Genomic DNA, 49068 nt, shown 5'->3' with positions numbered 1-49068 from the left:
CCTGTGTCCTGACCGTCAGCGAACGCACCGCCGGGGCCCTCCTGTCCGAATCCCTGGCACTGACCACGGCGCTGCCGCTGACCCTGGCCGCCCTGCAGGCCGGGACGATCTCCTGGCAGCACGCCCGGATCATCGTCGACGAAACCGCGTCCCTGGATGCGGCCGGGGCGGCCGCCCTGGAAGCGCACTTCCTGGACTCCGACGCACCCAACCCGGCCCGCGGGTGTCCGGCCGGGGACCTCGTGGCATCCCGGTTTCGGGCCAAGGCCCGCGCCTGGCGCGAACGCCACCACCGGGCCAGCATCGAAGAACGCCACACCCGAAGCGCAGCGGACCGGCGGGTCGAGTTCATCCCGGACCGGGATGGCATGGCCTGGCTCTCGGCCCACCTCCCGGCCGACACCGCCGCTGGGATCTGGGACCGGACCACGGCCGCGGCCCGCGCCCTGCAAGGCCCGGACGAGGCCCGGACCCTCGCCCAGCTCCGCGCCGACGTCGCTGCCACCTGGCTCCTCACCAGCGGCACCCAAAGCACCGGAACGGACGACGGCACCGGCACGGGTGCGGCTGCGGGTGTTCCGTCGCCGCGGGCGCAGGTCCTGGTCCCCGTCCCGGTCCTGTCCCTGCTGGGCGCCACGGGCGAACCGGCCGTCCTCGACGGGTACGGGCCGATCCCGCCGTCCATGGCCCGCCGCCTGGTCACTGACGGCGTCGACTCCTTTTACCGCGTCCTGACCGACCCCCGCGACGGCGCACCGCTGGAAATCGGGCGGACCAGCTACCGTCTCACGAAGGCCCAGCGCCACTGGCTTCGGCTCCGCGACGGCAGGTGCCCGTTCCCGGGCTGCGGCAACCACTCCCTGGACAACGAGGCAGACCACCTCCTGGCCTGGGCCGACGGCGGCACCACCGGGATCTCCAACCTGGGCCAGCCCTGCCCCAAGCACCACCGCCTCAAACACGGCTCCGCCTGGACACCCACCGGAGCCAGCAGGGACCACCCGCCGGGCTGGACCTCACCGTCAGGGCGGCACTACCCCAGCGAGCACCAGGACTGGGAACCATCCGAGTGGCCGGAGAACCTCCTGACCACAGATGCAGGACCGCACTTGGGCCCGCCTCCGGATCCCGGCCGGGACCCCGACCTGGAGCTGCCGCCGGACCCTTTCCCGGACTGGCACCAATTCTTGGGCTGGCACGAAATCCCCGCGGCAGAGATGGACGATCCGGGCTGGGAAGCGTCGTTCGATGACCCGTTGCCCGAAAGCTTCCAGCTCCAATGCGCCTGAACTGCTGGCTGCGCATCCCGGCCTGCTCTGATCCGACAGCATCTACACGACCGCGGACTCGGGACAAGGCTGGCCCAGGTCTCGGAAGCTCCAAAGTCGGCTCCCGCCCAACGCAATTCCTAATCAAGGTTCTTTGAGAAGGCTCGACGGGTTTCGAGAACCGCAAGGCGGGTGAACCATGTACCGCCGTCCGATTTGGGGGAGCCTCATGGGACACACTCGCCTGCGACCCCGGTCCGTCTCGAATGGCTCGGGCGCGCAGTTCGCGCCACACTCGGCACAGGTGCGGTGCAGGTCGTCGGTGGCGCTGGAATTCAAGGAAGGTCAGGGGGCCGCAGGCTCGGCGGCCAAGTTCGGTGGAGAGCCGATGCTTGCCAGGGATGTTTAGGGCAGACTGGTGGCGTGAGCGGAATCCGGTGGGTGCTGCACGTTGATCTCGACCAGTTCATCGCGGCGGTCGAAGTGCTCCGGCGGCCGGAGCTTGCGGGCAAGCCGATCATTGTTGGCGGTCGGGGCGACCCCACGGAACGAGCTGTGGTGTCGACCGCATCCTACGAAGCCAGGGCGTTCGGCGTGGGTTCCGGAATGCCCTTACGCATTGCGGCCCGGAAAGTGCCCGAGGCTGTGATCCTGCCCGTCGATCACGAGGCGTACCTCGCGGCGTCTGAAACGGTGATGGCTACCCTGCGCGCGCAGCCCGGCGCCACCGTACAGGTGCTGGGTTGGGATGAAGCCTTTGTAGGCACGGAGACAGAGAATCCGGAAGCCTACGCCCGGCAGGTGCAGGCCGCTGTCCTGGAGCGAACGCAGCTGCATTGCAGCGTGGGCATCGGCGACACCTTGGTCCGAGCCAAGGTCGCCACCGGTTTCGGCAAGCCGGCCGGCGTCTTCCGTCTCACTGCCGGTAACTGGCTAGACGTCATGGGCAGTCGGCCCACCAAGGACCTGTGGGGCGTCGGAACCAAAGTGTCGGGCCGGCTGGCCAAACTCGGCATCAACACAGTCGCCGAGCTCGCCGCGTCCGACCCCCAAGACCTGGTCCCGGAGTTCGGCCCCAAGATGGGTCCTTGGTACGCGGAGCTTGGACGAGGGGACGGCGCCAGCGTTGTGGACGACACCCCGTGGGTTGCCCGCGGGCACAGCCGGGAGACCACCTTCCAGCGGGACCTGACCGAGCCGGCGCAGGTGGACGACGCCGTCAGGGAGCTGACAGCGCATGTCCTCGAGGATGTTGTGGCCGAAGGACGGCCCGTGATTGGGCTGACCCTCAAGGTTCGGTACGCGCCGTTCGTCACCAAGACCCACGCAAGGAAGATTCCCGAGACATTCGACAGAAACGAAATCCTCGCGCGGGCCTTGGACCTCGCAGCCGGAATCGAAGCGGGCCGTCCGATCCGACTCCTAGGCCTGCGGGCCGAAATGGCAATGCCCGACGATGCCCGAAAGGGACATACGCCGACGCGCGGCGGTTGGTGACGGCGTTGCTTGTCTATGCCGGCGGGTCGGTCACCAGGATCCGCACCGAGCACAGCTCCGCGGCGGCCTTCTTCAGGACCGCGGCCCGTGGATCCGGGACGTCCAAAAACGCAAGCCGCGTCAGGTGGCCGTAACGCTTCAGTACGGGCTCGGCGAGCACCTGGTCTGCCAGCGTCCGGTCGCCGCCCGGCGCCAGGTATTCGATTCGGTGCCCTGCGAAGATCCTTCCGGCGTGCTCGGCGACGGCTTCCACGAGGGCATCGGCCTGGTTGGCGCGCCGCCGGGCAAAACGCTGTTGGGACCAGCCGCCCGCAGCCGTCCGGGACTGGACGTGGCGCGTGCCGGTCTTTGACGCCAGCACGGTGCCGGCGCTGACCACAGCCACCGAGTATCCGCCGCGCCGGACCAGCACGGTGCCGAGGCTCCGGGGCTGCCCGGCCAGGGAGGCCAGCCGGGAGAGGGCGTCGTGGCCGCTCCCGGGCCGGCCGTCCACGGGCCAAGGCGCCCGAAGCACGGCCACGGCGCCGTCGGCGGCGCGCAGCTGCAAGCCGGTGTCGAGCTCCTCCTCCATGAGGGCGCCATGGCTCGCGGCGAAGCGGTCCACCCAGCCCGGCAGCCGGTCGCCGGAGACGAAGGCCACACGGGTCTCGGGGCTGGGCATGGCGGGCTCTCCGTTGCGGGGTGATGTTGCGGGTGATGGTGACAGGGCGGGGAGGAACTAGAAGTAGCCTATCTATGTGGATGATCTCTTTGGCTCAGGGCGGGACAACGCCGACGGAAGCGACGACCTCGGCGTAGCCGACGGTGCTGCCGGCGACGGCGGCGCCGACGATTCCGGCCACGCCCGGGGCCAAGCCAGGTCTGGCGCCGGGTCAGCCTCGCCGCGGAGCCCGCTCGCTGTCCGGATGCGGCCGCGCACCCTAGATGACGTCGTAGGCCAGCAGCACCTGCTCGGCCAGGGCTCCCCGCTGCGCCAGCTGGCCGCCGGCTCCGATGCGACCGGCCCTGCGGGACCGAGCTCGGTGATTCTCTGGGGTCCTCCCGGCACCGGCAAGACCACCCTTGCCCACGTCATTGCCAAAGGTCCCGGCCGGAAATTCGTCGAGCTCTCCGCCATCACCGCCGGCGTCAAGGACGTCCGCCGCGTGATGGATGAGGCCCTGACCGCGCGCGACCTCTTCAAGACCACCACCGTCCTCTTCCTCGATGAGATCCACCGCTTCAACAAGGCCCAGCAGGACGCGCTGCTTCCCGGCGTCGAAAACCGCTGGGTGGTGCTGGTGGCGGCCACCACCGAAAACCCGTCGTTTTCCGTCGTGTCGCCGCTGTTGTCCCGCTCGCTGCTGCTGACCCTGAAACCTCTCACCGACGCCGACGTCGAGGGCCTGCTGCAGCGGGCCGTTTCGGATGTCCGCGGACTGAACGGCAAGGCCGAGCTCAGCGCCGACGCGCTGGCGCACCTTGTCCGGCTCTCCGGCGGCGATGCCCGCCGCGCCCTCACTGCCCTGGAGGCCGCCGCCGGCGTCGCCTTCGGAGACGCGGATGACACTGACGCTGCCGATACTCACATAGCCGGCGCAGGAACGGCGGAGCCCGTCACGATCCAATTGCGGCACACTGAGCGGGCCCTGGATGTCGCCTCCGTTCGCTACGACCGGGCCGGGGACCAGCATTACGACGTCGCCAGCGCGTTCATCAAATCGATCCGGGGCTCCGACGTCGACGCCGCACTGCACTATCTCGCCCGGATGCTGGAGGCCGGTGAGGACCCGCGGTTCGTGGCCCGCCGGATCGTGATCTCCGCGGCCGAGGACGTCGGTATGGCGGACCCGACGGCGCTGCAGACCGCCGTCGCGGCGGCCCAGGCCGTGCAGCTGATCGGCATGCCGGAAGGCCGCATCATCCTTGCCGAGGCCGTGGTGCATCTGGCCACCGCGCCGAAGTCCAACGCCGCGTACATGGGGATCAACCAGGCGATCGCCGATGTCCGCGCCGGGCTCGGGAACGGCATCCCGGCCCACCTGCGCGATGCCCACTACCCGGGCTCAAAACAGCTGGGTCACGGCAAGGGTTACAAATACGCCCACGATGCCCCGCATGCCGTGGCCACCCAGCAGTACCCGCCGGACGACCTCGTCGGGCGCAACTACTACGTGCCAACCGCCAACGGGGCCGAACGCGACATCGCCACCCGGCTGGAGCGGCTGCGGAAGATCATCCGCGGCACGTGATCAGCCCCTGACCAGCGGCTGGTCCGCTGCGGCCCTGCAGTGCCGGAACCTGCCGTTGACATAGGGGCCAAGAGGTCTAACGTGGAATTAGGTCAGCATTGATCTGCTGGCCGTCCGTGCGGCGCAGGGGACAGTGCGGTCACACGGCCGGCTCTCGATACCCGGACCCCGGGACTTCAGCCGGCTCCGCCCCATCCTAGGTTATCCAGCGCGAGCGTCCCCGCCCCGTCCCCAGGTAGCGTCCCATGAGTATCAATTTCGTTACAGCCATGGCAGTGAAGTCCTTCGATGTGCCCGACAAGAAGCGGTGCCCGGACAAGGCCGAATTCGACCTCTGCACAGTGAACGACTACTCGGTGGCCCGGCTGATCCTGGGCCCGGGCTGGCGGTGGTCGGAGAACACCAGGCCTTACGAGAAGACCGACGTCTGCCTGCACCACCATCTCGGTTTCTGCATCTCCGGAGAAATGGAAGTCGAAACGGCCGAAGGGCTGCGCTCCACGATCCACGCCAACGACACCTACGCGATCCCGCCGGGCCACGACGAATGGGTGGTGGGCCCGAAACCGTTCGTGGCCGTGGAATTCCTGGGTGCGGCGTCCTTCGGGCGCAGCGGTGTCCGGGGAGCGCACGCCAGAATCTGACTTCGGTCCGCCGGCCGGATCTGGTAGGCTGGATCGTTGTCTGGCAAGGCACGGACGCACAATCCATGGAAACTTCGGTTCGATGAGGGTTGCCCTGTGCCCAGTAGCAAAAGGCAGCGGTTGGCCGATGCTCTCCATCGTGGAGGCCAGTAACACTGACACACCGCAGATATTGGAAGGACACAAGTGGCTAACAACACTCGTGCTCGCCGTACCGCACGCCTTTCGCGTGCACTCGGCATCGCTCTGACCCCCAAGGCCGCCAAGTACATGGAGCGCCGCCCGTACGGCCCCGGTGAGCATGGCCGTGCCCGCAAGAAGCAGGACTCCGACTACGCCGTACGTCTGCGCGAAAAGCAGCGTCTGCGCGCCCAGTACGGCATCCGCGAAGCCCAGATGACCCGTGCCTTCGAAGAAGCACGCCGCACCAAGGGCCTGACCGGTGAAAACCTGATCGAACTGCTCGAAATGCGTCTCGACGCCCTCGTGCTGCGTGCCGGCTTCGCCCGCACCATCGCCCAGGCCCGCCAGCTGGTTGTGCACCGCCACATCCTCGTTGACGGCATCCGCGTTGACCGCCCGTCTTTCCGCGTCGGCGAGGGCCAGCTGGTTCACGTCCACAGCCGCAGCGAGACCATGCCTCCGTTCCAGGTTGCAGCAGCCGGCGCTCACCGCGACGTCCTGCCGATCGTTCCGGCCTACCTGGACGTCAAGCTTGACGCCCTGCAGGCCCGCCTGGTGCGCCGCCCGAAGCGTTCCGAGATCCCCGTGACCTGCGAAGAGCAGCTCGTCGTGGAATTCTACGCACGCTAATTCCAAAGGCAACACCTACAAAGAAGCCCGTGGCAAGCGCCGCGGGCTTCTTTGTATGTAAGGTACTTGGGGGAGTTCCCCGGGAGCAGGCTCTGCCTGCCGGTTTAAACTGCCGGCTAAATCCGTCGAACCCCGACGCAACAAGCAGTTATCCACTGCAGTTCAAGGAGATGAGTGTCTATGTCTGGTGGCGATATTGCCGGCCTGATCGCGGCTGGAGTGTTTGCAGTGCTGGTCGTGTTGCTCGCCGTGCCGATCCTGAAGCTCGGGGGAGTGTTCGACGAATTGCGGACTTCCATCCGCTCCGTCAGCGACGGCGCCACCCCGCTCATGGACGAAGTCACCGCCACGGTGACCACCACCAACGAGCAGCTGAAGAAGGTTGACGGCATCGCCAACAACGTCTCGGACGCCTCCGCCAACATCTCGGCGCTGTCCTCGCTCATGGCGGCCACTGTCGGCTCGCCGCTGATCAAGGTGGCAGCCTTCAGCTACGGCGTGCGCTCCGCCTTCAGCACCCCCAAAAAGCCCGCCACCGGCCGCCGCAGCCGCTAAAGCTTCCAGGAGAACCTGACATGAACAGAATCATCTGGATGGGCATCGGCGTCGCGATCGGCGTCATCGCCTTCCGCAAGGTCACCGAAGCCCAGTCCGCCCTCGGCCCCGAGGGCCTGAACCGGGCCGTGGGACGGCTGGCGGACGGCCTGTTCGACTTCGCCGACGCCGTCCGTGACGGCATGGGCGAGCGGGAGGCCGAACTCCGTTCCGCCCTGGGCATCGAGACGGCAACGGATATTGCTGCCGGCGGCGCCGTTGCCCGCCGGGATGCGGTCCACCGCTAGCCGGGAGAGAATTAGTAAGTACGGTGTCCGTTAAGGGCGCCTCGGCACCCCCGAAGGGGCACCGGATAGACGGGGCCCGGATCAGTGCCGGTCCTCAGCTTGTCCCGCGCAGCACAGACGCGGGGCCACATAACGCAGTGAATATTGAAGGGTAAGAAATCAGCTCATGAAGTCGCAGGAGATCACCAAGCGCTGGATCGACTTTTTTGTCAGCAAGGGGCACACCGCCGTGCCCTCCGCCTCCCTGGTCTCCAGCGACCCGTCCCTGCTGTTCACCGTGGCCGGCATGGTCCCGTTCATCCCGTACCTGACGGCCCGCGAGGAGGCCCCCTACCAGCGGGCCACCAGCGTGCAGAAATGTATCCGGACCGGTGACATCGAGGAAGTCGGCAAGACCGCCCGCCACGGCACCTTCTTCCAGATGTGCGGCAACTTCTCCTTTGGCGACTACTTCAAGGAAGACGCCATCAAGTTTGCCTGGGAGCTCCTCACCACCAGCGTGGACGACGGCGGGTACGGACTGCCGCCGGAACAGCTCTGGGTCACCGTCTACGAAGAGGACGACGAGGCCGAGCAGCTGTGGCTGAAGAACACCGGCATGCCGGCCGAGCGGATCCAGCGGATGGGCAAGGCCGACAACTACTGGTCCACCGGCCAGCCGGGCCCGGCCGGCCCTTGCTCGGAAATCTACTACGACCGCGGCCCGTCCTACGGCGTCGAGGGCGGCCCCATCGCCGATGAAAACCGCTACGTCGAGATCTGGAACCTCGTGTTCATGCAGTACCAGATCGACAACGTCCGCTCCAAGGTGGATTTCGACATCACCGGCGAGCTGCCCAAGAAGAACATCGACACGGGCCTCGGCATGGAGCGCCTCGCGATGATTCTCCAGGACGTCGAGAACATGTACGAGACCGACCAGGTCCGCCCCGTGATCGACCGCGCCGCGGCCCTCTCCGGCCGGGAGTACACCTCCGCGGAGTCCGCCGAGGACCCGCACCACACCGACGACGTCCGGATGCGCGTTGTTGCCGACCACATCCGCTCGGCCCTCATGCTGATCGCCGACGGCGTCACCCCCTCCAACGAGGGCCGCGGCTACGTGCTGCGCCGCCTGATCCGCCGCGCCGTGCGCTCCATGCGCCTGCTCGGCGTCGAAAAGGCCTGCCTGCCTGAGCTGCTGCCGGCCTCGAGGGACGCCATGAAGGGCGTCTACCCGATCGTGGAGACCGACTTCGAGCGCATCAGCCGGATTGCCTACGCCGAAGAGAAGGCGTTCCTGCGCACCATCGCCTCCGGAACCGCCCGGCTCGAGGACGCCGTCAAGGAGTCCAAGGCCGCAAACCAGCCGCTCTCCGGCGCCGATGCCTTTGCCCTGCACGACACCTACGGCTTCCCGATCGACCTCACCCTGGAAATGGCCGAGGAAGCCGGGCTGAAAGTCGACGAGCCCGAGTTCCGCAAGCTCATGCTCGAACAGCGCCAGCGCGCCCAGGCCGATGCCAAGGGCAAGAAGGGTTCGCACGCGGACCTCAGCGCGTTCCAGGAGCTGCTGTCCGCCGGCGAGACCGTCTTCACCGGCTACACCGAGCTCCAGGGCGAGTCCAAGGTCCGCGGCATCCTGTCCGGCGGCCGGAAGGTCGCTCAGGCCTCCACGGGCGACGAAATCGAACTCGTCCTGGCCGAGACGCCGTTCTACGCCGAGGCCGGCGGCCAGGCCGCCGACACCGGGCTGATCACCGGCGACGGCTTCGTCGTCGAGGTCCTGGACGTCCAGCGCCCCGTCAAGGGCCTCAGCGTGCACAAGGCGATTGTCCGCGAGGGCGAAATCGGATCGGACTCGCTGGTTCAGGCCGCCGTGGACCGGGAACGCCGCCACGCCGCCGAGCAGGCCCACACCGGCACGCACATTGTGCACGCAGCCCTGCACCAGATCCTCGGCCCGGAGGCCCTGCAGCGCGGCTCCTTCAACAAGGCCGGCTACCTGCGCTTCGACTTCGCCTGGGGCGAGGGCCTGAGCGCCGCCACCCGGTCCGAGATCGAGGAAGTCTCCAACATCGCCATCCGCAACAACTTCCGGGTGGAAACCAAGATCATGGGGCTCGCCGAGGCCAAGGCGCTCGGCGCCATGGCGCTGTTCGGCGAGAACTACGGCAACGAGGTCCGGGTCGTTGAAATCGACGGCGCCTGGTCCCGCGAACTCTGCGGCGGCACCCACGTCGAGAACACCTCCCGGATCGGCAGCCTGTCCCTGCTCGGCGAACAGTCCGTCGGCTCGGGAAACCGCCGTGTCGAAGCCTTCGTGGGCATGGACGCCTTCCGGCACCTGGCCGCAGAGCGGGCCCTTGTCACCGAGCTCACGGAAATGCTGAAGGTTCCCTCCGGGCTGCTCGCGGACCGGATTTCCAGCACGCTGACCAAGCTCAAGACGGCAGAAAAGGAACTCGAGCGGCTGCGCAAGGAGCAGCTCACGGCCGCCGCTGGCCAGCTGGTTGGCACCGCCAAGGACGCCGCCGGCGTCAAGGTCATCGCACACGACGCCGGCCAGGTCAGCGGCGCGGACGACCTGCGGGGACTGGCCCTCGACCTGCGGACGCGCCTCGGTTCCGAGCCCGCCGCCGTCGCGGTGGCCGGTGTCAGCAACGACCGTCCCGTCATTCTGATCGCCACCAACGAAGCCGCCCGGGCTGCTGGAGTGAAGGCGGGCGCTCTGGTGCGCCTCGCCGCGGGCATCCTCGGCGGCGGCGGTGGCGGTAAGGACGACGTCGCCCAGGGCGGCGGCACGGACGCAGCCAAGGTCGGCGCTGCCCTCAGCGCCGTCGTGGACGCCATTACCCGGCGATAGCGGAGCCTACGTGTCTGAACCTGCTGTGGCCGGCGTCTATCCCCGGGGCGTGAAGCTCGGGGTGGACGTCGGCACCGTTCGCGTGGGCGTGGCCGTCTGCGATCGCGACGGAATCCTGGCGACCCCGCTGCGCACGCTGCAGCGGAATGTGAAAAAGAACACCGACGTGCGCTTCCTGGCCGCGTTGGCCGCGGAACTGGGCGCCGTGGAGATTTTCGTGGGATTGCCGCGCACCATGAAGGGCGAAGAGCACGCCTCGGCCAGGATGGCCACAGAGTACGCCCAGTTGCTGGCCCGGGCCCTGCAGAGCGCCGGATCCGACGTGCCAGTGCGCCTGATTGACGAGCGGCTCAGCACCGTGACCGCCCACCGCAACCTGCACGAAGCTGGCATGAGCAGCAGGAATCACCGTACAGTAGTTGATCAGGTTGCGGCGGCAGGTATTCTGCAACAAGCGATTGATATGCAAAAGGCCAGGGGAACGGAGGTCGGAAACCGCGTGTACGCGGAGTCTGCGCCCGGGCCCACCGGAGGCGGCGCACAGACCGGCCCGGCGGTACAGACGCACTCTTCAGAAAATGGAAGGCTACAGTGAGCCCGGTCAACAGTGATGACTCCTCCGGTGACGCCCTTAGTGGTGCCGGCCGACCGCTGACGCGCAAAGAGATCCGGACCCAGGAAAAGCTCCTGGCGACGCAGGGACACAACGTGATCCCGCCGCAGGCTTTTGAGACGGGACAGGACGTTCCGACGCCGGCACCGGCGCCGGAAAGCGAGCTGCCGCAGGCCGCCCCGGAACTCCCCGACGCAGCACCGACCCTGCACGAGGAAACCGTGCACGAGGAAACCGTGCAGGAAGAGCCCGTACACGAAGAAACCGTGCACGCAGAGCCCGCGCACGAAGACGCTGTTACTGAAGAGCCCGTGCACTACGAGCCCGTGCACGACGTTCCGGCTGCCGAAGAGCCCGTCCACGAAGACTTCACGCAGATGATCCCTGTCGGCCAAGAGCCCGTCCGCGAAGATCTGGGCCACGAGGACGCCGTCTATGCGACGGCAGGCGAGCATGGCTACGAAGCCCACCATGGCGCGGCGGCCCACGGCACCGGCCCTCACGACGGTTACGCGCTGCAGCGCCACGATGTGGGACAACAGGACGAGGCCCACCATGTTTACGACGACGCCGGCCACCCGCTGGCACAGGCGCACCCGGACGCCGAGTACCACGGCGAACCCGGCCACGAACTGATGGCCGGAACGGTCCGCTACGACAAGGTTCCGTCGAAGAAGGTCCGCCGCCGGCGCCGCTTCCTGGCCCTCGTGTTGACCCTGACGGTGTTCGTCGTCGCGATCGCTGTCGGCGCGCAGTTCCTCAAGCCCCTCCTGGGCGGGGACAAAATGGCCGATTACCCCGGCCCGGGGACCGGCGGCGTCACCATCACGGTCGAACCCGGCGCTGGGCCGAGGTCCGTGGCCACCGAGCTGGAGTCGAAGAAGGTCGTGGCGAACGCGGACACGTTCCTCAAGGAGTTCTCCGCTTCCGGCGGTGCCCTGAACCCGGGCACGTTCTCGATGCGCCAGGAAATGAAGAACTCTGATGCCGTGGCCGTCCTTCTCAACAAGGGCCAGGGCAAGGTCATGTACTTTGCGCTCAGCGCCGGGTTGCGGATCAACGAATCCCTGCAGGCGATTTCCGAGGGCACCGGGGTTTCGGTTTCCGACTTGAAGGCGCTCAGCGATGCGCCCGCGCAGTTCGGCGTCGCGGCGAAAGCCAAGAACCTCGAGGGCTACCTGGCGCCGGGGGAGTACCGCTTCCCGTTGGGCACCTCCGCCAAGGACATTTTGAAGAAGCTCGTCGGCAGCACCCAGGATGAACTCAAGGCCAAGGGCGTCACGGATTCCAAGAAACAGTACGACGTCGTGACGGTAGCGAGCATCGTGCAGGCCGAAGGCGGCCAGGCCGAATACGGTGACGTTGCCGGCGCCATCTACAACCGCCTCAAGCCGAACAACACCGAGACGAACGGGCTGATCCAGTCCGATGCCACGGTCACCTATGGCCTGGGCATCCACAGCTTCCACATCGACGAGGTCCAGAAGGCTGACAAGTCGAATCCGTACAACACCTACGCCAACCAGGGGCTGCCCGTCGGGCCCATCGGTTCTCCCGGCAAGACGGCCATTGACGCCGCCGCCAAGCCCAAGACCAACAGCTACCTGTACTGGGTCACCGTCAACCTGGACACCAAGGAGACCAAGTTCTCCAAGACCCTGGCCGAACACCTCGGATACGTGGAGCAGTACAACGCCTGGTGCGCGGCTAACCCGGGACGCTGCGTATGACGCTGCGGGCTGCCGTCCTTGGGCATCCCATCAGCCATTCGAAGTCGCCGGCGCTGCATCGCGCCGCCTACGCCCATCTGGGCGTGGACATCGCCTACTCGGCCATTGACGTGACAGAGGCCGGCCTGCCGGATTTCATGCGGCAGGTCCGGGACGAGGCGCGTGCTGACGGTTCCTGGCGCGGGCTCTCGGTCACCATGCCGCTTAAATCGGCCATGCTGGCGGAAGTGGACGAAGTCCGGGGCGTGGGGCGCGCACTCGGCGTCGTCAACACCGTTGCGTTTGAATCCGCCGGCGGCAGTGCTGACCACACCCAGTTGGTCGCCTACAACACGGACGTCGCCGGGATCGTCAACGCGCTCCGGCACGCGGGGGCCGCCACGGCGCCCACCGCTGTGGTCCTCGGCGGAGGCGGGACCGCGGCCGCGGCCATCGCTGCGCTCAAGGAACTGGGGGCGGTGTCTGCCGAGGTCTTCGTCCGCGATCCCAGCCGTGCCGGTGACGCCCGCGCGGCTTCCGCCGCCGTGGGGGTCCCCGTCCAGGTGCTTCCCCTCAGCGGTGCGGCCGCCGCTGTCGCCGCGGCCGACGTCGTCATCTCCACGCTGCCGCCCCGCGCGGCGGACGCACTTGCCGCGGAGGGAATGCTGACAGAATCCTTGCAACGGCGGACAACAGGTCCGGGCCTCCTCCTGGACGTCGCCTACGATCCCTGGCCCAGCCGGATCGCGGCGGTCTGGCAGGAAGCGGGCGGCACGGTGGTTCCGGGACTTGAGATGCTCCTCTACCAGGCGGTGGAGCAGGTGCGGCATTTCACCGGACTCGGCGAGGCCCTCCCGGCCGGAGTCATAGATGTGATGTGTGACGCAGTCGGGGCGCCCCGACGGGTGATCTAACCGCCCGACATGGCAGTATGGAATGTATGTTGCGTTGGTTGACTGCCGGAGAATCCCATGGCCCGGCACTGGTCGGAATAATTGAAGGCGTGCCCGCCGGTGTGGAACTCACCAGCGCCCACATCAGCGAGGCCCTGGCCCGCCGGCGGCTCGGCTATGGCCGCGGCGCCCGGATGAAATTCGAGCAGGACGTGGTCACGATCCTCGGCGGAGTCCGCCACGGCCTGACCCAGGGCGGCCCTGTCGCCATCCAGGTCGGCAACACCGAATGGCCCAAGTGGGAACAGATCATGTCCTCCGATCCCGTGGAGCCGGAAATCCTGGCCGACCAGGCCCGGAACGCCCCCCTGACTCGGCCGCGGCCCGGCCACGCCGACTTCACCGGCATGCAGAAATACGGCTTCGACGAGGCCCGCCCGGTCCTGGAGCGCGCCAGCGCCCGCGAGACGGCAACGCGGGTGGCCCTCGGCACGGTCGCCGCAGCGTTCCTCAAACAGCTCGGAATCGAACTCGTCTCCCACACCGTGTCCATCGCCAGCGTTGCCGTGCCGGAAGGCCGGCCGCTGCCGGTCCCGGGCAACGTGATCGCCCTGGACGCCGATCCGCTGCGCTGCTTCGACCGCGAAACCTCGGACGCCATGGTGGCCGAGGTCGACGTCGCGCACAAGGAAGGCGAAACCCTCGGCGGCGTCGTGGAAGTGCTTGTCTACGGACTCCCGCCGGGACTCGGCAGCTACGTCCACTGGGACCGGCGCCTCGACTCGCGCCTGGCGGCGGCCCTCATGGGCATCCAGGCCATCAAGGGCGTTGAGGTCGGCGACGGCTTCCGTACCGCGGCGCGCCGCGGCTCCGCCGCCCACGACGAGATCGTCAAGGACGCGGACGGCAGGATCATCCGCACGTCCAACCGTGCAGGCGGGATTGAGGGCGGCATGAGCATTGGCGATGTCTTGCGCGTCCGTGCCGCCATGAAACCGATCGCTACCGTGCCCCGCGCCCTCAAGACGGTCGACGTCAGCACGGGGGAGGCCGCCAAGGCCCACCACCAGCGCTCCGACGTCTGTGCTGTCCCGGCCGCCGGCGTCGTGGCCGAGGCCATGGTGGCTCTCGTGATCGCCGAAGCGGTCACAGAAAAATTCGGCGGTGACTCCGTACAGGAGACCGCCCGCAACATCAAGGGTTACCTGGACAGCATTCCGGCGTCCCTGGACTCGATCGGCCACTAGTGCCGGCCGGGAACACCGACAGGCTCTCCGCCGCGGCAAGGCACCTTGGCCCGGTGGTCCTGATCGGACCGATGGCCGTGGGCAAGTCGGCGATCGGACAGCAGCTCGCGCAGCATCTGGGGTGCGCCTTCGTGGACACCGACGCCCTCGTGGTGGCCCAGCACGGGACCATCGCCGAGATCTTCGCCAGCCGGGGCGAGCACGCCTTCCGTGAGCTTGAGGCGCGGGCCGTGGCTCAGGCCATCGAAAAAGCACAGGGGAGCGCCACCGTCATTTCGCTCGGCGGCGGGGCTGTCCTCGACTCCGGTACGCAGCAGCTCCTGGGCCGCTGTACCGTGGTGTATCTCGAATGCGACGCCGAAACTGTGGCGGAACGCATCGCCAGAAATTCGGGCCGGCCGCTCCTGGCCGGCGACGCCATGGGCCGGTGGCGGACCTTGTTCGCCACCCGGCAGCCGGTCTACGAACGGCTCGCCGACCTCGTCCTCGATGTCCGAAGCGGCAGCGTTCCGGAACTGGCCCACCGGCTGGAAGATGCGCTGGGGGAGCACGCCGCGGCGAAGACCGCGGCCGTGCCCGCTCCGGCGGCGACAAAGGAAGTTGAATAGTGAGTACCGAATCAACCGTCATCAAAGTCACCGGACAAACGCCCGGTGAGAACTACGACGTCGTCGTGGGCCGTGGCCTCCTGGCAAGCCTGCCGGGCCTGCTGGGCGAGCGCGTCAAGCGCGTCCTGGTCATCCACCCCCGCGCGCTTCGGCTTACCGGGGACACCGTCCGGGAAGAGCTGGCCGCCGCCGGTTTCACCGCGCTGACCGCAGAAATCCCCGACGCCGAAGAGGGCAAGCACATCGAGGTCGCTTCCTTCTGCTGGCAGGTGCTGGGGCAGAACGACTTCACCCGCTCCGACGCCGTCGTCGCGGTGGGTGGCGGTGCCGTGACAGACCTGGCCGGCTTTGTCGCCGCGACCTGGCTGCGCGGCGTCAAGGTCATCCACATGCCCACGAGCCTGCTGGGCATGGTGGACGCCTCGGTCGGCGGCAAGACCGGCATCAACACCGCCGAAGGCAAGAACCTGGTGGGCGCGTTCCACCCGCCCGCCGGCGTCCTCGCGGACCTCGACACGCTGGAGACGCTGCCGAAGAACGAGATCATTTCCGGCATGGCCGAGGTCATCAAGTGCGGTTTCATTGCCGACCCAGCCATCCTGGACCTGATCGAAAAGGATCCGTCAGCGGTCTCCGATCCCCGCTCGGACCTGCTGCGGGAACTGATCGAACGTGCCATCAGCGTCAAGGCCCGGGTGGTCTCCGAAGACCTGAAGGAAACCGGCCAGCGCGAGATCCTGAACTACGGCCACACCCTGGGCCACGCGATCGAACTCGCCGAGCGCTACTCCTGGCGCCACGGTGCCGCCGTATCCGTCGGCATGATGTTCGCCGCCGAGCTCGCCCGCAGCGTGGGCCGGCTCAGCGACGCCGACGCCGACAGGCACCGCAGCATCCTCGAAAGCCTCGGGCTTCCCATTACGTACCGCCGGGACCGCTGGCAGGCCCTCCTCGACGGCATGCGCCGGGACAAGAAGTCACGCGGTGACCTGCTGCGGTTCGTGGTGCTCGACGGCGTCGGCCGGCCCGGCATTCTCGACGTCCCGGACACGTCACTGCTGTTTGCCGCCTACCAGGAGATCGCCTCCTGATGAACATGGTCAAGGGCGGCACGAGCGAGTGGCCGGACGCGGGTTTTCCCGGAGTCCGGATCAACCCGCAGTCCCTGATGCCCCAGATCGTCAATGACGAGGTCATGGCCGAGGCGTTGGCGGCCTCCACGGACCCGGGGGACCTCATCCTTGTCCGGCTCGTCGAAGGGCACGCGGCCGAAGCCGCCGAACTCCTCGCCGAGGCCCGCTACAAGGACCCCGACTCGCTCCGGCTTCGGATTTTCGAGGCGGACGTGCTCCGGGTTTCGAACCGGTTCGACCGGGCCGTGGAGGTGTTCCGCCAGCTCCTCGCCGAGACCCAGGGCACCCTGGAGGAGGCGGCCGTCCGCCAGCACCTCGGCCGGTCCTACTTCGCCGGCGGGAACGTTAGCGCCGCCGTCGAATCCTTCGCAAAGGCGTTGGATTTGCGCGTGGCCGGATCCGCCGACGCGGCCCTGATCTACGCCTCCGCGGTGGCGCTGCAGCGCGCGCGGGACGTGCTGGAGCAGCAGTCCTGAGCCTCCGTCGGCCAGCTGTCCGCGGGACCCGGTAGAATAGAACTTGGATTTTTGACAAATACGCGCTGGCGGGCCGCTTGGCATGCCGGCCCGGCATAACGTCCGGCCGATAGCACCGGCCTGATGGAACCAGAGAGAAACTAAGAGGATACAGTGGCAACCACTAACGACATCAAGAACGGAACCGTCCTTAAGCTTGAGGGCCAGCTTTGGAACATCATCGAGTTCCAGCACGTCAAGCCCGGCAAGGGTGGCGCGTTCGTGCGCACCAAGATGCGCAACGTGATGTCCGGCAAGGTCGTCGACAAGACCTTCAATGCCGGACTGAAGATTGAGACCGCCACGGTGGACCGCCGCGACTACCAGTACCTGTACCAGGACGGCACCGACTTCGTCTTCATGGACACCTCGGACTTCGACCAGCTCACCGTTTCGGCCGCCACCGTCGGCGACGCCACCAACTTCATGCTCGAAAACCAGATGGTCAACATCGCCATCCACGAGGGCAACCCGCTCTACATCGAACTGCCCCCGAGCGTCGTGCTCGAGATCACCTACACCGAGCCGGGCCTGCAGGGCGACCGCTCCTCGGCTGGCACCAAGCCCGCCACGCTCGAAACCGGCTATGAGATCCAGGTGCCGCTGTTCGTCGAGAACAACACGAAGGTCAAGGTCGACACCCGCGACGGCAGCTACCTCGGCCGGGTCAACGACTAGTGAGTGCGCGCGGTAAGGCCCGGAACCGGGCCCTCGATGTGCTTTTTGAGGCCGAGCAGCGCTCTGCCTCGGCGTTCGACGTACTGAAGTCCCGCCGCGAGCAGACAGACCAGATCGTCAACCCGTACACCCTCGAAATCGTCGAAGGCGTGGTCTCGCACCAGGTGGCCATCGACGAATTCCTGGAGACCTATTCGCAGGGCTGGACCCTGGAGCGCATGCCCTCCGTGGACCGCATCATCCTGCGGATCGGCACCTGGGAACTGCTCTACAACGACGACGTCCCGGACGGCGTGGCAGTCAGCGAAGCTGTGGCCCTGGCCAAGACGCTCTCGACGGACGAGTCGCCGTCGTTCATCAACGGCCTGCTGGGCCGGCTGCAGCAGCTGAAGCCTTCGCTGCTGGCCTAGGTCGCACCGGAATCAGCCCCCGCACCACGAAGAACCCCGCCCAGGACAGCCTGGGCGGGGTTCTTTCGTTAGCCGGCGACGGCGGCCCGGAGCGCGGCGATCTCGGCGAGCTGGTGCTGCTCCTCGCGTTGGTGCGCCGGCACGTCCCGGCCGCTGAGGATCCCTTGCCGGGTGAGGGCAAGCTGGGTGGCTGCATCGAACAAGGCCTTCATTTGCGCGCCCCGCCCAACGGACTTGGCCCAGCGCAGCGCAGAACGGCGGCCCGCGGCGGTGGCCAGCATTTGCACCTCGGCCGCGGTGAACCAGCCCGCGGCCGCGTATTCGTTAAGCCGCTGGCGGGTGAGCCTGCGCTCCGCCACCCGCAGCAGCACGATGACCAGGACCGCCACCAGGAAGATCGGCACCTGCACCAGCAGGTACTGGGCCAGGAAGTCCTGGCCCATGCGGTTCCAGGCGCTGTGAAGCAGCATCGCGGGGACGAGGCCGACGACGAACGCCAGCACGGACAGCCCGGTGCGCCCGCGGCGCGCGGCGAAGCCCATGATCAGGCCGGTGGTACCGGTGAAGATGGCGTGGGCGAAGGGTGACATGACCCCGCGGAGGAAGAACACTACCGCGAGGTCCGTGCCGGGGTCGCTGGATTCGGCGATGGCGCGGCCGAAGTAGAGGATGTTCTCGGTGAACGCGAAGCCTGCCGCGATCGTGAAGGCGAACACCACGCCGTCCACCGGTCCGTTGAAGTGTTTCGGGGCGAAGAGCAGGAGCACCAGCAGCCCCAGGGATTTAGCGAACTCCTCAACCACCGGCGCCTGGACCGTCACGGCGAACGTCGTATAGTCCAGGCCCGAGGCCGGCCCCGCCACCAGCGAAAAATACGGCTGGATCAGCATCGTCACCGCGATCGAGACGGCGGCGCCCCAGACGAAGGCGAAAAGCAGCAGCGGCTTGGGCTCAGGCTCCCAGCGGTCGATGAAGCGCACCGTCAACAGCACGGTCCCCAGCGGAATCAGCGAGGCGAGGAAGCCAATGACAAAGCCGGAGATTCCGGTCCTGTCCAGCAGGAAGGGCAGGACCAGGAAGAGGCTGAAAAACGCGACGAATCCGCCGGCCAGCACGAGGCCAAAAACGCCGGCGGAACGGCGGCCGCCCGGGACCGCCGGTAGAGCAGGAGGCAGTGCCTGCTGGAACTGGCCGCGGTTGTTGGCCGGGGCCCGCTGGTAGTGGGCCGGTTGGACATGCCCCAGCCACGTCGGGTTGGCCTGCTGGGGCAGCGGCCGCCGGCTGGAGGCGCCGAGGTGGTCCTGCCCGGGCCGCGGCTCGTTCATCGTCATGGAACCGAGCCTATGTCCGTGTGAGGTTAAACGCATTCCGGCGGCGAGGGGGCGACGGCGCCGCTGTGGTAATTTGAAAGAGCAAATAATCCTTTTTTAATTCCGTCCCGTGAGGCGGGGAAAGGGGAGACGAGCTTTGACTTCTGTGCCCTCAGCACCGGGTCCGGCGAAGGTGGTGCTCACCCGGGTTGTCCTCAACCAGGCTGACATTGACCGCGCCCTTACTCGTATCGCCCATGAAATTCTCGAGGCCAACAAAGGCTCCCAGGACCTCGTCCTGCTGGGCATCCCGCGCCGGGGCTATCCCCTCGCCGTTCGCCTCGCCGCCAAGATCGCCGCCGCGGATCCCACCGTGGATGCCGCTGCGATTGTCGGCCAGCTCGACGTCACGATGTTCCGCGATGACCTCTCGCACCAGCCCACCAGGCCGCCGTACCCCACCCAGCTGCCGCGCACCGGGATCGACAACAAAGTTGTTGTCCTGATCGACGACGTCCTCTACTCCGGCCGCACCATCCGGGCAGCCCTCGATGCCATCATCGACCTCGGCCGCCCGCGGATTGTCCGGCTCGCCGTGCTGATCGACCGCGGCCACCGGGAACTGCCCATCCGCGCGGACCACGTCGGCAAGAACCTGCCCACCTCCTCTTCCGAGAAGGTCCGGGTCCGGCTCGAGGAAACCGACTCTGTGGACGGTGCCCCCGACGGCGTCCGCATCAATGAAGTGGTCATCGAGGCCACCGCATGAGGCACCTGCTCTCCACCGAAGACCTGAGCCTGCACAACGCCATCCGCATCCTGGATACCGCCGAGGAAATGGCGGCCGTGGGGGAGCGCGAGGTCAAAAAGCTCCCCGCCCTGCGCGGGCGCACCGTGGTCAACCTGTTCTTCGAGGACTCCACCCGCACCCGGATCTCCTTCGAAGCCGCCGCCAAGCGGCTCTCCGCCGACGTCATCAACTTCGCCGCGAAGGGCTCCTCAGTCTCCAAGGGCGAGTCGCTCAAGGACACCGCCCAGACGCTCGCCGCGATGGGCGCCGACGCGGTGGTCATCCGGCACTGGGCCTCCGGCGCCCCGCACCGGCTCGCCGCGACCGACTGGATCGACGCCGCGATCATCAACGCCGGTGACGGCACCCACGAACACCCCACCCAGGCGTTGCTGGACGCGTTCACCATGCGCCGGCACTGGTCGAAGCTGGCCGGCACGCCGTCGGCCGGGGCCGACCTCAAAGGCATGCGCGTCGCCATCGCCGGGGACGTGCTGCACTCCCGCGTGGCCCGCTCCAACGTCTGGCTGCTGCGCACCCTCGGCGCCGAAGTGACCCTCGTCGCGCCGCCCACGCTGCTGCCCATCGGCGTCGACAAATGGCCATGCGCCGTCAGCTTCGACCTCGACGAGACCCTCGCGCAGGGCGTGGACGCCATGATGATGCTCCGCGTCCAGGGCGAACGGATGAATGCATCCTTCTTCCCGACCACCCGCGAATACTCCCGGCGCTGGGGCTTCGACGACAACCGGCTCCGAGCCCTCGACAGCCTGGGGCTCAAGGACACCATCATCATGCACCCGGGTCCGATGAACCGCGGCCTGGAAATCTCCGCGGCCGCGGCCGACTCGCCCCGCTCCACCGTGCTGGCACAGGTCCGCAACGGCGTCTCGATCCGCATGGCGGCCCTGTACCTGCTGCTTTCCGGGGAGAACCGCGAACCCGCCGCTGCACCAGTTTCTGCCTCTGCGGCCGCGTCCCACGCCGCCAATCCGAACCTCACTTATTCCCACCAGGAGAGCCACTGATGGCCGAACAGCAACAGAACGCAGACAACAGCGGCGCGTACCTCATCCGGGGCGCCGCGATCCTGGGCGGAGCAGTCGAGGACCTCCTGATCCGGGACGGCGTGATCGTCGCCCGCGGCCGTCAGCTGGACGCCGACGACGCCGGGGTGAGGGACGCAACAGTAATTGACGCCACAGGCCTCGTTGCGCTCCCGGGCATGGTGGACATCCACACCCATCTGCGCGAACCCGGCCGCGAAGACGCCGAAACCGTTGAGACCGGCACCCGCGCCGCCGCGCTGGGCGGCTACACGGCGGTCCACGCAATGGCCAACAGCACCCCGGTGGCGGACACCGCCGGCGTCGTCGAACAGGTCCTCACCCTTGGCCGGACCGCCGGCTGGGTGGATGTCCGCCCGGTGGGCGCCGTCACCGTGGGACTCGCCGGGGAGCAGCTCGCCGAACTCGGTGCCATGGCCGACTCCCGCGCCCACGTGCGGGTGTTCTCCGACGACGGCATCTGCGTGCACGATCCGGTGCTCATGCGCCGCGCGCTCGAATACGTCAAGGCGTTCGACGGCGTGGTGGCGCAGCACGCGCAAGAACCCCGCCTCACTGCCGGCGCCCAGATGAACGAGGGTGAGGTCTCCGCAGTGCTCGGCCTGGCCGGCTGGCCGGCCGTGGCCGAAGAGAGCATCATCGCCCGGGACGTGCTGCTGGCCCAGCACGTCGGTTCCCGCCTGCACGTTTGCCACGTCTCCACGGCCGGGTCCGTGGAGATCATCCGCTGGGCCAAGTCCCGCGGCGTGAACGTCACGGCCGAGGTCACCCCGCACCACCTCTGGCTCACCGATGAGCTCGCCCGCAGCTACGACCCCGTCTACAAGGTCAACCCGCCGCTGCGCACGGACGCCGATGTCCAGGCCCTCCGCGCCGCCTTGGCCGACGGCACGATCGACGTCGTCGGCACCGACCACGCCCCGCACCCGAGCGAACACAAGGAATGCGAGTGGGCGCAGGCGGCCATGGGCATGACCGGGCTGGAAACCGCGCTGTCCGTGGTGCAGCACACGATGATCGAAACCGGCCTGATGGGCTGGGAGGACTTCGCCCGCGTGACGTCCACGGCTCCGGCCGCCATCGGCCGGGTCCAGGACCAGGGCCGCCCGCTCGAGGCCGGAGAGCCTGCCAACGTCATACTCGTGGACCCGGCTGCGCGCTGGACCGTTGACCCTTCTAAGATGGCAACCATGGGCCGTAACTCTCCGTTTGCCGGCCGGGAACTGCCCGGGAAGGTAGTGGCGACGTTCTTCAAGGGCCACCCGACCGTCCTCGACGGCAAACTCAACACACCGTACCGGTGGCCGGTCGACGCCGTCGACGCCGGACCGGCGGGCCGCCGCGCATGACGGTCAAGGACCTTTCCCTTCTCTTCACGCTCGTCCTGACCGTCGTCGCGCTTGTCCTCATCGCCGTCGGCTGGCGTAACCGCCTGCGCCGCCAGTCCGACGTCGAGCCCCTCCCCGCGGTTCCCGCCGAGCTCGGCGCCCCGCTGGCCGCAGCTGACGGACAGTACGTCGCATCCACCACCGCCGGCGACTGGCTCGACCGGATCGCCGTGCACAATCTGGGCATCCGCACCAACGCCAAGCTCAGCGTGCACCCCGAAGGCGTGCTGTTCGAGCGCGCGGGCGCCGGCCCGGTGTTCATCCCGACCGGACGCCTCACCGGTGTGCGGCAGGAAAGCGGCATGGCCGGAAAGTTCGTCGAGAAAGACGGCCTGCTGGTGCTCAGCTGGATGCTCGGTTCCCACGAGTTGGACACCGGCTACCGGACCCGCCGTGCCGAGGACAAGACCGTGCTCCTCACCACCCTCCAAGATTTGATCTCCGCAGCCCCTCAGGCAGAAGCCGATAGTGGAAAGTAACGACGTGACGGAATCCAACGAAGTGACAGAAACAGCAGTGTCAGAAGAATCAGTGTCAGAAAAATCAGTGACAGCAAACCGCACTCCACCCGCTGCAGCAGCATCGACCCCCGCAGTCCTCGTGCTCGAGGACGGCCGGATCTTCCGCGGCACCAGCTACGGCGCCACCGGAACGGCGCTCGGCGAGGCGGTCTTCGCGACCGGCATGACCGGCTACCAGGAGACCATCACCGACCCCTCCTACGCACGCCAGCTCGTGGTCCAGACCGCGCCGCACATTGGCAACACCGGCGTCAACACCGACGACGCCGAGTCCCGCCGCATTTGGGTCGCCGGCTACATCGTCCGCGACGCCGCGCGCCGGCCCTCCAACTGGCGTTCCGAACGCTCCCTGGATGACGAGCTCATCGAGCAGGGGATCGTCGGCATCCAGGGCGTCGACACCCGCGCCATCACCCGCCACCTGCGCGAACACAAGACCATGCGCGCCGGCATCTTTTCCGGCGACGCCGCCCGCGCCACGGACAAGGAACTGACCGACGCCGTCCTGGCCAGCGCGCCGATGGAAGGCTCGCGTCTTGCCGAGGAAGTCAGCGTGGACGCCGCGTACACGGTGGAGCCCAGGGACTTCGGCTGGGACGGCGAGCCGCGGTTCAGCATTGCCGCCATCGACCTAGGCATCAAGCGCATGACCCCGGTCCGCTTCGCCGAGCGCGGTGTCCGGGTGCACGTGCTGCCCGCCACGGCGACCCTCGCCGACGTCCAAGCCGTGAACCCCGACGGCTTCTTCATGTCCAACGGCCCCGGCGACCCCGCCACCGCCGACAACCAGGTCGCGCTGCTGCGCGCCGTGCTCGACGAGAAGATCCCGTACTTCGGCATCTGCTTCGGCAACCAGATCCTGGGCCGGGCCCTCGGGTTCGGCACCTACAAGCTGCGCTACGGCCACCGCGGCCTCAACCAGCCCGTGATGGACCGCCGCACCGGCAAGGTCGAAATCACCTCGCAGAACCACGGGTTCGCCGTCGACGCCCCGCTCAACGGCGCCACCCAGGCCCCCGAGGAACGCTTCGGCCGCGTCGAGGTCAGCCACGTGAGCCTCAACGACGACGTCGTCGAAGGGCTCGCCTGCCTCGACATCCCGGCCTTCTCCGTGCAGTACCACCCCGAAGCTGCCGCCGGCCCGCACGACGCCGCCTACCTCTTCGACCGCTTCATCGAGCTGATGGCGGACGCTTCTGCAAAGACAGAGACCGACAGAAAAACTGCCACCGATTCCAAGACTGAGGACAAGAAGTAATGCCCAAGAGAACTGACCTCAAGAGCGTCATGGTCATCGGGTCCGGCCCGATCGTGATCGGCCAGGCAGCCGAATTCGACTACTCCGGCACCCAGGCACTGCGCGTCCTCAAGGAGGAAGGCCTGCGGGTCATTCTCGTCAACTCCAACCCGGCCACCATCATGACGGACCCCGAGTTCGCCGACGCCACCTACATCGAGCCGATCACCCCCGAAGTGGTGGAGAAGATCATCGCCAAGGAGCGCCCCGACGCGCTCCTGCCGACCCTTGGCGGCCAGACGGCCCTCAACACGGCCATCGCGCTGGACAAGAACGGCGTCCTGGAGAAGTACAACGTCGAGCTGATCGGCGCCAACATTGCCGCGATTGAGCTCGGCGAGGACCGCGAGAAGTTCAAGGGCGTCGTGGAGCGCTGCGGCGCCGAGTCGGCCCGCAGCCACATCATCCACACCATGGACGAGGCCCTCGCCGCGGCCGGGGACCTCGGCTACCCGATGGTCGTCAGGCCCTCCTTCACCATGGGCGGGCTCGGCTCCGGGCTGGCCTACGACGAGGGCGACCTGCGCCGGATTGTCGGCCAGGGCCTGCAGTACAGCCCCACATCCGAGGTGCTGCTCGAAGAGAGCATCCTCGGCTGGAAGGAATACGAGCTCGAGATGATGCGGGACAAGAACGACAACGTCGTGGTGGTCTGCTCCATCGAGAACTTCGACCCGGTCGGGGTGCACACCGGCGACTCGATCACCGTCGCCCCGGCGCTGACCCTGACGGACCGCGAGTACCAGAGGCTGCGCGACATCTCCATCGCCGTCATCCGCGAGGTCGGCGTCGACACCGGCGGCTGCAACATCCAGTTCGCCGTCGAGCCGGACACCGGCCGCGTCGTCGTGATCGAAATGAACCCGCGCGTCTCCCGTTCCTCCGCCCTGGCCTCCAAGGCCACCGGCTTCGCGATCGCCAAGATCGCCACCAAGCTGTCCCTCGGCTACACCCTGGACGAGATCCCGAACGACATCACCCAGAAGACCCCGGCGTCCTTCGAACCGACCCTGGACTACGTGGTGGTGAAGGTCCCGCGCTTCGCGTTCGAGAAGTTCCCGGCGGCGGACCCCACGCTGACCACCACCATGAAATCGGTGGGCGAGGCCATGGCCATGGGCCGGAACTTCACCGAGGCGCTGCAGAAGGCCCTGCGCTCCCTGGAGCAGAAAGGCTCCCAGCTGGACTTCAGCCACGTCCCGGAATGGGAAGTTGCGGAGCTGATCGAGAAGGCCAAGCGGCCCACCACCGACCGCCTGCACCAGGTCCAGCGCGCCCTGCTCGGCGGCGCCACCGTGGAACAGCTCTTCGAGGCCACCAAGATCGACCCCTGGTACCTGGACCAGCTCCAGCTGCTGAACGAGATCTCCCTCGAAATCCGGCAGGCCGCGGCGCTGACGCCGGAGATGCTGACACGCGCCAAGCGGCACGGCTTCTCCGACGAGCAGATCGGTGCCCTGACCCACAACTCCGAGGACGTCGTCCGCGGCGTCCGGCAGGCCCTCGGCATCCGCCCCGTCTACAAGACCGTGGACACCTGCGCGGCCGAGTTCGCCGCCTACACCCCGTACCACTACTCCTCCTATGACGAGGAGGACGAGGTCGCGCTGCACGCCAAGCCGTCCATCATCATCCTCGGTTCCGGCCCCAACCGGATCGGCCAGGGCATCGAGTTCGACTACTCCTGCGTCCACGCCTCGATGGCGCTGCGCAAGGCCGGCTACGAGACCGTGATGGTCAACTGCAACCCGGAAACCGTCTCCACGGACTACGACGTCTCCACCCGGCTCTACTTCGAGCCGCTCACCCTGGAGGACGTCCTCGAGGTCATCGCGGCCGAGGAACGCACCGGCGGCGTCATGGGCGTCTTCGTCCAGCTCGGCGGCCAGACCCCGCTCAAACTGGCCCAGCAGCTCGCCGACGCCGGCGTGCCGATCCTTGGCACCTCGCCGGAGGCGATCGACCTCGCAGAACACCGTGGCGCCTTCTCCCGCGTGCTCGACAAGGCCGGGCTCGTCTCGCCGAAGAACGGCACCGCAGTGTCCTTCGAGGACGCCAAGAAGATCGCCGACGAGATCGGCTACCCGGTCCTGGTCCGCCCCTCCTACGTCCTCGGCGGACGCGGCATGGAGATCGTCTACGACGAGCCCAACCTCTCCCGCTACATCGCCAACGCCACCGAAATCACCCCGGACCACCCGGTGCTGATCGACCGCTTCCTCGAGGACGCCGTCGAGATCGACGTCGACGCCCTCTACGACGGCACGGAAATGTACCTCGGCGGCATCATGGAACACATCGAGGAGGCCGGCATCCACTCCGGCGACTCGGCCTGCGTGCTGCCGCCCATTACGCTGGGCGGCAACGTGCTGGAACGGGTCCGGACCGCCACGCTGGCGATCGCCGAGGGCGTGGGCGTCCGCGGCCTGATCAACATCCAGTTCGCGCTGGCCTCCGACGTGCTCTACGTCCTCGAAGCCAACCCGCGTGCCTCACGCACCGTGCCGTTCGTCTCCAAGGCCACCGGTGTCCAGATGGCGAAGGCCGCGGCCCTGATCGGCACCGGCGTCACCATCAACCAGCTCCGCAGCGCGTACAAGATGCTGCCGGAGAGCGGCGACGGCTCCTCCCTGCCGCTGGATGCACCGGTCTCGGTCAAGGAAGCCGTGCTGCCGTTCAGCCGATTCCGCACCCCCGAGGGCAAGGTGGTCGACTCCCTGCTCGGCCCGGAAATGCGCTCCACCGGCGAGGTCATGGGCATCGACAAGCACTTCGACACGGCCTTCGCCAAGAGCCAGGCGGCCGCCAACAACGCGCTGCCCACCGAGGGCAAGATCTTCGTCTCGGTGGCGAACCGGGACAAGCGCTCGGTCATCATGGGCGTCAAGCGGCTCTCGGACCTCGGCTTCGAGATCGTCTCCACCGGCGGCACGGCCGACGTGCTGCGCCGCAACGGCATCCAGGCCACCCCGGTCCGGAAGGTCGCCGAGGGCTCCAGCGCCGAAGGCGAAGGCACCATCGCCGACCTCATCATCGCCGGCGAGATCGACATGGTCTTCAACACCCCCTCCGGTGGCGAGGCCCGCAGCGACGGCTACGAACTGCGTGCCGCCGCGACGTCGATCGGCATCCCGTGCATCACCACCGTGGCCGAGTTCAACGCCGCCGTCCAGGCCATCGAGGCGCTGCGCACCTACGAATGGTCCGTCACGAGCCTGCAGGAGCACGCCGCCAACCTCAAGGCCCTGCAGGATGCCTGAGGCATCCACCGCCGCAACGGCCGGCCGGGAGTCGTTCGGCTCCCGGCTGGGTCGGGCCATGGCGGACCGCGGCCCGCTGTGCGTCGGCATCGACCCGCACCCGGCGCTCATGCAGTGCTGGGGGCTGACTGACGACGCCGCCGGGCTGGAACGCTTCTCGCTGACCGTCCTGGAGGCCGTGGCCTCCCTCGCTGCCGCGGTGAAGCCGCAGGTGGCCCTGTACGAGCGGCACGGCTCGGCTGGAATCGCCGTGCTCGAACGCACCTTGGCCGCGGCGGCGGAAGCCTCCGTGCTGAGCATTGCGGACGCCAAACGTGGCGACATCGGCTCCACCATGGCCGCCTACGCTGACGCCTGGCTGCGGGACGGCTCGGCGCTGGCCGCGGATTCGGTCACGCTGAGCCCGTACCTGGGCTTTGAGTCGCTCCGGCCCGCCCTGGACCTGGCGGCCGAGACCGGGCGCGGCGTGTTCGTCCTCGCGCTGACCTCGAACCCGGAAGGCGCCTCGGTCCAGCACGTCGGCGGGACGGACTCCGTCGCGCGGCGGATCACGGAAGCGGCCGCGGCGGAGAACCGCCGGTATGACGGTCCACTCGGTTCCGTGGGCCTGGTGGTCGGCGCCACGGTGGGCTCCGCGCTCACCGCACTGGATCTGGACCTGGCAGCGGTCCGCGGGCCTATCCTCGCCCCCGGGCTGGGTGCGCAGGGCGCCACGGCCGCGGACCTGCGCCGCACTTTCGGTGCGGCCTACCCCCAGGTTCTGGGCACCTCAAGCCGGGACATCCTCGGCGCGGGACCGCAGGTGCAGTCCCTCCGGGATGCCGCACGGCGCACCCTCGACGAACTCCTCGCAGCCTAGCGGCAGCCGCCCTGCCGGCCCGGGACCGGAGCACCCGGACCCGGGCCGGCTGGCTTTCGGACCATGGCCTTCTTTGGCATGCCGGCGTCCCTCAGATTTCCATTGATTTCTGCCGCCGCCAGACTGTAGGTTCGGGGCAAGGGCAAGGGTGCCCCGTCCCGCCATGCAGGGAGGACTTCCAGTGAGTTTGAGACCCCTCACTCCGCAGGAGCGTTCCGACGCCCTTCGCAAGGCTGCCGCCGCAAGAGCCACCAGGGCCGAGGCAAAAGAGCGGCTCAAGTCGGGAGAACTGACTATCGCCAAAATCATCAGTGCCGCCGAAACCGACGACGCCATTGCCCGCATGAGAATCGTGGAGCTGCTCGAAGCCCTGCCCGGGATCGGCCGGGTCCGGGCGGCGGCCATCATGGACCAGCTCGGCATCGCACAATCCCGACGGGTCCGGGGCCTGGGAATCCACCAGCGCCGCGCGCTGGTAGATTTTATTGACGACAAATAGCTCGGCCCGCCGAGCTGCCCCACCACCGCCCAAAGGAATATGTGACCAAGAATCCGGGACTGACAGTCCTCGCCGGCCCGACGGCTGTTGGCAAAGGCACCGTGTCCACCTACATCCGGGACAACTACCCCGGCGTCTGGCTGTCCGTATCGGCCACGACGCGCCCACCGCGGCCGGGGGAGCAGGACGGGATCCACTACTTCTTCAAGTCGGCCGAGGAATTCGATTCCCTGATCGAAAACGGCGAACTGCTCGAATGGGCCGTCGTCCACGGCCGGAACCGCTACGGCACGCTGCGCAGCACGGTTGACGCCGCCATTGCCGAGGGCCGCTCGGTGTTGCTGGAGATCGATCTGCAGGGCGCCCGGCAGGTCAAGCAGGCCGTCCCGGACGCCCAGTTTGTGTTCCTGGCGCCCCCGAGCTGGGACGAAATGGTCCGCCGGCTGGTCGGCCGCGGCACGGAAAGCGCCGAAGAACAGCAGCAGAGGCTGGAAACCGCTAAACTAGAACTTGCCGCTGAACCGGAGTTCGACCACACCGTTATCAATGATGACGTTCGTCGGGCAGCGGACGAGCTTGTTTCACTCATGGGGCTGACCCCGAACCCGCGCTAGGCGCCGGGACGTACCGGCCCGTTAGAATTTGGAGAATTCGTGTCCACGAACCTTGAAGGCATCATCAACCCGCCGATCGACGAGCTGCTGAAGGCCGCCGACTCGAAGTACGGACTGGTGATTTTTGGTGCCAAGCGCGCACGCCAGATCAACGCGTACTACGCCCAGCTGCATGAGGGCCTGTTTGAGTACGTTGGTCCGCTGGTCGACACCAAGCTGAACGAGAAGTCCCTGTCGATCGCGCTGCGCGAGATCAACGAAGGCAAGCTCGTCTCCACGCCGATCGAAGCCGCAGAGTAATTCCCTCCGCGGGAAGAGCCAAGTAAACAGACTGCCTGCTGACGGAGATCACGTGCGCATAGTCCTCGGAGTCGGGGGAGGGATTGCCGCCTACAAGGTGGCGTCGCTCCTCCGGCTTTTTACTGAAGCCGGGCATGACGTCACGGTCATCCCCACCGAGGCGGCCACCCGCTTCGTCGGCGTCGCCACGTGGGAGGCCCTTTCCGGGCACCCGGTGAGCAACAGCGTGTTCGACGCCGTCCACACGGTCAACCATGTCCGGCTCGGCCACGAGGCCGAACTGATCGTCGTGGCCCCGGCCACGGCCGATCTCCTGGCCCGCGCGGCCACCGGCCAGGCCGATGACCTCCTGACCAACACCCTGCTGATGGCCGGCGACTGCCCGGTGCTCATGGCCCCGGCCATGCACACCGAAATGTGGCAGCACCCCGCCACCGAAGCCAACGTCGAAACCCTGCGCAGCCGCGGCGTCACCGTGCTGGAACCCGCGAGTGGCCGCCTGACCGGCGCCGACTCCGGTCCCGGCCGGTTGCCCGAGCCCGAGGCGATCTTCTCCGCCGCCATGGCCCTCGCCGGCGCATCCGTTGCTACGGCGGGGGCGCCGGCCGCACCGTCGGCGGCACCGGCGGGGGCGCCGGCCGCACCGTCGGCGGCACCGGCGGCGGTCCGGGCCCTGACCGGGCTCACTGTGACCATCAGCGCCGGCGGCACCCGGGAACCGCTGGACCCCGTGCGGTTCCTCGGCAACCGCTCCTCCGGCAAACAGGGCGTGGCCCTGGCCGCGGCCGCGCTCGAGGCCGGCGCCCGCGTCCGGCTGCTGGCCGCCCACATGGAGGTCCCGGCCCCCGCCGGCGTCGAAGTCGTCCAGGTCGAGACTGCCCTGGAGCTGCGGAAGGCGGCGCTGCACGCGGCCGCCGACTCCGACGTCGTCATCATGGCCGCCGCCGTCGCGGACTTCCGCCCGGCAGACGTCTCCGGAACGAAGATCAAGAAGCGCGACGACGTCGCCGACCCGGTGATCAACCTGGTGCGCAACCCCGACATCCTGCGGGAACTCGTCGAGGTCCGCGACGCCGCGTCCCGGGATCAGCTGATCGTCGGCTTTGCCGCCGAGACCGGCGACGCCGGCGGCGACGTCCTCGAGTACGCCCGGGACAAGCTGCACCGGAAGGCCTGTGACCTGCTGGTCGTCAACCAGGTGGGCCAGGACTTGGTCTTTGGCGAAGACACGAACTCCGTAGTCATCCTTTCCCGCGACGGCTCCGAACCCCAAGAGGCGTCGGGTTCCAAATCCGACGTCGCGGCTGCCGTGATCGACCGGATCAGCGCCGAGCTGAGCCGGGCTGTACCGCCGGCGTAGCCGGCGTAACCAACATCTCCTTAGCACGGGGACACACGCCGCCGGACGTCCGTTTTCCAACCAGTAAGGTAGTTGAGTGACTTTACCGCTGCACATCCCCGCCTTCCACGGGTCCACGCCCGCCGCGCTCCGGCTCTTCACGTCCGAGTCGGTGACGGAGGGCCACCCCGACAAGATCTGTGACCAGATCAGCGATGCGATCCTCGACGCCCTGCTCGACAAAGACCCCGAGTCCCGGGTTGCCGTGGAGACGCTGGCCACCACCGGGCTGGTCCACGTGGCCGGCGAGGTCACCACCGACGCCTACGTCGAGATCCCCCAGATTGTCCGGGAGACCATCCTGGGCATCGGGTACGATTCCTCGGCCAACGGCTTCGACGGCGCCCGGTGCGGCGTATCGGTATCCATAGGCCAGCAGTCCAACGACATCGCCGGCGGCGTGTTCAACTCGCTCGAAGCCCGCGAGGGACGCCAGGAGGACGACTACGACCTCCAGGGCGCCGGCGACCAGGGACTCATGTTCGGCTACGCCAGCGACGAGACTCCGTCGTACATGCCCGTGCCGATCTGGCTCGCGCACCGGCTCTCGGAGCGCCTGACCGAGGTCCGCAAGAACGGCGAACTCGCCTACTTGCGCCCGGACGGCAAGACCCAGGTCACGGTGGGCTACGACGGCGACCGTCCGGTCTCGGTCGAGACTGTCGTCATCTCCAGCCAGCACGCCGAGGGCACCAGCCTCGACCGGCTCCGGGCCGACCTCGCCGAGCATGTGGTGGGACCGGTCATGGCGCTGTCCAACCTGGACATCTCACGGACCCGCAACATCCTCAATCCCGCGGGCGCCTTTGTCATTGGCGGCCCGGTGGGCGACGCCGGCCTGACCGGCCGCAAGATCATCGTCGACACCTACGGCGGCATGGCCCGCCACGGCGGTGGCGCGTTCTCCGGCAAGGATCCGTCGAAGGTGGACCGCTCGGCCGCTTACGCCATGCGCTGGGTCGCCAAGAATGTGGTGGCCGCCGGCCTGGCCAAGCGCGCCGAAATCCAGATCGCCTACGCGATCGGGCAGGCCCGCCCGGTGGGAACCTACGTAGAGACCTTCGGAACCGAAACCGTGGACCCTGCGCGGATCAGCGCCGCGATCGCCGAGATCTTCGACCTGCGCCCCCGGGCCATCATCGACGCCCTTGACCTCAAGCGCCCGATCTACGCCAAGACCGCCGCCCACGGGCACTTCGGCCGCGACGACCCGGACTTCACCTGGGAACGCCTGGACCGGGTGGACGAGCTGAAGGCGTTCTTCAACGCCTGAGGCCGTGCCACAGCGTCCGAAGCCGTCTCGTCGGTTTGTTTTGACGGTGAGTTTGTCAGTCCTGTGTGATGTGCTGTAGCCAGGCCGCCCTCCGGTGGCCTGGCTACAGCACATTTCTAAACGGTTCGCATTTAGCCGGTGTTCTTGTTTAGTCGGTGTTCTTGTCTATCCGGTGGCGTTGTCGAACGAGCCCAAAGGGAGGTATGAGCCGTGAGTCGCAGTCCTGCCGGCGGCGCGCCGGGCGAACCCCAGCAGCTGTCCCTGCTCCAGGGCTTTCCCGCCTCCGCCGCGGAAGCGTCCGGGCCCGCCCTTGCTGCCCAGCTGCCGGTGGCGCGGGTGCTGATCGAATCCTCGCTGCCACACCTGGACCGGCCTTTCGATTACAGCGTGCCGGCCGCCCTCGACGCCGACGCCTTGCCCGGAGTCCGGGTCAAGGTGAAGTTCAACGGGCAGGAACTGACCGGCTACCTGCTCGAGCGCACGGCCGGGTCCGACGCCGGCCACCCCCTTGTGCCACTGCACAAAGTACTCTCTCCCGTTCCGGTCCTCACCCCTGCGGTGGCCGAGCTCGCCGGCCGGATCGCCTCACGTTACGCCGGAACGGTCAGCGATGTCCTGCGGGTTGCCGTGCCCCCACGCATGGCCAAACTCGAAAAGGAATTCGCCCCGGACGGCCGGCTCGATCCCGAGCTGTTCGGTACTGAGACGTTCGGTCTAGCGACCGACGTGTCGCTTCCGTCACCGGCCGCGGGCAGCGTCTGGGCCACGTACCGCAACGGTCCGGCGTTCCTGTCCCACCTCGTCGCGGGGGAGTCGCCCCGGGCCGTGCTGTCCGCCCTCCAGGGGTACGGGCCCGGCGGCTGGCCGCGGATGGTCGCGGAAGCTGTGGCCGCTGTGCGGATCTCCGGTCGCGGCGCCGTCGTGGTGGTGCCCGACTACCGGGACCTCGACCGCGTGGAGTCTGCCCTGCTGGAACTCCTTCCGGCCGGCGACGTCGCCCGGCTCACCGCAGACGACGGCCAGACACCGCGCTACCGCAGCTTCCTGCGCGTCCTCAGCGGCGCGGCCGGGGTCGCCGTGGGCACGCGGTCCGCGGCCTACGCGCCGGTGCGGAACCTTGGGCTCGTGGTCTGCTGGGACGACGGCGACGACCTCCACATAGAGCAGCGCTCCCCATACGCGCACTCCCGCGAAGTACTCCTGCTCCGGGCGGGCCAGGAGGGCGCCGCGTGCCTGCTTGCCGCCCATTCACGCAGCACCGAAACGGAGCGGCTGGTCGTCTCCGGCTGGGCACAGGCCGTGGAAGCTGAGCGAACCGTCCTCCGGCGGACAGTCCCGCGCGTCCTGAACACGGCCGACAGCTATGAACTCGAACATGACCCGCTCGCCCGCATCGCCCGCCTCCCCGGCGCGGCCTGGCGGGCTGCCAAGGAAGGCCTGGAACGAGGTCCGGTGCTGGTCCAGGTGGCCCGAGCCGGCTACGCTCCCTCGCTGGTGTGCGAAACCTGCCGGGAACCGGCACGCTGCACCGCCTGCAGCGGCCCCCTGGCGATCGCCGGACCGGGCGGAAGCAGCGCCGTGCCGCAATGCCGCTGGTGCTCGTCCCCGGCCCCGGTGTGGCGCTGCGGCACGTGCAACGGTGTCAGGCTCCGGCGTGGCGCCACGGGAGCCCTCCGCACGGCGGAGGAGCTCGGCCGGGCGTTTCCGGGAAAACCGGTCGTCACCTCCTCTGGGGACCAGATCAAGGCCACCGTGCCGGAGACGAGCGCCCTCGTGGTCGCCACCGTCGGAGCCGAACCGGTGGCCACCGGCGGGTACGCCGCAGCCCTGCTGCTCGACGGCGACTCGCTGCTGCGCCGGGAAAACCTGAGGGCGGGGGAGGACGCAGTCCGCCGCTGGTTCAACGCCGCGGCCCTGGTGCGGCCGGCACACGACGGCGGCCTGGTGGTCATTACCGCGGACGACGCCGCCGGGGTGGGCGCCCTGCTGCGCTGGGATCCCGCCGGGTACGCCAGCCGGGAACTGGCCCTGCGGCAGGAGCTGCAGCTGCCGCCCGCTGTGCGGGTCGCCTCCGTCACCGGCGGCAGGACCGCCGTTGGGCATTTCACGGAGGCCATTCAGCAGCGGCTGGCGGCGCAGGGAACCGTCCTCCGGACGGCCGGGCCCGCGCCCGTCATACTGCCGGCGGCCACGGGCGCCGGCCGCACGCCGCCTCGGGAATCTGCGCCGCGGGATTCTGCGCCGCGGGATTCCGGCGAGGAGGTCCGGACCCTGCTGTTCATCCCCTACGCCCAGGCCGCGGAGGCCACGGCCGTCATGCGGGCCGTCAAGGCGGCAGCCGCAGCCAAGCGCAGCGACGACCCGGTGCAGTTGCGCCTGGACGGCGTGGACGTCCTCTAGGACCTTCCACAAACTCATCGAAGGCACCACCACTCAGGGATGGACCGAAGCCCTTCGCATGCTGGCGGCCATTCGCCACAGATGGCCGGAATGAGGCTCCTATTGCGACCCTCTGTGACAAATCGGTGCTCGGCGACTCGTGGCCCCGGCGTCATGCCCGCCTCGATGCGAGTGCGGCGCGGAGTGGTTCCCCGCGCCGGCCACTTACAGCCGTTCCGGCTATTTCCGGCCGCGAGGCCGGTCCCGGAGCGCGACGGCCTCTTCGGCGACGGCCACGAGCCGCCGTGCCGACTCGTCCCAGCTAAAGTCGGCGGCGCGCTCCACTGACCGGCGGGAACGCGTCTTCCACAGGGCCGGGTCCTCGAGCTCGCGCACGGCCTCGGCAAACTCCGACGGCGAGTCGGGATGCACGTAGCTGACGGCGTCGTCGCCGACTTCCCGGAAGATCGGGATGTCGCTGGCGATCACAGGCGTGCCGTGCGACATCGCCTCGACCAGGGGCAGGCCGTAGCCCTCGGCCCGGGACAGGCTGATCAGGGCGGTGGTGCGCGCCAGGAGGGTCTCGTACTCGGCGTCGGTCACGCCGTTGTGGAAGACGATGTTTGCGCCCAGCGGAGCCAGGGCCTCGAGCTCGGCCCGCCGCTCCGGGGTGATGCGACTCAACAGATGGAGGGTCATGTCCGGCAGTTCCGCCATGCCGCGGACCATGGTCTCCACGTTCTTGTAGGGCATGAACGAACCCATGTAGAGCAGCGTCTTGTCGGCCCCCGCCCCGGGGTCGCGCGGTGTGTGGCCGTGCTGGGGAGCGTTGCCGACAATTCTGACCGGACGACGGGTGAGCCGGTACTTCGATATCAGGGCCGCCGTGGTGGAGCTGATGGTTGCCACGATGTCCGCCCTGTTCAGCAGGAGCCGCTGGGGCCAGAAGGCCTTGTGGTACAGGCGCCACAGGACCCTGACCGGGGCTGGCAGGAACCCGGGCGGGGTGGGGTGCTCGTAATAGATGAGGTCGTGCAAGGTCAGCACCAGAGCGTACTTCCGGCCCCAGCTGCCCATGGTCTGCATGGGGCACACCACGACGTCCGCGCCCAGCTTGTTGACCCTCGCGGCCACGAAGAGCTCGGCCGGGGACAGCGGGCTGTTGATCACGGTGTACGGAACCTCGGGCAGGAGCGCGAGCTGGCGGGGGTCGCTGATCAGCATCGAAACGTCGGCGATCTTGGCGGCCGCCGCGATCAGGCTGGCGCCGTAGCGGCTGATGCCGTCGTGCTGGTCCAGCCGGGTGAAACGGGCATCAATGAGAATCTTCACGCGGCGTGGTCCTTTAGGAAGCGTCGGATATAGCGGGCGGCGGGTTCGGGGGTCTCGTAGTGGATCAGGTGCCCGACGCCGGGAATAACTTCCAAGCTCCCGTTCGGAAGCCGCGCCGCGAGTTTGTGCTGGTCCGCCAGCATGGCGATCTCGTCCTTCTCACCCGCGATCAGCAGCACTGGCAGCGTCAGTTCGCCGGCCACCTCTGTGACGTTGCCGCCGACCGAGGCCTTGAAGGCCTGAAGCAGGCTGTCCCGGTCCGCGAAGGAGGAGAAGTAGGCGCTGTGCTGGGCGTGCACGAACCGGCGGATGTCCTTGTCCCCGGTCTTGGCCATCGTCACGCTCATCACCCGCACGATCGCCTGGCTGCGCAGCAGGGCCAGGCCGAGCCGCCGGGGAAGGCGCGCCGCGGCCTCGTAGTAGAGCACCGCAAGCTTCGTCATCAGGCCCTTGGGCCCTTCGAGGGCGGGCGCCGCGATGGGATTGACCAGGATCAGTTCGGCCACGGCGCCGGGGTTGGCCGCCACGAAATGGCTGGCGATGATCGACCCGAAAGAATGTCCCAGCAGGACCGTATCCGCGCCCAGGCCCAGCGCGGCCATGAAGCCGCCGAGGAAACTGCCGTAGGCGGGAACGCTGTGCTCGGTCCCTTCGAAGGCGGCCGAGCTGCCGAAGCCGGGCAGGTCCGGCATGATCAGTCGCATGTCTGTCAGCTGGTCCGCCACCCGGAGCAGGCCGTGGTGGTCGCCGCGGAAACCGTGCACCACCAGGATGGTGCGGGTCTCCGGGGTGACCCGGACGGGTTCGTAGACCCAGTACGCGATCCGGGCGCCGTCAACCTCCACGGACGCGGCCCGGGTGCGGGCGTCAAGCCCGCCGCTGAACAGGGGCGTGCGTGAGGACCCGGTATCCACTTGTTCCATTGGTTTGAATCCTAAGCGACGTTGTCGGGGTGGGAGCCGGTCCGGAAGCCGCGTTCGAGGCCGCCGATCTCCGACATGTCCAGCGGGGTGAGCTCAAAATCGAAAACCTCGAAGTTTTCTCGGATGCGCCCGGACGAGCTGGCCTTGGGGATGGCGATGTTGCCAAGTTGCAGGTGCCAGCGGAGGATGATCTGCGCCGGCGTGCGGTCGTGTTCGGCGGCGAGGGCCAGGATCACGGGATCCTGCAGGACCTGGCCGCGGCCCAAAGGGCTCCACGCCTCAGTGCGGATGCCCAGCACCTCGTGCTTTTCCCGCAGTTCATCCTGCTGCAGCCACGGATGAAGCTCGATCTGGTTCACGGCAGGAACCACCTCCGCCGTCTGCAGGAGCCGGTCCAGATGCTCCGGCTGGAAGTTGCTGACGCCGATGGCACGGACCTTGCCCTCGCGGTACAGAGTCTCCAGGGCGCGGTACGTTTCCGGGAACAGGCCGCGCCGCGCGCACGGCCAATGGATGAGGTAGAGGTCGATGTATTCCAAACCGAGGTTGGAGATCGAGGTGTCGAACGCCCGCATCGTGGCGTCGTAGCCGTGGTCGTCATTCCAGACCTTGGTGGTGACGAAAAGGTCCTGGCGGGAAACGTAGGGTGCGGTTTCCCCGGGGCCGCCGCCCGTGCCCTCAAATCCGGACAGGGCACCGATTCCCTTGCCGACGCCGGTCTCGTTGCCGTACATGGCGGCGGTGTCGAAGTGCCGGTAGCCGGCCTCGACCGCCATGGTCACCAGGGCGGCGGCGTCGGCCGGGGGGACCTTGTACAGCCCGAACCCCAGCCGGTCGATCAATACGCCGTTGTTCAGGGTCACCTGGGGGGAGAGTTTCATGACAATGACTTTACCTACTGGCGCTGGCGAGCGACGGATCGCCGGTGCCGCCGGCCGCATCGGTCACGGTGCGCCACGGCCGCTCAGGACAGTCCGTCGAACCGGACGAGCCTCCGGGCGCTGGCCTCGTCCAGGATCAGGTCGGTGGCCAGTCCGGCCGCCAGCGCGCCCCGGAGCCCGTTGATTTTGGAGGCACCGGACACGACACAGATGCGGCGCCGCACCTGGCGGAGCTGAGCCAGATCCGGGCCGGTGGACCGCTCGTTGAGCGTGATGCCGTCCGAGGACCCGTCAGCGCGGAAGAACACCGTGGCAACATCACCCACCACATCGGAGTTCGCGAGGACGTTCAAGTCGTCTTCATCGAGGTAGCCGCCGGCGTAGACGTGGCTGGGATAGTCGGCGTCGACCGATCCGACTCCAAAGATCGCGATGCTCATCCGGGCCTGCAGTTCCAGGACGCGCTGAACACTGCGCTCATTCCACATGGCCGTTTTGGTCGCAGCGTGGTCGAAGAAAGCCGGCACGGGAAACTGTTCCACCCGTGCACCGTAGGCGCTGCCGAACCGCCGCATGATGTCGGAGGCGTAGGTGATGCCGGTGGTCTGCATGTTGCCGGCGCCGTTGAGCTGGACGATCACGCTGTCGTGGGTGATCTTGCGGGTCAGGTGCCGGCTCACGGCGCTCAGGGTGGAGCCCCACGCGACGCCGATGATGGCGTTTGAGTCCACCAGCGGTCCGATCGTCCGGGCGGCCTGCATGGCCACCCGGTCCAGCGTTTCCGCCTCATTGAGGGTGTCCACCACCGGAACAACGTGTACATCCACCTTGAACTCCGCGCGGATCATGCTCTCAAGTTCGGGTCCGGTGTCCAGCGGGCTGCGGATCTGGATCTGCACCAGACCCGAATCGCGGGCCGCCGACAACAGCCGCGAAACCGTGGACCGGGACGTCCGGAGCTCGCGGGCAATGGCGTCCATGGTCAGGTCCTGGAGGTAATACAGCTGGGCTGCGCGAAGGGCGTCGGACTGGCGTGAATGCGTCATGAAATTTCCCGTCTGCACGTTTGTGCATAGTGCTTGACTCCATTTTCCATTAGTCCAAAGAATAGTGTTGAACGGCGCCGCGCCATGGGCGTGCCGCACAGAACCAAACCCAAGGGAGCAGTTTTGGGACAGAAGTACTCAGTCGGCACACCGGCGAACGATCGCGCCTCGGTGCAGAAGCTGCGGAAGCGGCCGCACGCGCAGGTTTTGATCATCGGCGGCGGAATCAATGGGGTGGGCACGTTCCGTGACCTGGCACTGCAAGGCGTCGACGTGGCGCTCGTTGAGCGTGGCGATTATTGCCAGGGCGCCAGCGGCGCCTCCTCCCACATGATCCACGGCGGCATCCGGTACCTCGAAAACGGCGAGTTCCGCCTCGTCCAGGAGTCCGTGGTCGAGCGCAACCGGCTCCTGCGGATCGCACCGCACTACGTCAAGCCGCTGCAGACCACGATCCCGATCTTCGGCACCTTCTCCGGAGTCCTGGCTGCCCCGATGCGTTTCCTGACCCACAAGCAGGGCAAGCACACCGAGCGCGGAGCGTTCCTGATCAAGCTCGGCCTCAGCATGTACGACTTCTTCTCCCGCGACGGCGGCACGGTTCCGCGCCACCAGTTCCGCGGACGCAAGCGCGCCCTGGCCGAGTTGCCCCGGCTGCACCCCGGGATCAAATACGCGGCCACCTACTTCGACGCCTCCGTCCACAACCCCGAGCGCCTCACCCTCGATGTGCTCCAGGACGGCGAGAAGGCCGGTGGCGCGGACGGCGAAAGGGCCCGGGCCAGCAACTACGTCTCGCTCGTCTCGACGGGTACGGCGCGCGGCGCCACAGGCGGAACCGGCGCCACCGGAGCCGGAACCACGGTCCAGCTGCGAGACGAGCTGACCGGCGAAATGTTCGACTTCACCGCCGACGTCATCGTGAACACCACCGGCGCCTGGGTCGACCTGACCAACGAGGCGATGGGGGCGGCGTCGTCGTTCATGGGCGGAACCAAAGGTTCGCACATCGTGCTGGACCATCCGGAGCTGCTCGCGGCGTGCAACGGCCGGGAAATCTTCTTTGAGCACACTGACGGCCGGATCGTGCTGATCTATCCGATGGGGGACCGCGTCCTGGTCGGCACCACCGACGTCGACGCCGACATGGCCCAGGACGCCGTCTGCACCGAGGCGGAAATCGACTACTTCATTGACCTGATCGGCCACGTGTTCCCGGGCCTCCCCGTGGACCGGGAACAGATTGTCTACACGTTCTCCGGTGTGCGCCCGCTGCCGAAGCATGACGCCACCCAGCCCGGGTTCGTCAGCCGGGACTACAGGATCGAACACCGTGCCGCGGCGGGCGGGGCCGTCCTCAGCCTCGTGGGCGGCAAGTGGACCACGTTCCGTGCCCTCGCCGAGCACCTGAGCAACGACGTCCTGGCCGAACTCGGCATGGAACGGAAGGTCTCGACGGCGAAGCTCGCCATCGGCGGCGGCGCCGGGTTCCCGGACAGCGAGGACGGGGTCCAGCGCTGGATCAAGGCCCATATGTCGGCAGGCCGCGACGCCGCCCGCGTCACCGGGCTGCTGACGCGCTACGGGACCCGCGCCGCAGAAGTCATCCGCTTCCTGGATGCGGACCCGGCCGGTGCACCCGACAGGCTGCTGCACTCCACACGCGAGCTCAGCACGCGCGAATTGGAGTTCATGGCGGCGCACGAGCAGGTCGGACACCTCGTGGACGTCCTCATCCGCCGCACCTCGTTGGCGTTCCGGGGACTCGTGACCGGGGAACTGCTGAATGAAGTTGCCGACACACTTTCGGGACCGCTCGGCTGGGACGCGGCTCGCCGGGCCAAGGAGATCAGCCACACGCAGGAGGTGCTTGAACGGTTCCACCGCGTCCAGGTCCACAGCCTGGTCGCCTGATACGGCTTGCGTGCCCGGGCAGGGAAGCCCGGGTGCAAGCACTGCGCGGTCCGCCCCGGCGGCCGGCGCAGTGGCTGGCCGGGAGCACTAATATGCTGCCGGCCCCACGGCTTCCAAACTCGCGGAGGCCGACAACAGAAAATAGAGGAGTCAAAGATGTCTCTTGGAATAGTTTTCCTGTCCGAAGTATTCGGTACCGCAATGCTGACCCTGCTGGGTTGCGGCGTTGTGGCCAACGTTGTGCTCAAAAGCACCAAGGGCAACAACGGCGGGTTCCTGATGGTGACCTGGGGATGGGGCCTTGCCGTCTTCTGCGGTGTCTATGTTGCTTCCATCTCAGGTGCGCACCTGAACCCCGCGGTCACCTTTGGTCTGCTGCTCAACGGCAAGAGGTTGTACGCTCCCGGGGTTCCGGTTGACTTCGCCTCGACCCTTACGTACTTCGGCGGTGAACTGACCGGTGCCTTCCTCGGCGCCGTCGTGATGTGGCTGGCTCACAAGCAACACTTTGATCTCGAGTCCGAGCCCGCCGGCAAGCTGGCCGTCTTCTCCACCGGCCCCGCGATCCGCTCCAACCAATGGAACCTGATCACCGAGATCATCGGCACCTTTGTCCTCGTGTTCGTCATCCTGACCTTCGGCGGCACGCCTTCCGGACTCGGCCCGCTGTCGGTGGCCCTGCTGGTTGTCGGCATCGGTGTTTCGCTCGGCGGCCCCACCGGCTACGCCATCAACCCCGCCCGTGACCTCGGCCCGCGCATCGCGCACGCATTGCTTCCCATCAAGGGCAAGGGTTCCAGCGACTGGAGCTACTCCTGGATCCCGGTTGTCGGCCCCCTCATCGGCGGCGGACTGGCCGGCCTCGTGGCAGCAGTCGTTCCGATCATCGTCCCCGTAATCCCTCACTAACAGTCACTAACCGCCAGTTCAACTGCCACGCCAACCAGACAAGGACGTCAATATGAACCAGTACGTAGTCGCCATCGACCAGGGCACCACGAGCACGCGCGCCATCGTGTTCGACCACAGCGGCAGCATCGTCTCCTCCGGCCAGATGGAGCATGAGCAGATCTTCCCTCAGGCCGGCTGGGTGGAGCACAACCCCGCCGAAATCTGGAACAACACCCGCGAAGTGATCGGCTCGGCCCTGTCCAAGGCGAACCTGACCCGGCACGACATCGCCGCCGTCGGCATCACCAACCAGCGCGAAACAGCGGTTGTCTGGGACAAGACCACCGGCGAGGCAATCTACAACGCCATCGTGTGGCAGGACACCCGCACCCAGCCGATAGTGGACGAGCTCGCGAAAGAGGGAGGGCCGGAGCGCTTCAAGCAGAAGGTGGGCCTGCCGCTGGCGACCTACTTCTCGGGCACGAAGATCAAGTGGATCCTGGACAATGTCGAGGGTGCCCGGGCGAAGGCGGAAGCCGGCGATCTCGTCTTCGGCAACACCGACTGCTGGGTGCTCTGGAACCTGACTGGCGGGGTCGACGGGGGAGTGCACGTCACCGACGTGACCAACGCCTCGCGGACCATGTTCATGGACCTTGAGACGCTGTCCTGGGACCAGGAGATTCTGGACGCGTTCGGCGTCCCGGCCTCCATGATGCCCACCATCAAGTCCTCCTCCGAGGTCTACGGCACGGTGCACACCTCCCAGTTGCTGCGCGAGGTTCCTGTGGCCGGCATCCTGGGCGACCAGCAGGCGGCCACGTTCGGCCAGGCGGCGTTTGATGCCGGCGAAGCCAAGAACACGTACGGCACGGGCTGCTTCCTGATCTTCAACACGGCCGAGGAAATTATCCACTCCAAGAACGGGCTGCTGACCACGGTTGGCTACAAGCTCGGCGACGCGGCGCCGCATTACGCGCTGGAGGGCTCCATCGCCGTCACCGGTTCGTTGATCCAGTGGCTGCGGGACAATCTCGGCTTGATCAGCAGCGCCCCGGAGGTCGAGACCCTCGCGGCCTCGGTGGAGGACAACGGCGGCGTGTACATTGTGCCGGCGTTCTCCGGCCTCTTCGCGCCGTACTGGCGTTCGGACGCCCGCGGCGCCATTGTGGGCCTGACCCGCTTTGTGAACAAGGCCCACATCGCCCGCGCGGCGCTGGAGGCCACCGCCTTCCAGACCCGTGAGGTCCTCGACGCCGTCAACGCCGACTCCGGCGTGCCGCTGACGGAGCTGAAGGTCGACGGCGGCATGGTCGCCAACGACGCCCTCATGCAGTTCCAGGCGGACATCCTCGGCGTGCCGGTCATCCGTCCGAAGGTGGTCGAGACGACAGCGCTGGGCGCAGCCTACGCGGCCGGCTTGGCGGTCGGATTCTGGAAGGACCTGGGCGAGTGCTCGGCCAACTGGGCCGAGGACAAGCGGTGGGAGCCTCGAATGGACCAGGCCGAGCGGGAACGCCAGATGCGCCTCTGGAAGAAGGCCGTCACCAAGTCCATGGACTGGGTTGACGAGGACGTCCAGTAGGGGCACATCCTGACCCGCTGACCGGGCACGGCTTCGGCGGACAATGAAGAGCTCCGGCCAGGGAAACCTGGCCGGAGCTCTTCATTGTCCCGCCTCCGTCGTGTCCCTCGGGACACGGGCCGCTCTTACCGGGTCTTCACGACAGCGCGCGGCGTCTTGGCGTAGACGTCCTTGCTGACCGTGTAGCCGCGGCGGTCAATCGCCAGCGCATGCGCATTGACGCTGGCCAGTTCCGTTCTGTTGAGCTTCTTGATCTTGACCAGATCCATGAACTCCTGCTCTTCGCCGCCCACGGCCGTCACTTTGATGAGCCCGGTCCGGGGCGCGTAATACTTGCGCTGGTGGCCCGCGCTCGGCGGCTCCAGCGGGTTGAACTCATCGATCACCATGACGTCGTCGTAGCACCCCGTGGGGACACAGACGCGCAAGTGCTTGGCGAAGACGTCACCGCAGTCCAGGAAGTCCACGCTGGGGGCGTAGGCCTGGGCGTAGGCCGGCGTGTTCCGGTGCGGCTTGGCCTGCATCGCTATGCCGGCCCGGGCCTCGTCGATGCCGCTGATGAACGTGCTGGGGGCGCCGACAAGCTTGCCGTTCTCGTACTCCTCCGGATACTCGCCGAAGAGCCACACCGCCCCCTTCCTCGTCTGGGCGAAGAAGGCGAGCTCGGACTCCACGAGTTCACCGTCCCGGTAGTCGCGGTCCCAAATCGCGATCGTCTTGACCCCGTCGATGACCTTGGTCAGTCCCGTGACGGTGCTGATCACCGTGCGGGCGGTCGTTCCGTCCGGCGAGACTACCTTGCCGGTGGTGGTGTACTGCCTTCCGGGCTCGAGCCTGAGCCACTTGTTGTCAATCTCAGGCTTCGCCGGGAAAGCGGAACGGTGGAACGATAACGCCGAGCCGGGGCCGCACAGTTCCTGGGAACTGGCGGCCGCCGGGGCGGCCGCCACCGCCGTCGCCGCCGTCAGTGACGCCACCACCAGCAAGAGCACGGAGCCGTAGGCCGTTAGTCTCTTAGATCGTGGTGTCATCTGACTGGCCTTTCTGTTGCGTGGTTGGTGTTAGGCGGCTGGTATGGGTTCCGGCTCGCGGGCCCCGCGTTCACGTGCCGGACCTTTCTTGGCGAAGCGAAGGTACAGCGATGGAACGATGAACAAGTTGACCAGTGTCGAAGTCACCAGCCCGCCCAGGATCACTACGGCCATGGGGTGCTCGATCTCATGGCCGGGCCGGTTACCCAACATCACCAGCGGCACCAGTGCGAGTGCGGTGGCGAGCGTGGTCATCAGGATTGGTGACAAGCGTTCGGCCGCGCCCCGCAGGACCAGGCCCCGGCCGAACGGCATGCCCTCGAACTGCTCCAGATGCTGGAAGTGGTTGATGAGCAGGATGCCGTTGCGGGCGGCGATGCCCATCACTGTCAGGAACCCGACAAGCGACCCGAGGGACAGGATTCCGCCGCTCATGTGCGCGGCGATCACCCCGCCCACCAGGGCTACCGGCAGCGTCAGGATGCCAAGGGTGGCAAGCCGCCAGCTGCGGAATGCCGCTTGGAGCAGGAGGAACACCACAACCAGGGCTCCGGCCGCGAAGAGGAGAAGCCGCTGTGAGGCGGCCTGCCGCTCTGCGTATTCGCCCAGGATGTCCGCGCTGTAACCACTGGGGAACTCCACCGACTTGAGGTCGGATTCGAGTTTCTCGACGACTTTTGCGAGATCGCCTTCCTTGACGTTGGCGCTGACATCGAGTCGGCGGGACCCTTCCGAACGCTCAATGACATTGGGAGTGGGCTTTACCGTGATCTTGGCGACATCAGCCACCCGGATCGTCTGTCCGCTGGGAGTGTCCAGCGGGAGGTTCTCGATGCTTGTGACGCTGGTCCTGATCGCGGGAGGACTCCAGACCTGGACGTCGTAGGCTTTGCCGTCCCGGTACACGTCACCGACCTCCTCACCGGAGACCAGGGTGGCTGCGGCACGGCGGACGTCACCGGGTTTCAGGCCATAGCGGTTGGCGGCGTCCAGGTTCACCTCGACTTCCACCTGCGGGACATTGACCTGCAGGGCGACCTTGGCCCCGATGGCCCCCTCGATGCCAGCAAGGACAGTCTTGACCTTGTCCGCCTGCTTCTTCAGCGTGTTCAGGTCATCGCCGTACACACGGACGACGATTGAGTAGCCCGTGCCGGTAAGCACCTCGCGGACACGTTCCTTGAGGTAGGTCTGGACGTCCCGGTGGATGCCGGGGTACCCGTCCACGACCTGCTGGATAGAGGCCAGGGTTTTGTCGTAGTCGACCGAGGGGTCAACGCTGATCCAGTTCTCTCCAAAGTTGACGCCCACCACCTCATCGGCGGCGAACGCCTGACCGATGTGGGACCCGCAGTTGTTGACGCCTGGAATGGTCATCAGCTCCCGGCAGGCCAACTGGCTCACGCGCACTTCCTCGGCATTGGACGTGCCGGGTTGGGTGACCCAGTGCATGAGGAAGTCGCGTTCCTTGAACGACGGCAACAGCGACTGACCCAGGAGCGGGGCCGCGATGATTCCGACGACGCCGAGCGCCGCCACCGCGAGGTAGCCCGGGAGCGGCCGCTTCACAATGGGCCGCAGGGCCGCGCCGTACCAGCGCTTGAGAACCCTGACCACCGGCGGATCCCGATCTTCAAGCTTGGCATTGCGCAGGAAGATGTACGCCATGGCCGGCGTGACCGTGAGGGCCACCAGCATGGACGCCATCACGGCCAGAGTGTAGGACGTGGCCAGGGGGCGGAAGAAGGCGCCGGTCAGCCCGTCCAGGAAGAAGATCGGCACCGTGGCGGCCACGATAATCAGTGTGGCGTAGACGATGGGGCCGCGAACTTCCAGGGAGGCATTGACGACCACACGGGCGGTACTTTCGGTCCCGCCGCTGGCCCGGTGGTGCCGGAGTCGTCTGACGATGTTCTCGACGTCGATGATGGCATCGTCCACCACCACCCCGACGGCAATCACCAGCCCCGCAAGCACCATCGTATTAATCGTGCCTCCGGTCCAATAGAGCACCAGGGCCGCTGCCATCAGCGACAACGGGATCGCCGTCACGCTGACCAGCGCCGTCCGCCATTGGAACAGGAAGACGCTCAGCACCAGGACCACCAGGAAGCAGCCCAGCAGCAGCGCGAGGCTCAGGTTGCCGAGGGACTCCTCGATGAACGAGGCAGGCCGGAACAAGGTGGTGTCGACTGCGATACCGGTCAGGCCGGGTTGCAGTTCCTTGAGCGCTTCCTCAACCCCACGCGTGACTTCGAGCGTGTTGCCCCACGGCAGCTTTTCGACAATGAGCATGAGTCCGGGGCCGCCGTTGATGACCGCGTCACCGATCAGTTGCTGGTGGTCCTCCACGACGTTGGCCACGTCGGCGAGCCGCAGGGGAGGCCGTCCCTCACGTTCTTCCAAGGGCACTTGGGCAAGGTCCGCCGGAGACGTGATGGGTTGTACGTGCCTGACGGTCAAGCTCTGGCTGGGCGTCTCCAGCGCCCCGCCGGTGCCGATCAGGGCACCCTCAGAGTACTTGAGCAGGCCGGCATCCAAGGCGTCGGACGTGGAGTTCATGACGTTCTCCAGCGTGACCTTGTGGGCCGCCAGCTTGGCCGGATCAACCTGGACCTGCAGCATCTGAAGGCGTTCGCCCCAGATCGCCACGTTGGCGACGCCCGGCACCCGCAGGAGGTGTGCCCGGATATTCCAGTAGGAAACCATGGACATCTCGATCAGGGAGCGGGTCTCGGAGGACAGCCCGATCTTCATGACACGGCTGGTGGAGGACAGCGGCTGGAGCATCACCGGCGGCGCGGCCCAGGTAGGCAGCGTCGGTATGACCGTTGCCATCCGCTCCGACACCAGTTGCCTGGCGGTAAGCAGATCGGTTCCGGGCTTGAACTCCATCACGATGGCGGACAGCTGCGACACAGACTTCGACCGCATCTGGTCCAGGCCGTCGATGCCGTTGAAGGCCTCCTCCATCGGAACCGTTACCAGTTCCTCAACCTCGGAGGCGGTGAGTCCCAGACACGCCGTCTGGACCTCGACGCGGGGCGGTGCAAACTCAGGGAAAACATCCACCGAAGCCCTGCTGAGTTGCGCGCCGCCCACGATCATGAGGGCAGCCGCCATCGCAATGATGATCGACCGGAACCTCAGACTTGCAGCGACAATCCGGCGCATGTCAGTGTGCCGTATCGAATTCAGCGCCGAAGAGTTCAGCCGCGCCGACGATCACGATTGTGGTGCCGGCCGCGGGGCCAGCCGAGGCCGTGACCACTCCGTCCTCCACCTTGGCTACTGTGACCGCCTGCCGCTGATAGACCCGCGGGGCCGGGTTGGTGTACACCCAGGTCTTTCCGTTGGCGTCATAGAGCAGGGCTGCGTAGGGCACGACGACGTCGGTCCCCTTACCGGCCTTGACGGTACCGGTCTTCAGGTCGAGGCGTTCGACGCCCTTTTCGGTCAAGGTCAGCTTCGCGATGCCCGTTGCCGCATTCTTTTCCACCTTGGCGGGATCGTTGGCCGATACGGCCGCCGGGGCCGCCGCCGTCGTCTGGGCACATGCGGGCAACGCGAACAGAAGTGCTGCGCATACGGCGGCCGCCAGTGGCAGGCGCCGCAGGGGCTGTTGGCTGGTCATTTTGCTTCCACCTTTTCCTGCGTAACGGGCTGGACGGGAACTTCGGCCTCGTAGACTTCGGCCCACTCTTCTGGGGCGGACCTGGGTCCGAACCAGAGTGCCAGCAGGGGGAGTACGAAGATCCCGATGAGAGTTGTAGTGATGAGTCCGCTGACAATGATCAGGGCCATCGGACCCAGGAGAGCCCCGCCGACGGCACCGCCGAAGAGTCCCGGCGGAATCAAGATCGCCATTGTGATCAGGGCGGCCTTCAGGATGGGCGATACCCGGTCCCGGGCCGCCATCATGATGACTTTGTCAGGGGATTCGTGCGGGGCAGCGCGCCACAGCTCATCCGTCTTGGCCGAGAGCAGCGTCGCATTGCGGACAGCGACGGCCAGCACCGCGGCAAACGCAGTGAGCGCCAGCACAGTGATGGCGCCTCCCGCGATCCACGCTGCCACGGCGGAACCGGCCAGCGCGGCCGGCAGGGAAAGGAAGATGGCAAGCGCCAGCTTCCAGCTCCGCACGGCTGTCTGGAGAAGGAGCAGGATGGCCAGGAGGGCTGCCGCGCCGATCCACAGCACCAAGGCGTCCCCGGCGAGCTGTTCGCTGTATTTCGTGGGGATCTCGGCGTGGTACTCCAGCGGGAACTGGATCTGCTCGATCGCCGCGTTGATGTCGCGCTGGATATCCGCGAGCGGCCGCCCGGTGACCTCGGCCACGACGTCGATCCGGCGCGAGGTGTCATCGTGCAAGATCACGGCTTCACTCGGAACGAGCCGGATGTCGGCGATCTGGCCCAGCTGGACCCGGCCGCCGCTTGGCGTGTCGAGCAGTAGTTCGCGAATGCTGGTCAGGTCATCCCTGACACCCACCGCGCCGCGGACCACCACTTCAAAGACCTTCTGCTGTTCGAAAAGGTTGCCGACCACGATGCCCTGCATGAG

Annotated in this window: 43 protein-coding genes (1 of these 43 cut by a window edge); 33 read left to right on the top strand and 10 right to left on the bottom strand. The window is 67.4% G+C overall.

Features of this window, described 5'->3' with window-relative positions; genetic code table 11:
• Nucleotides 1-1289, top strand: a 1289-nt coding sequence (locus BLS42_RS11550) for an HNH endonuclease signature motif containing protein (RefSeq protein ID WP_090581147.1), incomplete at its 5' end; no start/stop codon positions are given.
• A gap of 420 nt (nucleotides 1290-1709) precedes the next feature.
• On the top strand, nucleotides 1710-2765 hold the full coding sequence (locus BLS42_RS11545) for a DNA polymerase IV (protein WP_090581144.1): 1056 nt from the start codon (nucleotides 1710-1712) through the stop codon (nucleotides 2763-2765).
• Between the two features lie 13 nt (nucleotides 2766-2778).
• On the opposite strand, the gene BLS42_RS11540 is transcribed toward BLS42_RS11545, so the two are convergent.
• Nucleotides 2779-3426 carry an acVLRF1 family peptidyl-tRNA hydrolase gene (locus BLS42_RS11540; RefSeq protein ID WP_090581139.1) on the bottom strand — a complete coding sequence of 216 codons (648 nt, stop codon included), beginning with the start codon at nucleotides 3424-3426 and terminating at the stop codon, nucleotides 2779-2781.
• Between the two features lie 76 nt (nucleotides 3427-3502).
• Here BLS42_RS11540 and BLS42_RS11535 point away from each other — a divergent pair, with 76 nt between their 5' ends.
• From BLS42_RS11535 to nusB, 15 genes are all read left to right on the top strand, one after another.
• Nucleotides 3503-4996, top strand: a complete 1494-nt coding sequence (locus tag BLS42_RS11535; protein ID WP_090581136.1) for a replication-associated recombination protein A — start codon at nucleotides 3503-3505, stop codon at nucleotides 4994-4996.
• A gap of 245 nt (nucleotides 4997-5241) precedes the next feature.
• Entirely contained in the window at nucleotides 5242-5640 is a 399-nt protein-coding gene (locus BLS42_RS11530; protein ID WP_090581134.1) for a cupin domain-containing protein, read from the top strand.
• 186 nt (nucleotides 5641-5826) lie between these two features.
• Nucleotides 5827-6453 carry a 30S ribosomal protein S4 gene (gene rpsD, locus BLS42_RS11525; protein ID WP_018773157.1) on the top strand — a complete coding sequence of 209 codons (627 nt, stop codon included), beginning with the start codon at nucleotides 5827-5829 and terminating at the stop codon, nucleotides 6451-6453.
• Between the two features lie 180 nt (nucleotides 6454-6633).
• Nucleotides 6634-7008 carry a DUF948 domain-containing protein gene (locus BLS42_RS11520; RefSeq protein WP_090581130.1) on the top strand — a complete coding sequence of 125 codons (375 nt, stop codon included), beginning with the start codon at nucleotides 6634-6636 and terminating at the stop codon, nucleotides 7006-7008.
• Between the two features lie 20 nt (nucleotides 7009-7028).
• Entirely contained in the window at nucleotides 7029-7295 is a 267-nt protein-coding gene (locus tag BLS42_RS11515; RefSeq protein ID WP_256336418.1) for a DUF6167 family protein, read from the top strand.
• A 166-nt stretch (nucleotides 7296-7461) separates the two neighbouring features.
• Entirely contained in the window at nucleotides 7462-10140 is a 2679-nt protein-coding gene (alaS, locus tag BLS42_RS11510; protein ID WP_090581127.1) for an alanine--tRNA ligase, read from the top strand.
• Nucleotides 10141-10150: 10 nt separating this feature from the next.
• Nucleotides 10151-10735 (top strand): Holliday junction resolvase RuvX, encoded by a 585-nt coding sequence (gene ruvX, locus BLS42_RS11505; protein ID WP_256336416.1) that lies wholly within the window; start codon nucleotides 10151-10153, stop codon nucleotides 10733-10735.
• On the top strand, nucleotides 10732-12483 hold the full coding sequence (mltG, locus tag BLS42_RS11500; RefSeq protein ID WP_090581120.1) for an endolytic transglycosylase MltG: 1752 nt from the start codon (nucleotides 10732-10734) through the stop codon (nucleotides 12481-12483). The genes ruvX and mltG overlap by 4 nt, the downstream gene beginning before the upstream one ends.
• Nucleotides 12480-13376, top strand: coding sequence for a shikimate dehydrogenase (locus BLS42_RS11495; RefSeq protein WP_090581116.1), 897 nt, complete (start codon nucleotides 12480-12482; stop codon nucleotides 13374-13376). The genes mltG and BLS42_RS11495 overlap by 4 nt, the downstream gene beginning before the upstream one ends.
• A 26-nt stretch (nucleotides 13377-13402) precedes the next feature.
• Nucleotides 13403-14602: a chorismate synthase gene (gene aroC, locus BLS42_RS11490; protein WP_090581113.1), complete on the top strand. Its 1200-nt coding sequence runs from the start codon at nucleotides 13403-13405 to the stop codon at nucleotides 14600-14602.
• Complete coding sequence (locus BLS42_RS11485) at nucleotides 14602-15210, top strand: shikimate kinase (RefSeq protein ID WP_090581110.1); 609 nt, start codon at nucleotides 14602-14604, stop codon at nucleotides 15208-15210. The genes aroC and BLS42_RS11485 overlap by 1 nt, the downstream gene beginning before the upstream one ends.
• Nucleotides 15210-16301, top strand: coding sequence for a 3-dehydroquinate synthase (aroB, locus tag BLS42_RS11480; RefSeq protein ID WP_090581107.1), 1092 nt, complete (start codon nucleotides 15210-15212; stop codon nucleotides 16299-16301). The genes BLS42_RS11485 and aroB overlap by 1 nt, the downstream gene beginning before the upstream one ends.
• Nucleotides 16301-16819 carry a tetratricopeptide repeat protein gene (locus BLS42_RS11475; protein ID WP_090581105.1) on the top strand — a complete coding sequence of 173 codons (519 nt, stop codon included), beginning with the start codon at nucleotides 16301-16303 and terminating at the stop codon, nucleotides 16817-16819. Before aroB ends, BLS42_RS11475 begins: the two co-directional genes overlap by 1 nt.
• Before the next feature lie 153 nt (nucleotides 16820-16972).
• Nucleotides 16973-17536 carry an elongation factor P gene (gene efp, locus BLS42_RS11470; protein ID WP_090581102.1) on the top strand — a complete coding sequence of 188 codons (564 nt, stop codon included), beginning with the start codon at nucleotides 16973-16975 and terminating at the stop codon, nucleotides 17534-17536.
• Nucleotides 17536-17946, top strand: coding sequence for a transcription antitermination factor NusB (gene nusB / locus BLS42_RS11465; protein WP_018773145.1), 411 nt, complete (start codon nucleotides 17536-17538; stop codon nucleotides 17944-17946). Before efp ends, nusB begins: the two co-directional genes overlap by 1 nt.
• 68 nt (nucleotides 17947-18014) lie before the next feature.
• On the opposite strand, the gene BLS42_RS11460 is transcribed toward nusB, so the two are convergent.
• Nucleotides 18015-19277 carry a PrsW family intramembrane metalloprotease gene (locus BLS42_RS11460; protein WP_256336415.1) on the bottom strand — a complete coding sequence of 421 codons (1263 nt, stop codon included), beginning with the start codon at nucleotides 19275-19277 and terminating at the stop codon, nucleotides 18015-18017.
• A gap of 136 nt (nucleotides 19278-19413) precedes the next feature.
• On the opposite strand from BLS42_RS11460, the gene pyrR reads away from it, so the two are divergent.
• The 13 genes from pyrR to BLS42_RS11395 all read left to right on the top strand — a co-directional run bounded on the left by pyrR (nucleotide 19414) and on the right by BLS42_RS11395 (nucleotide 34923).
• Nucleotides 19414-20025, top strand: coding sequence for a bifunctional pyr operon transcriptional regulator/uracil phosphoribosyltransferase PyrR (gene pyrR, locus BLS42_RS11455; protein ID WP_090581097.1), 612 nt, complete (start codon nucleotides 19414-19416; stop codon nucleotides 20023-20025).
• Nucleotides 20022-21074, top strand: coding sequence for an aspartate carbamoyltransferase catalytic subunit (locus BLS42_RS11450; protein WP_090581095.1), 1053 nt, complete (start codon nucleotides 20022-20024; stop codon nucleotides 21072-21074). The genes pyrR and BLS42_RS11450 overlap by 4 nt, the downstream gene beginning before the upstream one ends.
• A complete protein-coding gene (locus BLS42_RS11445; protein ID WP_090581092.1) occupies nucleotides 21074-22462 on the top strand; it encodes a dihydroorotase in 1389 nt (462 codons plus the stop codon). Before BLS42_RS11450 ends, BLS42_RS11445 begins: the two co-directional genes overlap by 1 nt.
• Nucleotides 22459-22980 (top strand): PH-like domain-containing protein, encoded by a 522-nt coding sequence (locus BLS42_RS11440; protein ID WP_090581089.1) that lies wholly within the window; start codon nucleotides 22459-22461, stop codon nucleotides 22978-22980. The genes BLS42_RS11445 and BLS42_RS11440 overlap by 4 nt, the downstream gene beginning before the upstream one ends.
• Before the next feature lie 67 nt (nucleotides 22981-23047).
• A complete protein-coding gene (gene carA, locus BLS42_RS11435; protein ID WP_090581210.1) occupies nucleotides 23048-24280 on the top strand; it encodes a glutamine-hydrolyzing carbamoyl-phosphate synthase small subunit in 1233 nt (410 codons plus the stop codon).
• A complete protein-coding gene (gene carB / locus BLS42_RS11430) occupies nucleotides 24280-27579 on the top strand; it encodes a carbamoyl-phosphate synthase large subunit (protein WP_090581086.1) in 3300 nt (1099 codons plus the stop codon). Before carA ends, carB begins: the two co-directional genes overlap by 1 nt.
• On the top strand, nucleotides 27572-28438 hold the full coding sequence (gene pyrF / locus BLS42_RS11425) for an orotidine-5'-phosphate decarboxylase (protein WP_090581083.1): 867 nt from the start codon (nucleotides 27572-27574) through the stop codon (nucleotides 28436-28438). The genes carB and pyrF overlap by 8 nt, the downstream gene beginning before the upstream one ends.
• Before the next feature lie 181 nt (nucleotides 28439-28619).
• The gene (mihF, locus tag BLS42_RS11420) at nucleotides 28620-28937 is read left to right on the top strand and encodes an integration host factor, actinobacterial type (RefSeq protein ID WP_176803364.1); all 318 of its coding nucleotides are present in this window, start codon (nucleotides 28620-28622) and stop codon (nucleotides 28935-28937) included.
• Between the two features lie 41 nt (nucleotides 28938-28978).
• The gene (gene gmk, locus BLS42_RS11415; protein ID WP_090581077.1) at nucleotides 28979-29551 is read left to right on the top strand and encodes a guanylate kinase; all 573 of its coding nucleotides are present in this window, start codon (nucleotides 28979-28981) and stop codon (nucleotides 29549-29551) included.
• Nucleotides 29552-29590: 39 nt separating this feature from the next.
• Nucleotides 29591-29851 carry a DNA-directed RNA polymerase subunit omega gene (rpoZ, locus tag BLS42_RS11410; protein ID WP_090581074.1) on the top strand — a complete coding sequence of 87 codons (261 nt, stop codon included), beginning with the start codon at nucleotides 29591-29593 and terminating at the stop codon, nucleotides 29849-29851.
• Nucleotides 29852-29903: 52 nt separating this feature from the next.
• Nucleotides 29904-31211, top strand: a complete 1308-nt coding sequence (locus BLS42_RS11405; protein ID WP_090581069.1) for a bifunctional phosphopantothenoylcysteine decarboxylase/phosphopantothenate synthase — start codon at nucleotides 29904-29906, stop codon at nucleotides 31209-31211.
• Between the two features lie 76 nt (nucleotides 31212-31287).
• Complete coding sequence (gene metK, locus BLS42_RS11400; RefSeq protein ID WP_090581067.1) at nucleotides 31288-32523, top strand: methionine adenosyltransferase; 1236 nt, start codon at nucleotides 31288-31290, stop codon at nucleotides 32521-32523.
• 210 nt (nucleotides 32524-32733) lie between these two features.
• Nucleotides 32734-34923 carry a primosomal protein N' gene (locus BLS42_RS11395; protein ID WP_090581065.1) on the top strand — a complete coding sequence of 730 codons (2190 nt, stop codon included), beginning with the start codon at nucleotides 32734-32736 and terminating at the stop codon, nucleotides 34921-34923.
• Between the two features lie 219 nt (nucleotides 34924-35142).
• On the opposite strand, the gene BLS42_RS11390 is transcribed toward BLS42_RS11395, so the two are convergent.
• The 4 genes from BLS42_RS11390 to BLS42_RS11375 form a co-directional block, all read right to left on the bottom strand.
• Entirely contained in the window at nucleotides 35143-36234 is a 1092-nt protein-coding gene (locus BLS42_RS11390) for a glycosyltransferase family 4 protein (RefSeq protein WP_090581062.1), read from the bottom strand.
• Nucleotides 36231-37157, bottom strand: a complete 927-nt coding sequence (locus BLS42_RS11385) for an alpha/beta fold hydrolase (RefSeq protein ID WP_090581059.1) — start codon at nucleotides 37155-37157, stop codon at nucleotides 36231-36233. Before BLS42_RS11385 ends, BLS42_RS11390 begins: the two co-directional genes overlap by 4 nt.
• Nucleotides 37158-37168: 11 nt before the next feature.
• Nucleotides 37169-38038, bottom strand: coding sequence for an aldo/keto reductase (locus BLS42_RS11380; protein ID WP_090581056.1), 870 nt, complete (start codon nucleotides 38036-38038; stop codon nucleotides 37169-37171).
• A gap of 83 nt (nucleotides 38039-38121) precedes the next feature.
• Nucleotides 38122-39084: a sugar-binding transcriptional regulator gene (locus tag BLS42_RS11375; protein ID WP_090581206.1), complete on the bottom strand. Its 963-nt coding sequence runs from the start codon at nucleotides 39082-39084 to the stop codon at nucleotides 38122-38124.
• Nucleotides 39085-39168: 84 nt separating this feature from the next.
• On the opposite strand from BLS42_RS11375, the gene BLS42_RS11370 reads away from it, so the two are divergent.
• From BLS42_RS11370 to glpK, 3 genes are all read left to right on the top strand, one after another.
• Nucleotides 39169-40998 (top strand): glycerol-3-phosphate dehydrogenase/oxidase, encoded by a 1830-nt coding sequence (locus tag BLS42_RS11370; RefSeq protein WP_256336414.1) that lies wholly within the window; start codon nucleotides 39169-39171, stop codon nucleotides 40996-40998.
• Between the two features lie 156 nt (nucleotides 40999-41154).
• Nucleotides 41155-41907 (top strand): MIP/aquaporin family protein, encoded by a 753-nt coding sequence (locus BLS42_RS11365; RefSeq protein WP_090581053.1) that lies wholly within the window; start codon nucleotides 41155-41157, stop codon nucleotides 41905-41907.
• 52 nt (nucleotides 41908-41959) lie between these two features.
• Nucleotides 41960-43474 (top strand): glycerol kinase GlpK, encoded by a 1515-nt coding sequence (gene glpK / locus BLS42_RS11360; RefSeq protein WP_090581050.1) that lies wholly within the window; start codon nucleotides 41960-41962, stop codon nucleotides 43472-43474.
• A gap of 125 nt (nucleotides 43475-43599) precedes the next feature.
• Here the strand turns inward: glpK and BLS42_RS11355 are convergent, their stop codons facing one another.
• The 4 genes in view from BLS42_RS11355 to BLS42_RS11340 are tightly spaced (at most 52 nt apart) and all read right to left on the bottom strand, a layout consistent with a single transcriptional unit that may run on beyond the window.
• Nucleotides 43600-44505: a hypothetical protein gene (locus tag BLS42_RS11355; protein WP_176803362.1), complete on the bottom strand. Its 906-nt coding sequence runs from the start codon at nucleotides 44503-44505 to the stop codon at nucleotides 43600-43602.
• A 30-nt stretch (nucleotides 44506-44535) separates the two neighbouring features.
• On the bottom strand, nucleotides 44536-47628 hold the full coding sequence (locus tag BLS42_RS11350; RefSeq protein WP_371129561.1) for an efflux RND transporter permease subunit: 3093 nt from the start codon (nucleotides 47626-47628) through the stop codon (nucleotides 44536-44538).
• A gap of 52 nt (nucleotides 47629-47680) precedes the next feature.
• The gene (locus BLS42_RS11345) at nucleotides 47681-48139 is read right to left on the bottom strand and encodes a hypothetical protein (protein ID WP_090581045.1); all 459 of its coding nucleotides are present in this window, start codon (nucleotides 48137-48139) and stop codon (nucleotides 47681-47683) included.
• On the bottom strand, nucleotides 48136-49068 hold the final stretch of the coding sequence (locus tag BLS42_RS11340) for an efflux RND transporter permease subunit (protein ID WP_256336413.1). 2217 nt of this gene lie beyond the right edge of the window; 933 of the gene's 3150 nt are visible here — the last part of the coding sequence; the start codon falls outside the window, past its right edge; the stop codon is at nucleotides 48136-48138. Before BLS42_RS11340 ends, BLS42_RS11345 begins: the two co-directional genes overlap by 4 nt.

This window comes from Arthrobacter sp. ov407 (assembly GCF_900102895.1).
GTDB lineage: Bacteria > Actinomycetota > Actinomycetes > Actinomycetales > Micrococcaceae > Arthrobacter.
The sequence above is the reverse complement of the archived record's forward strand: the minus strand, read 5'-3'. Positions and strand labels throughout refer to the sequence as shown.

Bases quoted from the DNA above. Each gene is read 5' to 3' on its own strand.
- BLS42_RS11540 (WP_090581139.1), bottom strand. From the start codon at position 3,426: ATGCCCAGCCCCGAGACCCGTGTGGCCTTCGTCTCCGGCGACCGGCTG.
- BLS42_RS11530 (WP_090581134.1), top strand. From the start codon at position 5,242: ATGAGTATCAATTTCGTTACAGCCATGGCAGTGAAGTCCTTCGATGTG.
- BLS42_RS11520 (WP_090581130.1), top strand. From the start codon at position 6,634: ATGTCTGGTGGCGATATTGCCGGCCTGATCGCGGCTGGAGTGTTTGCA.
- BLS42_RS11515 (WP_256336418.1), top strand. From the start codon at position 7,029: ATGAACAGAATCATCTGGATGGGCATCGGCGTCGCGATCGGCGTCATC.
- alaS (WP_090581127.1), top strand. From the start codon at position 7,462: ATGAAGTCGCAGGAGATCACCAAGCGCTGGATCGACTTTTTTGTCAGC.
- BLS42_RS11495 (WP_090581116.1), top strand. From the start codon at position 12,480: ATGACGCTGCGGGCTGCCGTCCTTGGGCATCCCATCAGCCATTCGAAG.
- aroC (WP_090581113.1), top strand. From the start codon at position 13,403: ATGTTGCGTTGGTTGACTGCCGGAGAATCCCATGGCCCGGCACTGGTC.
- BLS42_RS11475 (WP_090581105.1), top strand. From the start codon at position 16,301: ATGAACATGGTCAAGGGCGGCACGAGCGAGTGGCCGGACGCGGGTTTT.
- BLS42_RS11460 (WP_256336415.1), bottom strand. From the start codon at position 19,277: ATGACGATGAACGAGCCGCGGCCCGGGCAGGACCACCTCGGCGCCTCC.
- BLS42_RS11450 (WP_090581095.1), top strand. From the start codon at position 20,022: ATGAGGCACCTGCTCTCCACCGAAGACCTGAGCCTGCACAACGCCATC.
- BLS42_RS11445 (WP_090581092.1), top strand. From the start codon at position 21,074: ATGGCCGAACAGCAACAGAACGCAGACAACAGCGGCGCGTACCTCATC.
- BLS42_RS11440 (WP_090581089.1), top strand. From the start codon at position 22,459: ATGACGGTCAAGGACCTTTCCCTTCTCTTCACGCTCGTCCTGACCGTC.
- carB (WP_090581086.1), top strand. From the start codon at position 24,280: ATGCCCAAGAGAACTGACCTCAAGAGCGTCATGGTCATCGGGTCCGGC.
- pyrF (WP_090581083.1), top strand. From the start codon at position 27,572: ATGCCTGAGGCATCCACCGCCGCAACGGCCGGCCGGGAGTCGTTCGGC.
- BLS42_RS11385 (WP_090581059.1), bottom strand. From the start codon at position 37,157: ATGGAACAAGTGGATACCGGGTCCTCACGCACGCCCCTGTTCAGCGGC.
- BLS42_RS11380 (WP_090581056.1), bottom strand. From the start codon at position 38,038: ATGAAACTCTCCCCCCAGGTGACCCTGAACAACGGCGTATTGATCGAC.
- BLS42_RS11375 (WP_090581206.1), bottom strand. From the start codon at position 39,084: ATGACGCATTCACGCCAGTCCGACGCCCTTCGCGCAGCCCAGCTGTAT.
- BLS42_RS11370 (WP_256336414.1), top strand. From the start codon at position 39,169: ATGGGCGTGCCGCACAGAACCAAACCCAAGGGAGCAGTTTTGGGACAG.
- BLS42_RS11365 (WP_090581053.1), top strand. From the start codon at position 41,155: ATGTCTCTTGGAATAGTTTTCCTGTCCGAAGTATTCGGTACCGCAATG.
- glpK (WP_090581050.1), top strand. From the start codon at position 41,960: ATGAACCAGTACGTAGTCGCCATCGACCAGGGCACCACGAGCACGCGC.
- BLS42_RS11355 (WP_176803362.1), bottom strand. From the start codon at position 44,505: ATGACACCACGATCTAAGAGACTAACGGCCTACGGCTCCGTGCTCTTG.
- BLS42_RS11350 (WP_371129561.1), bottom strand. From the start codon at position 47,628: ATGGCGGCTGCCCTCATGATCGTGGGCGGCGCGCAACTCAGCAGGGCT.
- BLS42_RS11345 (WP_090581045.1), bottom strand. From the start codon at position 48,139: ATGACCAGCCAACAGCCCCTGCGGCGCCTGCCACTGGCGGCCGCCGTA.